Below are 57,671 nucleotides of genomic sequence, written 5' to 3' on the forward strand. Positions count from 1 at the left end.
AGCCTTACGGGATGGGCCCCGCTGTTTCACGCAAGATTTCTCGTGCCCCGCGCTACTCAGGATGCCACTAGGCTTCAATCGTCAGTCGTGTACGGGGTTTTCACCCTCTATGACCGCCTTTTCCAAGGCGTTCCACTTGACTCTATCTTGCCACGTCGTGGTCCTACAACCCCCGTGTCGCCTAGACGACATGGGTTTGGGCTCTTCCGTGTTCGCTCGCCACTACTTACGGAATCATTGTTTATTTTCTCCTCCTATGGGTACTTAGATGTTTCAGTTCCCCACGTTCGCCTCCCTTACGGGATGGCAGGCCTTCAGCCTGCCGGGTTGCCCCATTCGGATATCCCGGGATCAACGGCTATTTGCGCCTCCCCCGGGCTTTTCGCAGCTTATCACGTCCTTCGTCGCCTCCGAGAGCCAAGGCATCCACCGTCTGCCCTTGCTTACTTTCTCTCACCTCGTACTTGACGCACGGGTTGATATATCTTAAGCTCGCTCTACTTGTTTCTTCTTTTTGATGTCCAACATGTCAAAGATCCTCTTTCCCTCGCGGGATATGTGGAGAATAACGGATTCGAACCGTTGACCCTCTGCGTGCAAGGCAGATGCTCTAGCCAGCTGAGCTAATCCCCCTCATTCGGAGTAGTCCCAGGCAGAGTTGAACTGCCGACCTCTACATTATCAGTGTAGCGCTCTAACCAACTGAGCTATAGGACTGTCAACTTTGCCAAGACTTACGTCCCAGCGTCATTTTTTTCTCTCCGACCGGCCTCCCGGTCTGTAAGATCTATATATAAACATAATCTCAACAGCAGCACAAGGGATCAATACCTCGTATGACCTCGGTACGGAATCCTTCGCTCCAGAAAGGAGGTGTTCCAGCCGCACCTTCCGGTACGGCTACCTTGTTACGACTTAGCCCCAGTCACCAGTTTTACCCTAGGCCGATCCTTTCGGTTACGGACTTCAGGTACCCCCGGCTCCCATGGCTTGACGGGCGGTGTGTACAAGGCCCGGGAACGTATTCACCGCGCCATGGCTGATGCGCGATTACTAGCGAATCCAGCTTCACGGAGTCGGGTTGCAGACTCCGATCCGAACTGAGACGTGGTTTGGGGATTCGCTCCCTGTCGCCAGGTGGCCTCCCTTTGTCCACGCCATTGTAACACGTGTGTCGCCCCGGATGTAAGGGCCGTGCTGATTTGACGTCATCCCCGCCTTCCTCGCAGCTTACGCTGGCAGTCCCACCAGAGTCCTCAGCTTTACCTGTTAGTAACTAGTGGCAAGGGTTGCGCTCGTTATGGCACTTAAGCCGACACCTCACGGCACGAGCTGACGACAACCATGCAGCACCTCGCAAACGGCTATTGCTAGAAAAGGTGTTTCCACCTCGGTCCGAATGCGTTCAAACCCGGGTAAGGTTCCTCGCGTATCATCGAATTAAACCACATGTTCCTCCGCTTGTGCGGGCCCCCGTCAATTCCTTTGAGTTTCACCGTTGCCGGCGTACTCCCCAGGTGGATCACTTAACGCTTTCGCTGTGCCGCTTACAGTGTATCGCAAACAGCTAGTGATCATCGTTTACTGCGTGGACTACCAGGGTATCTAATCCTGTTTGATCCCCACGCTTTCGTGCATCAGCGTCAGTAATGGCTTGGCAGGCTGCCTTCGCAATCGGGGTTCTGCGTGATATCTATGCATTTCACCGCTACACCACGCATTCCGCCTGCCTCAAACATACTCAAGCCCCCCAGTTTCAACGGCAATTCTATGGTTGAGCCACAGACTTTCACCGCTGACTTAAAAGGCCGCCTACGCACCCTTTAAACCCAATAAATCCGGATAACGCTCGGATCCTCCGTATTACCGCGGCTGCTGGCACGGAGTTAGCCGATCCTTATTCATAAGGTACATACAAAACGGGACACGTCCCGCACTTTATTCCCTTATAAAAGAGGTTTACGATCCATAGAACCTTCATCCCTCACGCGACTTGGCTGGTTCAGCCTCTCGGCCATTGACCAATATTCCTCACTGCTGCCTCCCGTAGGAGTTTGGTCCGTGTCTCAGTACCAATGTGGGGGACCTTCCTCTCAGAACCCCTATCCATCGTCGGTTTGGTGGGCCGTTACCCCGCCAACTGCCTAATGGAACGCATGCCTATCTATCAGCGATGAATCTTTAGCAAATATCCCCATGCGGGGCCCCTGCTTCATGCGGTATTAGTCCGACTTTCGCCGGGTTATCCCCCTCTGATAGGTAAGTTGCATACGCGTTACTCACCCGTGCGCCGGTCGCCGGCGGGTATTGCTACCCCCGCTGCCCCTCGACTTGCATGTGTTAAGCCTGTCGCTAGCGTTCATCCTGAGCCAGGATCAAACTCTTCGTTGTTTAAATTGTTTCATTATCCTCGCTCCGGAATCCGTTATTGTAGTCCAAAGTCATACTTCTTTGACGGTATCAATCCGGAAAATTAATTTCCCTATACTTGTACTACTTGTTGAATTATGTAAATCTCTCAAAGAACTCTCTCGCTATCGTTTCTCGATTGCGGCTGCAAAGGTAAGGACTTTTTTTTAATCTCCAAATTTTTCGGTGAAAAATTCTCGATTTATTTTCTCTCGTCGATCTCCGGGCGGTTGGAAATTATCGCTTGGCCCAGCCAACCTCATCCCCTACCCAAGGATACCTCCACGTTTCCATCATTTCTGAAGCGCCGTTCTCTCTCGAATGCGGGTGCAAAAGTAATGCTATAAAACATACGGTCCAAATTTATCGGGCATTATTTTTTAGGCTTTTTTTCACGAGGGGGATTGCGTACATTAAATAATACGTGATGCTCTTTTTTAACTTACGAGTCACCGCGTGTACCGAAAACAGGGCTCTCACGAGTGCTTTTACACGTATAAAAACGATAAACAGGGTCCTAGCGACGAGAGGAAATCACACGGGAAAAACGGCTTTCTGCTCATGGAATCACGAGAAAATCGCTCTGTACACGTGCTTTTGGGCCACGTAAATGTGAGTTTAGGCCGATTATATCGCCCCAAAGACTAAAAAAGGGCTAAGAGAACAGTATTACATAAACAACTGTCTATCTATACTTTAAGACATCAAGAAAATCTTCAAAAAAAATCACAGGGCGCATTAGGGCGCATCTTTACGTGTTCGCAAAAACATTTTACAAAAAAAATATATTACTCCATCTATATAATAAGTAAGACGCTAATTTTTTTATAATATAAAAGTTTTACAAACCTCGCAAAGATGCGCCCTTTGCGCCCTGAACCATCCCCTACCAACTTATCCGGGATACAAAAAAAGCCTATGGGACACGGCCGTAAAGTCATTGAGATAACACCTCTATCCCATTGACTTTACCACCGTTTCCCATTGAGATACTATCGCAAACCCGACACTTCAAGAAGGGATAATCATTCCCCAGATAGGCGTCTTGACCATGAACACGAATAGTTCGCTCGCAACTGAACTGAACCGCACCATCGTCCCGTTAATCGCTACCCGTCCCATGATAGGGACAAATCCGTTCTTCTCCTTGCTGCCGTTCACATAGATTTGACTTCTCCCAATATCCACAATTTGCCCCTACCTTCTTCATATTCAATTTTAATTGCGCCAATCTGGGCTTTTTATAAGGTTATTACGGAGATTTTCCGTAAATTTGTAGAAATAAGACAGCCAATAATATTTATAAAAATATGCGAGAAAAACTCTCCTATCCTGTTAGGATCATCATATCCTTACTATCCATTTTTCTCTGGAGCTTTCCGGCAGAAGGGCAGGATAGTGAAAGCTTAAAAAAGCAATTGGATCAAAAGCTAAACTCTTTCGCAAGGCAATATGTGTCTTCACGCACCATTAAGATTGACTCCATCCTCATACAGAAGAAGAAAGTCACGCTTTTCGCCAATGAAGCTTTGGAGGACATCCCTTTTCGGGAATATAACGTTTCTGAGCTTTACGCAAGTATAGCTCCCCTATTCCCCAATGCCTCCAAGATCGTCATCTTGACCCGAGATACAGACATTGAGAGCTTGATTCCCGAATACGACAGAAAAGGACGTCCCAACAAAAAGAGGCTATACTCCATTAAAGAGAGTAAATACCCGCTAACCCGTAGCCTATCCACCCCTCATGAGATAAAAAACGGATTACAAAACCGTCATATCGCCCTTTGGCAAAGCCATGGTTTATATTACGCCCAGACCGCCCATCGCTGGGAATGGCAACGGGCTCGCATGTTCGGCACCGTGGAGGACTTATTTACGCAGAGTTTTGTTCTTCCTTATCTGACCCCGATGCTTGAAAACGCAGGAGCGACTATTCTTATCCCCCGGGAAAGGGACACTCAAATACACGAAATCATTATCGACAATGATCGCTCTACTCCGGGATCCGAGTATAAGGAATTGGATGGAGAGAAAGCTTGGTCGGATGGGGAGAAAGCCGGATTTGGGCATATTCAAGCTACTTATACGAATGGGGAGAACCCTTTTACGCAAGGTACCTATCGGCAGACGGTCACACAGAGGAAAGGAAAAGAAAGTCTCATCGAGTGGATTCCCGAAATTCCGGAATCGGGGAATTACGCGGTCTATGCCTCCTATCAATCTTTTCCGAACAGCACAGAGCAGGCACTGTATACCATCCATCATGCCGGAGGGGAAACCACAATCGCCGTCAATCAAACAATGGGGGGTGGGACTTGGATCTATCTGGGAAACTTCAAATTCACGGCACATGAACAAGCCCATGAGAGAATCGTATTAACGAATCAAAGCAATAAATCGGGAAAGATTATCACGGCAGACGCAATCAAGATCGGTGGCGGCATGGGGAACATCGCACGTAGCCCGCTAGAAAGTCCCTATCCGATAGAAGCAGAGACAAGTGGGTATCCACGGTTTACCGAGGCGGCCCGATATTGGCTACAATGGGCGGGAATACCGGATAGTATCTATTCGAAAAGCGCTTTCCGCAATGATTATCAAGACGACATTTACGCACGTCCCCAATGGGTTAATTATTTAAAAGAACAGACCCATATCCCTATCGACATGGCCTTCGCATTCCATTCCGACGCAGGAACCACCCCGGATGACTCAATTATAGGGACACTCGGCATCTATATGTCTAAAAGCAACGACGGAATCTACACCAACCGGAAAAGCCGGGAGATCGCCAGAGACCTAACCGACATGATCCAAACACAGATCCTGTCCGATGTCCGCAAGGTTTACAATCCTCAATGGAGCCGCCGGGGCATGTGGAATCAATCTTATATAGAGGCACGTATTCCCGATGTCCCAACGATGCTATTAGAATTACTATCCCATCAAAACTTCGCCGATATGCGTTACGGGTTAGACCCACGCTTCCATTTCCTTATCTGTAGGGCGATCTATAAAGGGATGCTCCGTTATATCTGTTTCCAGAATAAACAGGAGCCTATCGTACAACCGCTCCCACCCGATCGTCTGTATACGGAGCTCGTAGAAACGAATAAAGTGAGAATCGGCTGGAAAGCCGTACAGGATACTCTTGAGGAGAGTGCCTCACCAACCGCCTATATCCTTTATAGTCGAAAAGGCAGCGGTGGATTCGATAACGGGACGCTCGTAAAAGGAGAAGAAATCATTCTTCCAATTGAGGCGGGTATTATCCATAGTTATAAGGTAGCTGCCGTAAATAAGGGAGGCATCAGTTTCCCTTCCGAGATCGTAAGTGTTTACCGGTCTCCTAAAGGTGAAAAGGATAAGACGGTATTGATCGTCAATGGATTCGACAGGATCAGCGGTCCAGCCAGTTTCGAGAGTGCGGCGGATAGTTTAGCCGGCTTTCTTTATGCCGTCGACCGGGGAGTGCCTTATCTGAATGATATCGCATTTATCGGGGATCAATTCGAATTCCGCCGTTCCGCCACATGGAACAGCAATGATAATAACGGGCATGGGGATAGTTACAACAATTACGCAGGCCAAGTCATAGCGGGCAATACCTTCGATTATCCTTTCATACATGGGCAGGCCATGGCCGAAACCGGTTATTCCTTTGTTTCATGTAGCCATAAATCTTTGGCCGAGGGAGTCGTAAAGCCGGATACGTATCCGATTATTGACTTGATTTTAGGAAAACAGCGCCAACCGGTTATCACTCCCGTTTTACAGGATACGCTTCGCAGCTACCTTGCCCAAGGCGGCAACTTGCTTGTAAGCGGGACGAATCTTTTCTCCGACAGCTGGGGCAACGCACAAGACCGTACGTTCGTCGAGGAGGTACTAAAAGGGAAGTTGGCTAGCCGTAATGCCAGCAAGGAGGGAATCGTAAACAGTTGCGCATCCCCTTACGGATATATAAACGGCAGATACACGTTCCGGACACGTCCGAACCCTATTTGCTACTCGATCGAGTCGGTAGACGGTGTACTTCCGGCGGATAAGCTCGCCCATACCATCTTGAGATATCCGGAGAACAATATCGGGGCGGGAATCGTTTATGAAGGGAAATATCGGACTTGTTCGCTCGGTTTCCCGTTTGAGGCACTTCAAACACCGTCGGAACGAAATCGACTCATGGAGTCCATCTTACGCTTTTTCTCCATTCAACAACAAAATAAAATACAGTATATACAATGAAACGAATCAATTGCTTTATCCCTTATGGAAAAATAGAGGCTACACGACAAACGGTAGCGCAATTGGCCGAGTCGTCCTTAGTGAGTCAGATCTATCTAATCACGGACGATCCCCACGCCAAGGCTATTTATCCCTGCAATTTAATCCGCACGGAGAATATATGGAGCACGAAGACCCTCCGGGAAATAGCCGGCTATGCCAGTGCCCATTATACGTTAATTTATACGAAGACTGAAGAGCTTCAATTAGGCATGTATGCCCTAGAGCGTTTTGTCGCCATCGCCGACGATACGAGATCCGGTATGGTTTACTCCGATTATTACGAGAAGAAGGAGGGCAAACTCAACCCCCATCCGGTGATCGATTACCAGAAAGGAAGTCTTAGGGATGATTTCAATTTCGGCTCCCTCCTACTCTATCGTTCTTCCACGCTACAAAACGCCATAGCCTCCATGGATACGGAATATACATTCGCCGGACTCTACGACTTGCGCTTAAAAGTCTCCCAAAACGCTCCGCTGACGCATATCAACGAATATCTATATACAGAAGTAGAGAATGATTTACGGAAATCCGGAGAGAAGATGTTCGACTATGTAGATCCCAAGAACCGCTTTGTACAGATCGAGATGGAAGCCGCCTGTACAGATCACCTAAAGATGATAGGCGGCTACTTGCCCCCTCATTTCAAGCCAGTCCGTTTTGACGAGCAGACATTTCAAACGGAAGCCTCCGTTATTATCCCTGTACGTAACCGTGTACGGACGATCGAGGACGCTATCCGTTCCGTACTGCGGCAAGAGGCGTCCTTCCCTTTCAACCTAATCATTATCGATAATCATTCCACGGATGGCACCTCCGAGCGAATCCAAGCGATCGCCGCCACGGACCCTCGTATTATCCATATCCAGCCGGAGCGTGACGACCTTGGCATCGGAGGTTGCTGGAACATAGGCATACACCATCCGGCTTGCGGCAAGTTCGCCATCCAATTGGACAGTGATGACGTATACAGCGACGAGCATACCCTGCGTAAGATCGTGGAAGCCTTCTACGAGCAGCGATGCGCTATGGTGGTCGGAACCTACCGAATGACCGATTTCGATATGCGAACCATCCCGCCCGGAATTATCGACCATAAAGAATGGACTCCCGAGAACGGCCGCAATAACGCCCTCCGCATCAACGGGCTTGGAGCGCCCCGGGCCTTTTACACGCCCCTGCTGCGGAAACTGAACCTCCCGAACACCAGTTACGGAGAGGATTACGCCCTCGGCTTGCGCATCAGCCGCGAGTACCCGATCGGGCGGATCTACGACGTGCTGTACCTTTGCCGCCGTTGGGAAGATAACTCCGACGCCTCATTGGATGTCGTAAAAATGAACAACCATAATATATATAAGGATAAAATCAGGACTTGGGAACTCGAGGCCCGCTTAAACATGGAAAGACAATGAAACCAAACAACTGGGTCAGCTCATCGCAAGCGACCGAATTATTAGCCAAGCAACTCGTGACATGGCCATTGGCCGAGAAGAACTATAAGGCGCTGGAGGCCGTGCAAGTAAAATCCTTCGATATGGGAGGGTTCTCGATACGTGCGCAATTCAATCCCGCCCGTATTGTTTCCACCGGGGCCAAGGTAGATGCCCGATCCCTAAAAGAACGCAAGTGCTTCCTATGCCCCGAGAATCTGCCGGTGGAACAGGAGCGACTGCCTTTCGGCTTTCGCCATCTGGTATTGTGCAACCCCTACCCGATCTTCCCCCTGCATTTCACGATCCCTACCCGGAAACATACTCCGCAACTGATATTGCCGCAATGGAATGACTTCTTGGAACTGACAAGGAGACTCGCTCCCTTCACCGTCTTCTACAATGGACCCCGTAGCGGAGCCTCGGCACCGGATCATGCCCACTTCCAAGCGGTGACACGAGGCATCATGCCGCTGGATGAAGAGGTAACCCAATTTATACGGCACCCGTATGCGAGCGTATACGACACCCGTATATTCCCGCTCACCGGAAACCTCCGCCCCGGCCTCGTCATCCAAGCCGCCACCGCCGAGGCCGCCACCCGGCTCTTCAAGGAGATCTACGCCGCCCTGCCGCTTCCCCCCGGCGAGCCCGAGCCGATGATGAATATCTTCGGCTCCTATTACGATAATAATTGGGTAATCACGGTTATCCCTCGTAAACGCCACCGCCCGTGGCAATACGAGGCCGAGGGCGACGACCATCTCCTGTCCAGCCCGGGAGCTGCCGATATCGGAGGTCTTTTCATCACCCCTTTAGAAAAAGATTTCAAGAAGATCAACCCGGAGCTTCTGCGAGATGTTTACCAACAAGTATGCCTCAGCGACCGGGACGTAGAGGAAATTTTCGTACATTTGTCATCTAATTAGTTTTCAATAGATATGAAACAATTCTTTAAAATGATGTTTGCCTCAACGCTAGGCGTTATGTTGGCAATGGGAATAATCCTGACGGTATTGATATCCATGACTATAGGATATATCGCCACCGTAGGTAGCACACCTGATTACACCCCCAAGAGCAATACGGTATTCAAGATCAAGCTAGACGGGACGCTGGCGGATAACCCGACGGAGAATCCATTCTCCGCCTTGATGGGCGACAAGGAAAACATGCTGTCACTGAAGGACCTGCTCGAGACGATCCGGATAGCGAAACAGAATGACAAGATCGCGGGGATTTATATCGAATCGGGGCTTCTCTCCTCGGGTAGCGCCAGCTTGGAGGCAATCCGCCGATCGCTGATAGACTTCAAGGAAAGCGGCAAGTTCGTGGTAGCTTACGCCGATAATTTCACGCAAGGGAATTACTTCCTTTGTTCCGTAGCCGATAAGGTATTCTTGAATCCGCAAGGCATCCTTGAATTGACGGGACTCGCCTCGCAAACCCTATTCTACAAAGGACTGATGGATAAGGTAGGTATCGAGATGCAGATTTTTAAGGTAGGTACCTACAAAGGTGCCGTGGAGCCTTTTATGCTGGATAAGCTGAGCGAGGCGAACCGGGAGCAAATCCAATCGTATATCTCCACCATCTGGGATAATATAGCCGAAGGCATCGCCGAATCACGCGGCATCAGCGTGAACGATATCAACCATTACGCCAATGAGGGGCTTTTCTTCGCGGACCCTGTGAAAACGGTAGAATGTGGCTTTATAGACGAATTGAAGTATAAGCCGGAGGTAGAAGCATACGTCAAAGAGCTAGCCGGACAAAATGGAGAGAAACTGAGATCGGCCAACTTAGCTCAAATGAAAACCCTCAAGGCCTCACCCACCAAAAACGCCCCGGAGATAGCCGTACTTTACGCCGAAGGCGAGATTAAGGCGCAAACACCCGGCAACTTTTACGATATCGAACAAAGTATCACGGAGAAAATGGCCGATGAGCTTATCAAGCTAAAAAACAATGATGACGTGAAAGCCGTGGTATTCCGTGTGAATTCCCCGGGAGGTAGCGCTTATATATCCGAGCAGATATGGCGTCAAGTTGTCGAGTTGAAAAAGGTGAAACCTGTGGTCGTTTCCATGGGCAACGTAGCTGCCTCGGGAGGCTACTATATCTCATGCGCCGCTAATAAGATCATCGCCGAACCGAATACGTTGACCGGCTCCATCGGCATCTTCGGCATGTTCCCGAACGCCTCCGGATTATTCGGGAAACTAGCGTTGACCACGGACATCGTAAAGACGAACACATTCTCGGACTTAGGAGACCTCTCCCGTCCCATGACCGAGAGTGAGAAAGCACTGATACAGGGATACGTGGAAAGAGGCTACCAAACGTTCCTTTCCCGCTGCGCCGAAGGTAGAGGTATGACTACCGAAGCGGTCAACGCTATCGGACAAGGACGGGTCTGGACGGGTGAGCAAGCGAAAGAAAGAGGTTTGGTCGATGAGCTGGGCGGTATTGAATTAGCTATAAGCACAGCGGCGGGGTTGGCTGATCTGGATCAGTATAGCGTAACTACCGTCAGCGGTTCCAAGAATTTCTTGGACGAGTTCTTGGAAAGCCAGTTCGGAGAGGTGAAACTCTCTATCGTCAAAAATGTATTGGGTAATGAGTTCGAGTACTTCAAGACGTTGAATAATATCAAGACGAATTGCGGAATCCAAGCTCGTATGCCTTACGATATGAAACCGTTATAATAACTGGACCATGCTGACAGATCATACGATTAAGTTCAATAAACTCCTCACTCCATTCTCTTTCCTTTATGGAATCGGGGTGAGATTCAGGAATCAGCTGTTCGACTGGAAAGTCCTTCGGACAGAGCGGTATGATCTGCCTATTATTTGCGTGGGGAACCTGACTGTCGGGGGGACCGGAAAAACTCCTCATACGGAATACATCATCCGTTTGATAAAAGACCGATACCGGGTAGCTGTACTCAGCCGTGGCTATAAACGGAAAACCTCCGGTTTCTTGCTGGCCGATCAGCGAAGTACCAGCAAGGATATCGGTGACGAGCCGTACCAAATGAAACGTAAGTTTCCGGATATTCTCGTTGCCGTAGACGCTGATCGCCGCAGGGGTATCCGCAATCTATTGGCTCTGCCAGAGAATAAGCGCCCGGAAGTGATCGTGCTGGACGATGCCTTTCAACATCGATACGTCGCCCCCACGCTGAACATCCTTTTAACCGATTGCCACCGTCTTTATACACAAGATAAGCTCTTGCCCGCAGGCCGTTTAAGGGAACCTGTGGATGGCGCTCGACGTGCGGACGTGATCATTGTCACGAAATGTGAGTCATGTATACAACCTATAGACTTCCGGATCATAGAGGAGGATATACATCTCTCAGCTTATCAAGAGCTCTATTTCAGCCGTATTCTTTACGGGGAGCTGGAACCCGTCTTTTCCGGTAAAGCCCCCAGACGCACATTAAAAGGGCTGGCCTCTACTACAGAGGTTTTATTGGTATCCGGTATCGCATCCCCGGCACCTCTCGAAAAAGAGATCCATAAATATACGGAGCATGTCACCTCATTGATCTTTCCGGATCATCACGCCTTCGATCGGCATGACATCCAGAAAATACAAACGGCCTTCAAGCGGTTGACTTCTACAAGTAAATTGATAATCATCACGGAGAAAGATGCCGCCCGACTCCGTGACCTTCCTTCGCTTCCCATGGAATGGTTTTCTCATTTATATTGTTTGCCTATTACGGTGGGTTTCTGTATGGACCGGGAAAAACAATTTCAAGAATTAATAGTTAAACATATTGATACAAGAATAAAGAATCATCCTATATTACGTTAACAATCTTATGAGCAATAGAACAGAAATATCGACTTTGGGAGAGTTCGGGTTAATCCGTCATCTCACCGATAAAATAGAACTTAAAAATCCGAGTACGTTGAAAGGTGTTGGTGACGACGCAGCCGTACTAGATTACACAGACAAGCAAGTATTGGTTACGACAGACCTTTTGCTGGAAGGTATTCATTTCGATTTGATGTATGTGCCGTTGAAACATCTCGGCTATAAATCCGCAGTCGTAAACTTCTCAGATATTTACGCCATGAACGGCCGCCCGAAACAGATTACGGTATCATTGGGTATTTCCAAACGTTTCTGTGTAGAAGATCTCGAAGAATTCTACGAGGGCATTAAACTCGCTTGTGATATCTACGATGTAGATCTCGTTGGTGGCGACACTTCCGCCTCACGCACAGGGTTAGCGATCAGCATCACTTGCCTAGGCGAGGGAGAAAAAGGCAAAGTTGTCTATCGAAACGGAGCCAAGGAGACCGATCTTATTTGCGTGTCCGGCGATTTAGGGGCCGCCTACATGGGTCTCCAATTACTGGAACGGGAGAAAAGCATATTTAATGGGGAGAAAGATTTCACGCCCGATTTCTCTGGTAAAGAATATTTGTTGGAACGCCAATTAAAACCGGAAGCCCGCAAAGACATTGTCGAGGTTCTTGACCAAGCAGGAATCGTTCCGACCTCCATGATGGATATCTCCGACGGCCTCTCTTCGGAGTTGCTTCATATATCTAAAGAAAGTAATGTAGGTTGCCGAGTTTACGAAGATCGTATTCCTATCGATTACCAAACCGCAGCCATGGCAGAGCAGTTTAACATGAATCTGATAACCGCAGCATTGAATGGAGGTGAGGATTATGAACTCTTATTCACTGTTCCTTTAGCAGATCATGATAAGGTGTCGGAAATGAAAGGTATTAAGGTGATCGGTCATATAACAAAGCCGGAGTTAGGCAATTATCTTGTCGGTCGTGACGGAGGTGAAGTCGAGCTTAAGGCGCAAGGTTGGAACTCACTAAACTAAAAAGAAATATCCGCTCTGAATTCACGAATGCAAAGCGGTCCGTCTCATTTTTATTGGGGGACGGACCGTTTTCCTATTATTTCACTTCAATGGATCCTAAATAATTATAGAAGAGTTCAAAATCACTTATCTTCAAGAAAGGTAAGTGATAAACATCCATCTTTATAATTTGCGCCTCTATAGCCATTTTCCCATACAAATCAGCCAAAGACATACTCTTTATATCACCGTTATGATAGACCTTATTCTTTTTCTCGGGAAGCTGTACCTTTTTATCCAAGAAACGGATATAAGTATAAGAAGTAGCCAGCGGCTTATTATAAGTAGGCACTTTTCCGACTTTCCTCATATCATAAAACCCTTTCGCACGAGCCGTCTCACAAGGGACATTCATGAACTCTGGTATATTCACAAATCGAAAGGCACAATCATCCCATTTACAAAAGCCAATCTTAGCCAACGCATCCGGCTGGTCTGTCTTAATTTGTGGGCACCACAACCCTTTTAATGGAAAGATCTGCTTATCCATATCATATTGTAACATCTCCGACTGACTCTCAATACGAAACACCTTACTAAAATCAACGTCCCCTAACGCCTTTTCCAATTTAGCGGCATATTCTTTCTTAAGATCCGCCATAGTAAATGGATCCGCTTGATTTTTCTCTACCAGATTCTTGTCACAATGAGCCATATACCTTACTATCACATCGTCATCAACTGTCACATTATTTAATTTAAGCGCATAAACAAATAAGAGATCGGACGTTAAATCGACCACACCCTCAACTTCGCTTTTAAAATATTCCGAAACAATATTCCCTTGACTAAGCGCATCATTAATATTTATACAAAGACGCCGTCCATCCAGTTCTACCACGACAAGAGGATGCGTTTCTACCTCAGAATAAACGCCCATACCCTCAAAGAGTTTCTTATCGTAATCTGGAATATCAACGATCACCGCCTCTTGACTAGCCAGATTCTCTTTCGGCATCGTAGAAATCTTCCCATCCTTTGTAAACGTCCTAACAAACAAATATCCGGAAACCTTAGGGACACCAAACATAATCTTATCCCCTTTTTTATACACTTTCCCATCACAGGCAGACACCGCATCACGAGTTCCTATCCCAGCAGCAGCAAATGCCAAACATACCCAACTTAAAACAATACTCCAAATTACTTTCTTCATATCTATAGCTTATTAATCATTCTCTACCCGCTTCCAAAAATAAGTAAAAATCCATATTTATCTACACGCTCCCCCTATTTACCCTGCTTATAGCAGCTAATTCCACCTCTACCCTCAAATATTTTCAAAAAATCCACCGCCACCTATTGCATATATCAAAAAAGTCCGTATCTTTGCACCCGTAATCGAAACAACGATATACAAAACGACATGATGGTGCCATAGCTCAGTTGGTAGAGCAAAGGACTGAAAATCCTTGTGTCCCCGGTTCGATTCCTGGTGGCACCACTTTTTAAGAAGGCAAAACGATGTAAATCCCTGAATTTCAAAGAAGTTCGGGGATTTTTCTTTTCCAAGAGTAAGCAAAATTAGTGGGATTGAAGCAAACTATACGTCCTTATTCAAGGGACTGTTTTTAAAAGCCCGGAATGTTCCACTGCGAGGTATTTACTTCATTCTTTTACAGCACGTTGCACTATTTTACATAACAGGGTTCTCGGTTCGATTTCCTAACTTTGTATCATTAAAAATCGAACCGTATGGAAAGAAAAAGATTCAGCGTGTTGTTCTTCATCAAGCGTAGCAAACTGTTAAAAAACGGGGAAGCACCCGTGCGTGTGCGTGTCACTTATGACCGCCTATACGTGGAACTTCAACTAAAGCGGAGCGTAAAAGTCCCACTCTGGTCGCAGGAAAAAGAGAAATCGACAGGCAAAGACCGAAACTCCGTAGAACTTAACCATTACATTGACGCCCTGCGTGTGAAATTCTATCAGATTTACCAAGACTTGGAACTGGAGGGAAAGATTATCTCCGCACGTGCCATAGTGAACCGCTATCAGGGAAAGGACGAAACTTTCAAGACATTATATAATGTATTCAAGGAGCATAACGACAACTGCCGGAAGCTAATCGGGACGGACTATGCCGACATCACCGTAAGACGTTACGACAATTGCCTTAAATACCTCATGGAACTGGTTAAACGGGATTACAAGGTAGATGATATGCTGTTGCGTGAGGTAAACGGGGAACTGGTACGCAAATTCGATTTATACCTAAAGACGGAGAAGCATTGCGCACAGAATACCGTTATCCGGTACATGAAATGTTTTAAGAAAGTGATAAACCTTGCCATTGCCAACGAGTGGCTGACAAAGAACCCGTTTGCAGGAATCAAGTTTCACGAGGTGGAGGTAAACAAACAGTTCCTAAGCCAAGCCGAGATAAACCGGATATGGCAGAAAGAGTTCAGGATTGAACGGCTGGAACTGGTACGGGATGTCTTTATCTTCTGCGTATATACCGGGCTGGCATTCATAGACGTGTATAACTTGCGCCCCGAACACATTTCAGAGGACAGCAACGGCAACCTGTGGATAGTGAAACCCCGTGAAAAGACAAACAACCTCTGTAACATCCCACTTTTGAGCATTCCCAAACAGATACTTGAAAAGTATAAGGATAACCCTTACTGCATGGATAAAGGAACTTTGTTGCCCGTTCCCTGCAATCAGAAGATGAACAGCTACCTGAAAGAGATTGCCGACCTTTGCGGTATTAAAAAGAACCTGACTACGCACACAGCCCGGCACAGTTTCGCTTCGGTTATCGCACTGGCTAACAACGTGTCACTGCCGAACGTGGCTAAAATGCTGGGGCATTCATCCACCCGAATGACGCAGCACTACGCAAAGGTATTAGACCAAACGATATTAAGGGATATGCAAGCCGTTGAGAAGCAGCTATCCGTATAAGCACGAAGAAGCCAGCAACACAGTTTTCAAGAAACCGTGATTGCTGGCTTTCAATCAAACAATATAGAAAACAAGACAGCAATATTTCAATACTTCAATATTTCAATCTTTCAAGAAAGCAAGACATCAATAAAACAAGATTTCATGTTTTCAAGATTTCATTTTCTGTAATGCCTTTCCAGCAGGTCTAAAATCTCGCTTTCCCGGTAGATGATTTTTCCCGGAAGCTGCACGTAGCCCAGCAGCCCCGTGTCCCTGTAATCCTGCAACGTCCGTTTGCTGATGCAAAGCCGCTTGCACACTTCATCGCCCGTCAGGTAGTGTTCACCGTTCAATACCGGGCGATAGTTCATTACCACGTACTCCATGTTTTCCAGTACCCTGTCAAGGGAGGAAAATAGTACCAACGTGGTTTCGGAATCTTTCGTTATCAAATCCATACGCCTACTTTTTAGAATTGTCCCTTACTTGGTCGAGCAGAAAGGCTTCCACGTCCGAAGCCTTGTAGTAAATCTTGCCGTTTATCTGCGAGTAAGGCAGTTTTCCCGTGTCACGGTAGGTCTGTATCGTCCGGGCTGAAACGTTCAGCAGGCGGCAAGTCTCGCAGTTATCCAGCCACTTGTCACGCTTCCTGCGTAAAGGCACGCAGAGCGCATCCACACGACCCACAAAATTTTCAAACCTCTGTTTCCATAGTTCAAAGGTTTTCTTTTCAATCGTCACTATTTCCATAACCGATATATTTATTCTTGTCAATACTCCGTTTTTCTTCACTGGTGCAAATATATAAGGCTGAATGACTGGTTGTTTATCTCTGTCCGCAAATGACCTTGCGTGTCCGAAAATGGCTACCGCCAACCCAAGAACGGCATGAAAGAAACGAACCGATAACAAGAACTCCGGTTTTTCCCCACTCCCTAAATAAGGTAATGAACACAAAAACGTTTTCTATTTGCCGACATTAATTTGGTGCAGAGCGAAGCAAAGCGATTCCAAACGGCTGACGCTTTGTTTTTTACCGATTTTTCTTATTTTATTTGTGGTGCTAATTCAAAAAACAAGCACCTATGAACAATCCTTTCGAAGAAATTTTCAAGCGGCTGGAGAACATCGAAAAGATGATTGCCCCGGTCATGGGCACACAGCCCGAAGAACGGCAGGACGGAAAAGAGCCTGTGTTAGTCAAAATATCCGTTGCCAGCGGCATAACCGGGTATTCGGTCAATTACCTGTATCATTTAGCCAGCAAGGGAATGATACCGTGTGTCAAGCGTGGGCGTACCCTGCGTTTCGACATGGAGGAACTCAAAAAGTGGATGCAGCAGCAGTATGTCCCGGCTTCTAACAGACTTCCCGATGAAAAAGAAAAGAAGTGATGATGCACGGCATATCGAGGGCTGGCAGTCAAAGAACGAGCGCATCGAAAGCCTGTTGAACGTCCTGTATGATTTCCGGTTCAACACCGTAAAGAGCCGGACGGAATACCGGACTGCGGGTTCTTCGGACTTGTACCAGCCCGTTACAAAATTCGCCCTGAACACTTTCAGGCGCAGGCTGGACGCAACGGCTGACATTGCCACCTCGACCGACAACATACGTATGATACTGGAAAGCGACTTCGCAAGAAAGGCTCACCCCATACAGGAGTATTTCAACGCCCTACCCCTACTGAATCCAGCCGAACACGGACATATCGGCAGGCTTCTGAACACGGTACAGGTAGCCAATCCCGGCAAATGGGAGGAATATTTCACGAAATGGCTTATCGGTGTGGTAGCCAACGCGATGAACGACACGGGATGTCAGAACCATACCTGTCTGGTACTGACCGGGGACAGGCAGGGGCAGTTCAAATCGTGGTGGCTGGACAACCTTTGCCCGACACCGCTTAAGAACTACCTGTTCACCGGGAAGATAGACCCGCAGGGCAAAGACATCCTGACACTGATAGCCGAATACCTGTTCATCAACATTGACGACCAGCTAAAGGAACTCAACAAGCAGAATGAGAATGCATTGAAGAACCTTATCACCACTCCGGCGGTGAAGTACCGCAGACCGTATGATATTTACATCGAGGAATACCCGCACCTCGCCAGCTTCATGGCTTCGGTGAACGGCAACGAGTTCCTGACCGACCCGACAGGCAGCAGGCGTTTTTTGCCGTTCGAGGTGCTGCGCATAGACAAGCCCACGGCAGAAAGCATCCGCATGGATAACGTCTATTCCGAAATCATGTACCTGTACCGTCAGGGCGTGCGCTACTGGTTCAATGATGCGGAGATTGAAGAACTGCACCTAACAAATGCGGAATTTGAGGTACAGACAATCGAGTTTGAGATGCTGACACAATACTTTGAGAAGCCGACAGAGGAGGAAGAAGCCCTGTTCTTCATGACAACGGCACAGGTACTCGCATACCTGCGTAATATATCCCCCGTCCAGCTATCCGAAAAAAGGCTGGGCGAATCATTGCGGAAAATCGGTTTCAAGCGGGTACAGAAGCGCATCAACAACAACCATTATCCGGTATATGGGTACAGGATAAAGCCCGTTCCGGCTTCCCGTACAGGGGATGATTACGGGTAGAACCGGAATGTAGTAGCTTCTACATATTGTCTGATATACACATAATAATCTAATAAACAACAGTTTACCAATCATGTAGTATGAAGTAAGATAGAATCCCAAACTTTTGGAAAATCCGGGAAAAAGAAAAAACGGCAATATAATATATAGAATATATTTATTCCTTTTTTAAAGGATAAATAATTACTATGTTACTACATGTACTACAATCCGTTGAAAAAGAAAAAGATAGATGTAGTAGTGTCCCGTGCTTCTTCTTACTCGCTTCTTGCTTCATTATTACTATCGTTAAATAAAAAAATAAAGATTATGACCTACAAGGAAGCCAACAATATCAGTATCAAGGATTACCTGAACTCTTTGGGAATCCAGCCCGTCACGGAAAAAGGAAGTTACGGGATGTACCGCAGCCCCTTACGGGAAGACAACACACCGAGTTTCAAGGTGGATTATAACGCCAATCTATGGTGTGACTACGGAACTGGCGAGGGCGGGACGCTCATCGACCTTGTGATGAAGCAGAACGGGTGTAACGCCTACGGTGCTATCTGCCGACTGGAGCAGGGCGACACTACCTCTTTTTCCTTTCACGGGAAAGACCTGCCCGAAAGGGACACGAAAAGGCAGGCAGCCAGCCCGATAGAGATACGCAGAATACAGCCGTTACAGAATCCGGCACTCATGCGCTACTTGCAGGAAAGGGGAATTTCCCCCGGAACGGCAGCCCCATACGTGCAGGAAATGTATTACCGCATCGGTGGGAAGCCTTATTTTGCGCTGGCGTTCAAAAATGATTCAGGAGGTTACGAGCTTCGCAATCCCCGTTTCAAGGGCAGCACATCGAAAGACATCACCCACATAAGGCAAAAGGGAGAACCGAGAGATACCTGTTTCGTGTTCGAGGGCTTTATGGACTATCTTTCATTCCTCACTATCCGGCAGCGGGAAAGCCCGGGTATGCCCTGTACCGACTGGCAGGATTACGTTATCCTGAACTCCACCGCCAACGTAGATAAAGCCTTATATCCGCTGGCTGGTTACGGGCATATACACTGTATGCTTGACAATGACGAGGCAGGTAGGAAAGCGGTTGAAGCCATAAGGCAGGAATACAAATGGCGTGTACGTGACGCATCACACCTGTACAGCGGTCACAATGACCTGAACGACTATTTGCGTAGCCTTAAAGTGAAGCAATCCCAAGATTTGTCAGTTACCGACAAGCCCCAGCCGGAGCATGATAACAGACAAAATCCGGGTGAAAAAAGAAAGAGAGGGCTAAGGATGTGACCTGCAAGGCTGGCGGCATGAACCGACGGCAGGCTGTGTGATTAGGGAGAGCAAGGTTATGTTTCGGTAGACCGAAACACCTTGATTTGCTTAACGCAAAGAAAATTTCTCCCGTTGGTCGCAATTTTTAAGATACCACCTAAAAGCAAAAACGTATGACAGGGATAAGGAACAAACCGGGAGGTCGCCCGGCAAAGAACCGAGTAAACAAATATCAAAAGGTAGTCAGCACGAAACTGACCGAGTTACAGTTCTACGCAATCAGAAAGCGAGCCGGGAAAGCCGGGCTGCGTGTCAGCGAGTACGTCCGGCAGGCTGTCGTTTCGGCAGAGGTGACGCCCCGGCTGAACAGGCAGGATGCGGACACTATCCGCAAGTTGGCAGGGGAAGCCAACAACATCAACCAGCTGGCGCACCGGGCGAATGCCGGAGGGTTCGCACTGGTGGCGGTGGAACTGGTGAAACTCAAAAACAGGATTGTCGAAATCATAAACCAACTGTCGGATGATTGGAAAAATAAAAAAGGGAAGCGGATTTAAGGGCTGCGTGAACTATGTACTCGGCAAGGAACAGGCAGCCTTGCTTCATGCGGAGGGAGTGTTAGCCGAAAGCAACCGGGACATCATACGCAGTTTCATACTGCAAGCCGGGATGAATCCCGACCTGAAAAAGCCTGTCGGACATATTGCGCTAAGCTATTCCCCGGTGGACGCACCCAAGCTGACAGACGGGAAAATGATACAGCTTGCGCAGGAGTACATGCGTGAAATGAAAATCACCGATACGCAGTACATCATCGTGCGCCACCAAGACCGGGAACATCCACACGTGCATATCGTGTTCAACCGCATAGACAACAACGGCAAGACCATTTCGGACAGGAACGACATGTACCGCAACGAGCAGGCATGCAAGAAGCTGAAAGCCAAACACGGGCTTTATTTCGCTAAAGGCAAGGAGCATGTAAAACAGCACCGTTTGAGAGAGCCGGACAAATCCAAATACGAGATTTACAATGCCGTAAAGGATGAAATCGGGAAATCAAGGAACTGGCAGCAGTTACAAACCCGGCTGGCAGAAAAGGGTATCGGGATTCATTTCAAGTACAGGGGACAGACTGGCGAAGTGCAGGGCATATCCTTTTCCAAAGGTGAATACACGTTCAAGGGTTCGGAGATAGACCGCAGTTTCAGTTTCTCCAAGCTGGATAAATGTTTCGGGGATGTAGAGCTGAACACTACCGGAAGCAACCGACAGACGGTTTCCGCACCTGTTCAGGAGCTATCGCAGACACCGGGCAAAGCCGACAGTCCGTTACTGGCAGGCTTGGGCGGTCTGTTCTCCGCCCCGTCCTCTCCGGCTGATGAAACGCCCGACAATCCCGGTGAAAGAAAAAAGAAGAAAAAGAAACGACACTTAAAATTATAGGAACATGGAAGATAACTTAATTTTGGAGGGGCTTCTCTCTATGGTTACGGAACTGAAAGAACGGCAGGAGAAGCAGGTAACGCCAGCCAGCCGGGAGGAAACGATTAACAGGCTGGATGTTATCGAACAGCGCATTTCGGATATGCAAGGTAAATCCGGCATTCCAGAAAACACGGTGCAAGAAATTCTAAACCAAATCGGCAGTATCAGAAAAGGGCAGTCCGAGAATCAAAAACAAGACCTTGAAGATATAAAGGGGCTTATCGTGACCTCACACCGATATTTCAAGGAGCGGTTAAAAGTGTTGTTCCCGGCTGATGATACACCAGCCGGAGAAATAACGCCCGTTTCATGGTACGGCAAACTGACATACCGGGTAACTCCCTATCTGAAACCTAAGTTTTTTCTTCTTTCAGCAGGGATAATCATTTGTCTTGTGTCGCTTGTGTTGAATGTACGTTTTGTACAAAAAATGCAGCGGTTACAGGACAATGATATAAAATACCGCTATATCCTGATGAAAGGAAAAGCAGACGGCAGCAGCCTTGATTTGCTGGAAACGAAGTTCAGCCGGGAGCGGGATAACGCTTTCATCCGAAGCCTGACCGATTCGGTGAAAGGCTTTGAATACCGTAACAGGAAGCAGGCGGAAGCGTTGGAACGGGCAAGGCTGTTGAACGAGCAAGCCGAGCAGCTAAAGGAGGAAGCCGACAAGTTGGGCAAGCCATAAAACAAAGCAAAGCCGGAGCAGAACCGCCCCGGCTTTCTAATTCACTTCTTTTTCTTCGTGCAGTGTTCTTTCTCGAACTGGCGTAGCGTGGTAACGCTGAACCGCTCCTTGATGAACTCCCGGACATCGGAAGCCTTGTAGTACACTTTTCCGCTGATTGTGAAATACGGCAACGCACCGATAGCCCGGTAGCGTTGCAGGGTCTTGATACTTACTTTGAACAGCAGGCACAAGTCCTGATTATCCAGCAGGTTGTCATCTTCAGGCAGCACCCTGTCGGCATTGCGCAGTACCCGCACATCCTTGCAGAGTTCTTCCAGTTTGGCGTACAGCTTCTGCATCCATACGCTGAAATCGTCATTGTCTATATACATGATTGCTTCATTTTTCTGATTATACATTATGGTCTGTCAATCAATTGATGAAGCAAAGTTCAGAAATCGGGCGCAAAGAAATTACGGGGGAACTAATGGAATCCCCTATAAATAAATCGTAAGTTGCTGATTATCTATATCCTTTCTTGTCATGTTCCTTTTTGATAAGTTCTACCAATCCATTAAGAAACCCGGTCAGTTTGCCCGGCTTTCGTTTTATCACGTCCTCATGTTTTTGGTAACAGTCACCTATCCTGATGTTGAACAGCCATTCAAAGGCTTTCGCCAAGTCCACCAAGTAGGCGGGCTTGCCGTTCTGATACACGATGTCTTTGGAGAGGAACAGACCGCTTACCATTTCCATAATGTTGATAAGGGTTGTCTTGTCTGCGAGATAGAGAGGGGAAAGTGTTTGTTTGCCAATCCGTTGTTTGAATTGTTCCGGGTACTTGATGCGCCACTCGATAAGACGTATTTCAGTGTTCAAAAGTCCTATCGCTTCATCAATAAGATGCAGATAAGGTATTTTTTTCTTGCTCAAACCGCACTCGATACGATTTAAGACGATGCAATCCAATGGAGAAATAACGCAGTAATACGCTATAATCCTGCTCATTAATACTAAAATCGGCTACATAGGCTGCTAATTCATTAATAGCTTCTATCAACTCGGATGCAGAAACTTTACGTTGAGAATATTCCGATAATAATCGAAAAAACTTCTGTTGTAATAATTTATTCATATTAATTGCTATAACTAAGAATATAGTGAGTATTCCTTATTATCCTAAAATAAAGAAACTCACTATATTGCTTCAATTTTATAGATTTTCTAATTCTTGCAAAATAGCTTTTCCCACCTCTAAGGCAGATTGAGGGTTTTGCCCTGTTATAATTCTATGGTCTACTGTAACATGTGACTTCCACAAACCGGATTTTTCAAAAAGGCAACCTCGTTTTTTCAGTTCTGTTTCAAGCATAAATGGTACTATTGAATCTGTTTTAAGGAATCTTTCTTCTTCATTCGTGAAACTATTTATTTTTCTATCCTTGATTAACAGTTCTCCATTTGATAATTTTACATCTAATAATGCTGCTGGCGCATGACAGACAGCACTTACAACACCCCCATTTTCATAAATTGTTTGAGCTATTCTTCCTAAATCTTGGTTATTAGGATAATCCCACATAACTCCGTGTCCCCCAGCATAAAAAACTGCAATGTATTCTACAGGATTAACTTCTTTGGGATTTAATGTATGCTCTATTTTAAATCGATAAACCGAGTTTTCCCAAAACGCTTTATTTATTTCATCTGTCAAATCGACTGCTTCTGCTGGAGCTTTACCACCTTTGGGACTTACAAAATCTATCTCATACCCAGCACTTATCAAAACAGACCAAGGGTGGCTTACTTCTGATAAATAATAACCTGTTGGATTATTGGTATTTCCCAATCTATCATGGCTGGTAACAACAAATAATATCTTCTTTTTCATTTCCTAATTTATATATATGAAACAATTTCATTAATTTCCTTTCTCGTAGATAGTTGATGTTCTTTGCTGATTGGATAGCCAATGGGAATTATTGCTATAGGTTGAATATATGCTTCTAAATCAAGATTTTCCTTACACATCGCAACATCAAAATTGCATACCCAACAAGTTCCTAACCCTTGTTCTGCTGCTGCTAAACAAATATGCTCAGTAGTTATAGCCCCGTCAATATCAGCATGGTTTTTATTATCAAACTGTCGTTTCCATGCAATATCAGTATTTACGCAGACAACAATATATACAGGAGCTTCCGTAAACCATTTTGCCGGATAGCACTTAGCTAATTTCTGTTTTTGGGAATCGCTTTGTACTACAATAAATGTCCACGGTTGTTTATTGACTGCCGAAGGAGCCAAACGAGCACAATCCAAAATGTAGTCTAGTTTTTCTTTTTCTACCACTTGCTGTGCATAATGCCTAACAGAATGGCGTTCTTTTACTAATTCTAAGAAGTTCATAATTCATATATAATTTAAAAGATTATTTCAGAGAGCAAAATTATACCGATTTCATTCTTTGTTTTTAGTATATATTTTCCTAAATACAGTATATTTGCAACATGAAAAAGGAAAATCTACATCAGCCGTTTGAAATCAGCGTAAAAGAGCTCGAAGAATCTCCTCTTAAAGAGCATGAACATACATTTTTTGAATTGGTTTATATCCTTTCCGGAACAGGTTTACAATGCATCAATAATAATAAATTTGATTATCATGAGGGACATATGTTTCTAATAACCCCTCAAGATTGCCATTCTTTTGATATTCATACTACTACCAAATTCTTTTTCATTCGTTTTAATGATATATATATTCATTCTGGTTTCTTTGGACCTAAAAATATTAAGAACTTAGAATTTATTCTTCAACATGCCAATCATCAACCGGGTTGTATCTTAAAAAACATCACGGATAAACCGCTTATAAAGTCTATAATAGAAGCTCTTATAAGAGAATATGTCAATCAAGATTTGTATAACAAAGAACTGATACAACAATTAATAAATACATTGATAGTCATCGTTACTCGTAACATTGCCAAGTATCTGCCTGAAAAGATTGATGAACGTTCAGAGGAAAAGACATTGGATATTTTGCAATATATCCAAAACAATATATATAATCCCGATAAAATAAAGGCAGACACTATTAGCCAGCATTTTGGCATCTCGCAAAATTATTTGGGGCGCTATTTTAAAAAGCATACAAATGAAACAATGCAGCAATACATCATCAAATATAAGTTGAAGTTAGTAGAAAACAGATTATTGCATAGCGAAATGAGAATCAATGAGATTGCTGCTGAATTAGGCTTTACAGATGAAAGCCACTTAAACAAGCTATTCAAAAAATATAAAGGCGTCATACCCTCTGAATTTAGGAAAAGGAATTTATGACAACTATTTTGTTTTCACTGATTTATCCGTAAATTTGCATTGTTAAGATAAAATTCATGCTAAATACAGAAAACATACAATCACTTATTGATAGCGGAGAAGGCTACAATGTAGAATTTAAGGTTCGTGTTCCTTCAAAGGTGCGTGAACTGACAGAGGAAATATGTGCTTTCGCCAATGCAGACGGAGGATATTTGCTTATTGGAGTAGATGATAACGGACAAGTGGTAGATACTAACTTAGAAAACGATAAGCGTTCTGCTATTCAAGGTTCTATCAGCGAAATATCTCCTGCACTCCACTGTGAATTGTATTCCGTAAATATTGTGAATAAAACTGTTTGGGTGATTGATGTTCCGTCCGGCAAGGATAAACCTTATATATTTTCCGGTTCTATCTATGTGCGTGAGGGGGCAAACTCTCAGAAACTTCGCACAGCCGAAGAAATGCGCAGCTTCTTTCAGGAATGTAACAAAATCTTTTTTGACCATATACCCTGCCATTGGTTCAATATCTACACGGATGCAGACGAACAAATGATTAAAGACTTTCGAACAGAAGCAAAACTAAGTCCGTCCACACCCGACAAACAAATATTTGAGAACTTAGAACTGTTTACCGAGAATGGAACGACAAAGAACGGTGCAGCGATGTTCTTCGGCAAACAACCTGAACGAAAGTTCCCACACGCTGTTACAAGATGTGTTCTTTTCAAGGGAACGAATAAAGTCTATATTATAGATGATAAAACTTTCGGAGGTTCACTGTACCGTCAATATCTACAGGCTATGTCTTGGTTAGAAAGCAAACTGCAAGTAGCGTATAAAATAGAGGGAGCAGGACCAAGAGAGGAAATTTGGGAAATCCCTCTGACCGTATTTAAAGAAGCTATTATAAACGCCCTGTCGCACCGTGATTACTACGAACAAGGCGCAAGCATTATGATAGAAATGTTTGACGACAGGGTAGAGATTTCCAATCCCGGAGGACTTCTGCCTGTTGTGGCTAAAGATTTCGGGCATAAAAGCATGACACGTAACCCACTAATATTCGGGTTATTTACCCGTATGCACTTGGTTGAAAGAGTTGCGTCCGGTATTCCTCGTATGCAGGAAGCCATGAGGGAAGCAAATCTGCCCGAACCGGAATTCCATACAGAGGGGATGTTTACAGTAGTGTTCAAACGTCAAATCTCTAACTCTGCCAACTATGACACAGTAAATGGCATAGTAAATGGCATAGTAAATGAGAATGAACAAGCCATTATCAATTTATTGGCGGCAACTCCCGGCTCAAATGCGTCTGAAATCAGTAAACATTTAAATAAGAGTTTGAGAACAACAATGCGATATATCAAGACTTTACAAGATAAAGACTTAATAGAGTTTAGAGGTGCACCGAAAAACGGAGGATATTTTCTAAAAATAAAGCAGAAATAAAGCTTTATCTTTCATTCAAAACACAAATGGGTGCTGAAAGGGCAAAGTTATGAATATTGTATTCCAAGAAGCATAATCCTAAACCAAAGATACACAGATTGTGGTAATCATTTTTCAAGAACGTATGACTTCTCTTATAAAAAAACGGAATAGAAAAATGATGTTTTATTAATCAGTTATACAATCCACTTAAAAAGTTCAATCATAATCTATTTCTATAAAATGGTGTAGGTATGGATAAAATGTTATGAACTGTTTTTAAAAGAAAAGCTGTTGATACAGAAGACCATTTCGATAACTCCAATAAATACAAATATAAGAAATTTGTTACGAAACATTAAAGTATAAATTTTTAGCTGTTATATTAACAGTAAGTTAAAATAAAACAGTATATTTGTACCATCGTTCTTTGAAATATGTCTGAAACAACCTGAATAACCAATGCTTGAAGTGTATTAAGTTACACAACCGAAAGGTTTGATTGGGGACTACATACGTTCTGTGGCGTAAGGTCATAGCGCATACGCTCATGATGCATTACCATAGGATAAGTATTACTTTATCTATTATAAGGCTTTATACCTTTTATAGATAATCATACCAATTCCTTCTATAGGAATATAGTCTAACAATAATTGCTGTATTTTTCTACGGCAGGAATACGAGGGGATAACAAGTGAACAACGAATATGGTTATTACAGGATTATTTAATACGGCAGGAGATATTTCCTTAGTATTAACTAAAAAGAAGATTTTATGAAAAAGAAATTCTTTAAAAAAGACATTGATGGTCTTATTCAAGGAATAAGTACTATCCTTTCAAAAAACCGTTGTTCACTGACAGATGAAGAGATTGCTCTTTTACAAGATTGTATGAAGCAATTAAAATTGCAAAAGAAACAACCTCAAATAGATTGGGATGTTGTACTAAAAATTATTGCAATGCTATGCCGCTTATTTATTATCTTTAAAGATGTTCAATTCTAATCTGTCCCCCTCTCATTTTCATAAACAATGGATATAGGAAAAGTCATAAAAGAAGCAAGAAAGAGTAAAGGATTAAAACAACAATCCTTTGCTGAAATGTGTGGGATAACTCAAACGTATTTATCTCAAATAGAGAATAATGTGAAAGAGCCGACAATTTCCTTGTTAAAAAGAATCGCAGAGAAGCTACACTTACCATTACCTATTTTGTATTTTCTATCTTTAGAAAAGGATGATATAGAGGAAAGAAAACGAGATGCCTATGAACTTTTAATGCCTTCAATAAAATCTCTCGTAAATCAATTCTTTTCAGACAACTTAAAAGACAAATGATACATAGTCTTAACCATTTAGCACATACTCTTAAGATTGCAAAAGATGAACTTTTATCTCTTGTAAATAACGATAATATATCAAAGTATTATCAAGAGTATGAAATACTCAAATTTCATAGTGATGGGCAGCCTAAAATAGATAAAAATGGCAGACAAAAAAGGCGTATCATAAATCCAAGTACATTAAAGCTCAAAGAAATTCAAAAGAGGATAAACAAATCCATTTTGAATAAGATGTCTATTCCTAAATATATCTTTGGAGGAGCAAAAGGAAAAGACAATGTGCTTAATGCAAAACAACATCAGGGCAAGAAGTTCAAATTTATAACAGATTTAACTAATTTCTTTCCAAGCATTACTAATAAAATGGTATATGATATGTTTATAGCATATCATTTTTCTCCAGATGTAGCAAGTCTGCTAACTAAACTGACGACCTACAAGGGGCATGTTCCGCAAGGTGCTCCTACATCTACTTACATAGCAAACTTAGTTTTCACAAAAACGGGAAATGAATTAGCACAATTAGCAAAGGAATACAATATAACATTCACGTCATTTGTTGATGATTTAACATTTTCATCTTGCTGTGATTTTCATTTCTTAGTACCTACAATAATTGATATTATAACGAGAAATGGCTTTATTATTAGCCATCAAAAAACATTTTACCAAAGTCATTGCCCATCAATTACAGGTGTTATTTGTTATAATAATAGGTTAAGTGTACCTATCTATTTTATGAAAGAGTTGAAAGACGCACAATCTTTATCTCCGAAACAATATCAAGGGAAGATTAGATATAAAGAAAAAGTGGATAGAATATCTGCTGCAAAAGCAAAGAACTTGTTATAATAAAGTAACAACAAAAGAATAGACATTAATAGAAAAACATGGCATAAAGTTTTAATGAAATGGAAATGTAAAATCGTGCCACTTGTTTTAACAACCATACTGGCAAACATAAAAATATAAGGCTAATAAGAACGATGTAAATCTAAAAATAACTCTTATCTTTGCACTCAGAAATCGTACCCAAGATACAAACTGATGTCGAACGGTGCAAAGCTGTGAAAACCTTATTCAAGGGACTAACATCGTAATAAAGATATAACTTATTGAGAAATAGTGCTATACAAACCGATTTTCGGTTGCTGGTGGCACCACTGAAAATCAAAGGGTTACTCATATGAGTAACCCTTCTTTATTTTTACCTCTCTGCGATATAAACTCCACTAATAATGGCTAAAGCGCCAATACCAGAAGCTATCGTAATAGTTTCTGATAGAAAAATCGCAGAAGTTATCAAGGTGACCAGAGGGACAATGTAAATATAATTGGCTGTTTTTGATGCTCCGAGGGCTCTGACTGCCGTATTCCACATGATATAACAAAGCATTGAGGCGATGACACCCAGAAATAATATATTTAAATATACGACTGGCAGTTTCAATAACTCTAGTTTGATATTTAAAGGGTAGATCGCAAAATAGAAGAAAAGAGAAAGTATCCCATAAAAAAATACTTTTCGTGTAATAAACAAGGTGGGATAAGAACGACTCAAACGCTTTAGGATAAGGCAGTAAAAAGCCCACATCGTAGCGGCAACTAAAGTGAGAAAATCACCAAGTGGATTTACTTTTAAAAGAACACTGCCGTTGAAAACAACTAATCCGACTCCAAATAAGGCAACTAAAGATCCATATAACAGTCCTTTCCTAAGAGATTCTTTATAAAATAGGTGAGACAATATCGTTGTAATGATCGGTGCTGTACAGATCAATAATGAAACGTTGGAAGCCAATGTGATGCCCAGTGCCGTATTCTCCGCTATGAAGTATAGGGAACCACCACATAATCCAGACAAGAACAATAAGAATTCATCTTTTACGCAATTAGCCCACAACCGTCGATGCGCTATAGTCAAAATACAAAAATACGCAAGCACGAAACGGTATAACAATATCTCAACCGGTGATAATCCTGTATTAATCAGTATTTTTGTGGAGACAAACGTTGTTCCCCATATAATGACTGTCAATATGGCGATACTATGATACAGAAGATCTTTACTTTTAAACATAATTGTGTTAGAATTAGATTTTTATTTGCTGCAAAGTTATTTAAAGAAGATTGTTTTCCTATACGTCAAGCTTAAATACGATAATTTTCCTATTTTTGTCCTGTTTTGCATTCTATAATTCTAATTCGGGGATATTAAATCAAATAAAACAGGAAAAAAAACTATGGCACTACTTGATGAGACAGATATTGAAATTCTTCATTCTTTGCAAAAGGACGCGAAGATCAATGCAAAAGAGCTTTCTGAGAAACTTCATATCTCCAAGACTCCTATTTACGAACGAATCAAACGTTTAGAAAACGAAGGATATATAAAAGGATATGTGGCATTGGTCGACAATAAAAAAATAGGATTACCCTTGATCATTTTCTGTAATGTATCTTTAGCTGTACACGATGATGAGCATATCGAACGCTTCAAAGAAGAAATACGGAATATCGATGAAATAATGGAATGTTACTCGACGGGAGGTATTTATGATTTCTTTGTCAAAGTGGTTCTTAAGGATTTAGATGCCTATAATCAATTTGTGTTCGAGAAATTAACCAAGGTTCATGGCATCGTGAAGATGCAAAGCTCTTTTGTGCTTAATGAAATCAAGCATACTACAGTTTTGAATATACCCAAAAATAGTTGATTGAAGCTTAATGTCGCAGTATTATATGAAATGTCTCTTTTTTACTATAGAATTGATTAGGGGTTATTTACCTTTGCCCCGATAAATTAAATTCTATAAGATGCAGTCATTTAAAATAATAAAGCCTATTCATATATTAACTCCTTATGTGAGATATTATTGGATACTGGAAGATGGCGCGGATGTTTCTGTATCTGAACGGACTTTACCAACGGGCTGCATACAATTAGTATTTCATAGGGGTAAAAGGCTTTTATTAGTAGGAAAAAAAGAATCGCAGCCTCAAGCGTTCATCTGTGGGCAATGCCTCAACTTTTCAGATGTGATGTCAGCCGGAAAGATTGAAATGATCACGGTTGTTTTTCAGCCGTATGCGGCAAGAGCCATCCTTCAACTTCCCCTTAAGTTCTTTTATGGAGAACTTATAGCGGTGGATGCTATAGCAGATTTGGAATTATCAATATTATCCAGAAAAGTGATAGAGGCTGATGATCATGAAACTTGCATCCGCTTGATCGAGCAGTTTTTGATTCACCGTCTTTATAGGTTTGAAGGCTATGAATATAACTTAAAGCGAATATCCGCAGTCCTCCATCAAATAAATGAACAAGCGAAAACTAATATTTCTGAGTTATCTGAAACCGCATGCCTAAGTTCTAAACAGTTCAACCGCATTTTCTTAGATTATGTAGGAGCTACGCCCAAAGAGTTTCTTCGTATCGTTAGGATGCAACGGGCTTTATTTAAGGTACAACAGAATCCATCCATTTCATTCGCTCAATTAGCTTATGAATGTGGGTTTTCAGATCAGTCACATATGATAAAAGAGTTTAAGCTGTTTTCCGGCTATACACCCACGGAGTATCTTTCCTTATGCGCTCCTTATTCTGATTATTTCTCGGAGTGATCAAGATGTCCTTTTTCTTCTATCCTATAGATACGATACGCTCTACTTTTGTGATGTCTTCGCGAGGACATTAATAGTAACTATAAAAAGAAAACAAAATGAACAATTTAATTGCTTTTTTCGAGATTCCAACTGTAGACTTTTATCGAGCGATCAATTTCTATGAAACTATTTTGGGGTTAAAACTATCGGTTTTCGAGTGTGAGACAGAGAAGATGGCTTGTTTTATCGAGCAAGGAGAAGTGGTTGGGGCTTTGTTCTACGCTCCTAGTTATCAACCTTCGCCGGATGGTATCTTAATCCATTTTAATAGCCAAGATATCGAGGACACTTTATCTAAAGTATTGGATAAAGGGGGTAAAATTATTATACCTAAGACAAAGATTGAAGCGGAAAATAAAGGATACTTCGCCGTTTTAGAAGATAGCGAAGGAAATCATGTCGGTATCTACGAAAAATAAGTATCTTCGGCCAAGATATCCCTACAATATATAATATGAAAGAAAATAAGTATGATGATGAACGCTTTTTCGGTCAATACAGTCAGATGTCTCGCTCTGTACAAGGGCTGAGAGGAGCAGGAGAATGGCATGAGCTAAAGAAGATGTTGCCTGATTTTAACGGAAAGCGTGTATTGGATTTAGGGTGTGGTTTTGGCTGGCATTGTCGATATGCCATAGAGCGAGGGGCGACCTTCGCTTTAGGCATTGACCTTTCCGGGAAGATGTTAGACAAGGCACGGGAGATAAATCCCTCCCCGTCGATCGAATATAAAAGAATAGCAATCGAGGATTTTGATTTTGCTCCAAATTCTTTTGACATCGTGATCAGCTCCTTGACATTCCATTATCTCGAGTCGTTCGATACGGTTTGTACAGAGGTATATAAATGTTTAACGCAAGAGGGTGTCTTTGTCTTCTCTGTGGAACATCCCGTTTTTACTGCTTATGGCAATCAAGATTGGATTTACGATTCGGAAGGGAAACCTGCGCATTGGCCGGTGGATCATTATTTTCAAGAGGGAGTCCGGCATGCTCGTTTTTTGGGAGAAGATGTAACCAAATATCATAAGACTCTTACGACTTACGTGAACGGATTGATCAAGGCGGGTTTCTGTATCACCCATCTGGTGGAGCCTCAACCGGACGAATCGATGCTGGATACGGTTCCCGAGATGCGAGACGAACTTCGCCGTCCAATGATGTTGCTTATCGCCGCTCGAAAGAATTAAAAAAAAGCGTATCTTTGTGGCTGAAAAGATGTCTTTTCCGTGTGCTTGCTAAACCACGTATTAAAAACAAGAAAGATATGAAACAACAAGATGCCGCTTTGGTATGCTTCTCGGGTGGACAAGATTCCACGACTTGCCTTTTCTGGGCGAAGAAGCATTTTTCACGTGTAGAGGCCGTATGCTTCACATACGGACAGAAACATTCCTTGGAAATAGAGGTCGCTCGAAAGATCGCTGCGGATGCGGACGTACCTTTTCAGTTATTGGACGTATCGCTTATCAGCCAGTTAGATCCCAATTGCTCGCTTACGAATGCGAGCATAGAGATGGATCAAGAGAAGCCGGAGGATAGCTATCCGAATACGTTTGTGCCCGGCCGTAATATGGTATTCCTTACTTTCGCCGCTATCTTAGCCCGTGGTAAGGGGATTTATCATTTGGTAACGGGTGTCTCCGAGGCTGATTATAGTGGTTATCCGGATTGCCGGGATACGTTCGTGCGTTCTCTTAACGTAACATTAAATCTGGCGATGGATGAGCAATTCGTAATTCATACCCCGCTTATGGACCGGGATAAGAGCGAAGTCTGGGAATTGTCGGACGAGCTGGGCGTCTTTGATCTAGTACGTACACAGACGCTGACTTGCTATAACGGTGTTATGGCTGAGGGATGTGGGCATTGCCCCGCTTGCAAACTTCGCAAGGACGGATTGGAGAAATACCTGAAAAGGAAAGAAGAGAATCAAAAGTAAATGAAAGAAATGGACGAGAGAAAACAAGAAGGAGAGTTGCACTTATTAGGTGGCTCTACCGTATATAAACAGGATTACGCTCCGGAGGTATTGGAGGCATTTACGAACAAGCATCAAGGAAATGATTATTGGGTACGGTTTAATTGCCCGGAATTCACCAGTCTCTGCCCGATTACCGGACAACCGGATTTCGCTACGATTCATATCGATTATATCCCCGACGTGAAAATGGTAGAGAGCAAGAGCTTGAAGCTTTACTTATTCAGCTTCCGCAACCATGGGGCGTTTCATGAGGATTGCGTGAATATTATCATGAAGGACTTGATAAAATTAATGGATCCGAAATATATCGAAGTTACTGGTATATTCACACCGAGAGGCGGTATAAGTATTTATCCGTATTGCAATTACGGTCGTCCGAACACCAAGTTTGAGCAGTTGGCCGAGAAAAGATTATTTGATCATAATCAATAAGATTTCTGACAAATCGTTATCAGTCTCGGCAAAAAACGGTATATTTGCAGCAAGAAATGTTAACTAACTAATAAATCATTTTAGACCATGAACAAAAGATTGCTTACAGTTGCGGCTTTCGCTTTAGCGGGTTGCGTTACCGTTGTCGCTCAAGACAAGAAAAAAGAGTTCAAGATGCCTACAGGTTATGCCGGTATCACGCATGAGATGTCCGAGTTTTACGAACCGGTTCCTCCCGTTGTCACTCCGGGTACAGACTTAAAAGGTGGAGGTTTCACGGCTCCTTCCGACGCTATCGTTTTGTTTGACGGCAAGGATCTTTCCGCTTGGGAGAGCGTAAAAGGCGGTGCGGCCGAATGGGATGTACATGATGGCGTTTTTACCGTAAACAAGAAGAAAGGTGATATCCAGACCAAACAGAAATTCAACGATTTCCAGATGCACATTGAGTGGCAGGTCCCGACGAATATCACTGGAGAGAGCCAGTCGAGAGGTAACAGCGGTATTTTCCTGCAAGGGATGTATGAGGTTCAAGTGTTAGACTGCTACAATAACCCGACTTACGTGAACGGCCAGACGGGTAGTATCTACAAACAATCCATTCCTTTGGCCAACGCCATGCGTAAACCGGGCGAATGGAACGTGTACGATATCATTTATACCGCCCCCACTTTCAAGGAAGATGGTTCTTATCGCACGCATCCAACCGTAACGGTTATCCAGAACGGCGTGGTTTTGCAGAACCATACGACGATATTGGGTACGACAGAGTGGATCGGTTTCCCACAAGTGAAGAAACATGGCGCAGGCCCTATCATCCTACAGAGCCATGGCGATCCTAGCGAGCCGATCAGCTTCCGTAATATCTGGATTCGTGAGCTATAAGAGAAACGTGTTGATTGTAATAAGAAGGGATGGACTTGATATTAAGCTCATCCCTTTTTCGTTAAATAACAGGCTGGTTTTATATGAGAGAAACATTTTTTTCTATAGCACGAAATTTTAGTTTTCCTTAGATGAAACAAAAGTTTTCCAATGGAGAAACTCTAGTTTCCTGCTGAAAAAACTTTAGTTTTTCGATAATGAAATTAACAAAAACTGTAATTGGCTGATTAATAGCAATTATACTATTATCTCTTCTCCGGCATATATTTCCAAAAACGAGCCGGCATATGTTGGCGATGAAGCCGTGGGTTTAAACGCTCCTTGATAGCGATAGACTTAAAATACTCCTTCCACATACTTTGAAAAAGTTTCTCATCCTTATCCATGATATCCTCACTGAGCGATCCGGTCAATAAATGTGAATCTTTTTCTTCGAAACGGACTTCTATCGTATCGTTAAGATCATAATAATATCCATACTCTCTTTTTAAGTCGTAAATGAGCCATTGCTGATCAGCGAAACGGTCTTGCGCATAAGGTAATACCAAAGGTAATACGTTATATATAGGTGCGATGGCAGCAAAGTAAGTTCCATCCGCCGCTTTTTGGAAACGAAAGAATTGCATCACTCGCAAGCGTTCGTTGTTTACTTTCTTCCAGATCTTGGCCGTTTCCAATATGGCCGGGTCACCAAGATTGAACTCAATCGTGGCTGGAGCGTCGATCGCTTTGCGGATATATCTGAATAACAACAGGTCTACTTCCGGTAATTCCGACAACCAAGTTACCGTCAACCCGGAAAGAGAAGACTTGGAGATTTTCTTCTCAAGCCCTTTCCATACCCGTTCTGCTTTCCGGTCGTCCGTATAAATCCGGATCGCCTCGTCATAGAACAATGGAAATGGCTCGCCCTCGGTTACTAACAAATCCGGAAAAGTCCGGCGGGAATAGGCGTCGAATACGGCGGTAAGCAATCCCTCAAAAGTCTTGTCGTAAACAAATATAATCATTATCAATCCTTCTTATAAAACAGGCGTTAATCTATAAAAGGCAGTATAAGCTGCCGATCGTCTACTTTCTTTCCGCTCTTTCTCGTCAATAGTTGCCGGACGGTTTCAGGGCTGACCTCATTCACGGTCTGCGTCGGGAGTTCCCGGCAAGTAATAAAATAGCTAGCCTTTTTCATGACCACTCCTATTTTCTTCAACTGCTCTGAACCGAGATTAGCGTAACGCCGGGAAACGATTATGATCTTTGCCGATTTCACGCCAATTCCCGGAACCCGGAGAAGCATCTCGTAATCCGCTTTATTGATATCTACCGGGAAGACTTCCGGATGCCGCAGGGCCCAAGCCAACTTCGGGTCCACGTCTAGATCCAGATCCGGATATGCGTCATTGACAATCTCATCTACCTTGAATTGATAAAAACGCAATAACCAATCCGCTTGATATAAACGATTCTCACGGACCAGCGGAGGCGTGGTAAGTGCCGGAAGACGGTTATCATACGCATTTACCGGAATGAATCCCGAATAGTAAACACGCTTCATCGTAGGTCTCTGATATAAGGCGGATGATAGACGAAGTATATCCTTGTCGGTATCCGCCGTAGCACCAACGATCATCTGCGTGCTTTGCCCGGCGGGAGCGAATCGTGGGGCATACCGGAAACGCTTGCGTTCCTCGGCACTTTGTAATACACCTTGTTGGATATAACGCATAGGGGCAAATACGCTTTTAAAATCCTTTTCCGGAGCTAGAGTTCGCAAGCTCGCCTCATTCGGGATCTCTATATTCACGCTTAAACGATCGGCGTAAAGCCCAGCCTCATTTACCAATTCTTGGCTGGCTCCGGGGATACTCTTCATATGTATGTATCCATTGAAGTGATGCACGAGGCGCAAATCCTTGATGGCTCTCACCAACCGTTCCATCGTATAATCTGGGTTTCGAACCACGCCGGAGCTTAAAAACAATCCTTCAATGTAATTACGTCGGTAAAACTCGATCGTGAGATTCACCAACTCGGTAACGGAAAGCGTAGCTCTCGGTAAATCATTACTTCGCCGGTTGATGCAGTAGGCGCAATCATACATACAATAATTCGTCAGCATGATCTTTAAAAGCGAGATGCACCGTCCGTCCTCAGCGAAACTATGGCAAATGCCCCATCCCACGGCACTTCCTATAGCCCCGCTCTTATGCGAACGGGAGGTTCCGCTGGAAGCGCAGGATACGTCATATTTTGCCGACTCGGCCAAGATTTTCAATTTCTCGAGCACTTTCTCGTCCATAATTTCACCGATATGTTTCGTACAAAGATAATGATCTCATGGGAAAAAGCCTCCATTTATAACTTCCTCATTATTTTTTTCGAAAAAAATAGCCAATCCCTTTAAACGAATTTAGCATACCCTTACTCCTCATCATAAGAAAGACAAAATATGGAAACAAGAAAAGAGGTCATAAAGCAAATGGGTGATGAGATGAAAGAGGATATTTTCCTTGAGGTGAACCGTCGTATCCATCGTAATCTACGTAAAAGATTTTGGTTGAAAGCATCCGCTATCGCCGCCTCTATCGCTCTTTTGCTGGGAGTCTCTAATTATATCTCATATCATGAAGGCTATAAGAACCAAAACAGCCAAATGGTCGAGATGGCAAACCCGATGGGCATGAGGTCATCGATTGTTTTATCTGATGGAACACGAGTGATTCTGAACGCAGGTACTACCCTTAGCTATCCGGCAGCTTTTGTCTCAAGCCAAAGAGAAGTGAAAGTGAACGGGGAAGCTTTCTTCGAAGTATCACATGATAAGGACCACCCATTTATCGTAAGTGCGGAAAACGTGAAGGTGAAGGTACTTGGAACTAAGTTTAACGTGAAAGCCTATAAAGAAGATGACCATATAGAGGTCACTCTTACTGAAGGAAAAGTGGGTGTCGGACTAGGAGGACATCACGACATGATGTACATTTCTCCGGGCCAACAAGCTCTTTTCAATAAGATGAAACAATCTTTTTCGAAATATGAAGTAAATTTAGACTACTATACATCATGGAAAGAAGGTAAGTTCTACTTTAAAAGCGTAACCTTCCTAGAGATAGCCAAGCAACTAGAACGTCGGTTCAATGTACATATATCGGTTGAACCGGCAAAACTTCAAAGAACCGTTTTTTCAGGTGATTTCGTGCGGGGTGAAAACTTAGAGCAAATACTTCGGATTATTACCGCAGATAAACGAACGGACTACACCATGCGAGGTGACAGTATATGCATCTATGAGAAATAAAACAATTGAGTATTAATCTTATAAAATGATACAAGTATGAAAGACACGACATGAAAATAACAAAAAAACGGAAAATGCTACCAACATCTTCCGTTTCGAGAGAATGATCTTAGTTCGAATTATAGCGACACAATTACAAACCTAAAATCAATACGAAGATATGCATTTTAAATTAAATATTAGGCGTTATTCGCCGATTTCTCACTTCCATAAAATCGTTAATATTATGAGATTATCCCTAGTACTATGTATGTTGACTATTTTCTGCGCATCGGCTACCGTAAGTTATTCGCAGGTCAACGAGATTTCTCTTCATTTGGAAGATGCCACGTTAGAACAAGCTCTTGAGGCGATCAAGCAACAGAGTGAGTATTCGTTTTGGTATAGAAACGATGAGATTAATCTAGGCCGTAAGGTTTCTGTAAATATCAATAATCAGAATATCGCAAATGTATTAGATAGGCTACTAGCCACTCAAGGACTGGCTTATACCATTAACGAAAAGCATATTGTTATTTACAAAACAAACGAGAAAGCTTCTCATCCTATGATTACGAATAATAAAAAAATAACCGGAAAAGTGACAGATGAGAAGAATGAACCTATCATTGGAGCGAACGTAGTAGTAAAAGGCTCTACAACTGGTACAATTACTGACATGGATGGCAATTTCACATTAGAGGTACCCGATCAAGCTACTTTACTTGTATCCTATATCGGCTATACTCCTAAAGAAGTGGCGGTTAAAAATCAAAACAATCTTTCTATCATGATGATAGAAGACTCGAAGACAATTGATGAAGTTGTAGTTATCGGCTACGGTTCTGTGAAAAAAAGTAATCTGACAGGAGCTGTTTCCTCTGTAAAAACAACAGAGATACAACAAACTCCTATGACTTCTATCGACCAAGGATTAGTAGGCCGGGCTTCCGGTGTACAAGTTACGCAAACTTCGGGTATGCCCGGAGCGGTAGCGTCTATCCGTGTACGTGGTAGTAGCTCTCTACAAGGAGGAAATGAGCCGCTTTATGTAATCGATGGTTTTCCCGTATATAGTGGGACAGGTTTCGGCTCGACGGGTGGTAATACACAAATCAGTGGATTATCTACGGTAAACCCTTCTGATATTGAATCTATCGAGATTCTAAAAGATGCTTCCGCAACAGCCATTTATGGAGCACGTGCCGCTAATGGTGTTGTACTTATTACGACGAAGAGTGGTAAGAAGGGACGTGATATAATAACTTTTGAATCTAGTTTTGGTGTACAAAACGTAGCAAAAACCATCGATGTCATGAATGCGTAAGAATATGCGGCATTGGTTAATGAGGCCTATACGAACGATGGATTGGATGCGCCCTATAACACTACACAATTAGGCGAAATCGCTAAATTGGGTAATGGAACAAATTGGCAAGATGAAATTTTCCGTCCAGCTATGATTCAAAGTTATCAATTGACGTTTTCCGGAGGTGATAACAAAACAACATATGCGATCTCAGGGGGGTATTTTGATCAAAAGGGTGTAATTATTAACTCGGATTTCAAACGTTACTCATTACGATTGAATCTTGATAGACAAATATTCAATACACTGAAAGTCGGCACTCATATGTCTGGTACCCACACGATCAGTAGAACATCGGCAACAGATGTCGGTGGACGTGACGGAGTCGTGAACGGCGCTTTGAAAATGAATCCCATCCAGTCTGTCTATGCGAATGAAGAGACGGGTGAGTATACGCCAACTAACGACCCCGGGTTATTAATCCCGAATCCGGTAGCTACCGCAAAAGAAGAAATATACAATAATGCGACTACACGTGTGTTAGGTGATGTTTATGCGGAATGGGAATTCTTAAAAGACTTAAAGCTTAAAGTATCTTTGGGGATGGATATTATGTATTTGAAGCAAAATAAATATACTCCGTCAAATATCTACCAATCGTTAGGTATCGCATCTGCGAAAGTCGGTGTAAACCGTTCTATTAACTGGCTGAACGAGAATATACTTACTTGGAATAAGACATTCAAGGATATTCATTCTTTGAATATTTTAGGAGGCTTTACCATTCAAAGAAATAATGTGGAATCCGTAACGGGAGCATCTTCTAATTTCGTGAATGATGTCATGAAGTATAATAACCTAGGAGCCGGATCTATTTATGATAAACCGGAATCTTCTGCTACTCAATGGAGCCTTATGTCTTATTTGGCACGTATTAATTATTCGTTATATGACCGGTATTTATTCTCTGTTAACGGACGTGTGGATGGTTCTTCTCGTTTTGGTGGCAACAATAAGTATGGATTTTTCCCTTCGGGTTCTGTGGCATGGCGTATCTCTGAGGAAGGTTTTATGGAACCGGTTAAAGCTGTCATTAATAATTTAAAGTTACGTACCAGTTATGGCTTCACTGGAAATACAGAAATCGGAGTTTACGAATCCTTGGCTACATTGGGAAGTAATAGTTGGACAATCGGAAATCAATTGGTTTCTGGATTTTATCCGAACAGGATACCTAATCCTGACTTGAAATGGGAAAAAACAGGGCAATTTGATATTGGTTTTGATCTTGGGCTATTTAATAATCGCTTACGTTTAACGGCAGACTATTATTATAAAAAAACAACGGACTTATTATATAATGTAGCGATTCCTAGCGCCTCCGGTTATGATTCTATGTTGAAAAATATTGGTAGTGTCCAAAATAAAGGTTACGAGCTTTCTATTGAGAGTGACAACTTAAGCGGGGCATTCTCATGGACAACAGCCTTTAATATTTCATTCAACCGGAATAAAGTATTAGAGTTGGGTGGGGAAACGTATAAAGATGTAGGTACATACGACGATCATTTAAAGACGAGTGATATCCGTCGCTTGATCGTTGGTCAACCAATTGGAGTATTTTATGGCTATCGTTTTGACGGTATTTTCCAAAATGAAGCAGAATGTGCTCAACAAACTTCTTCACCCTCGCCTATCGGTGTCGGACTCCGTCGTTATAAGGACTTGAATGGAGACGGTAAGATTGATGCCACAAACGATCGGGAGATATTAGGAGACGCAAATCCGAAATTCTTTGGAGGTATGACCAACACGTTTGCTTATAAAGGATTTGAGTTAAACGTATTCTTACAATATTCATATGGGAATAAGATTTTCAATTATAACGCAATGGAGCTTGAGTCGCCGACTGGTGGACAAAATGTATATCAGGATCTCGTGAACCGTTGGACACCTACGAATCCAAGTAATGAATACCAAAAAGCGACAACGAATCGGAATAATATCGTAAGTGATCGGTTCATTGAAGACGGTTCTTTCTTGAAATTAAAAACAGTCTCATTGTCTTATAGTTTCCCGAAATTAAATTGGAAACATATCGGAGGTCTGCGATTGTACGTAACCGGACAAAACTTATTGACTTGGACTAAATACAGAGGCTATGATCCGGAAGTGAGCTATCGAGGCGCTTCAACTTTAGAGGCAGGAGAGGACTTTGGCGGTTATCCGCAAGCCCGTACCTTTATGTTTGGCATTAAATTGGATATTAAATAACTTTTAAATCGACTCAAAATGAAAAAATCGTTCATATATATATTTTCAGCTTTCTGTTTCTCTTGTGGAATCAACAGTTGTTCTTTCCTTGACGAGAATCCCGCGGACCGTTTGGTCGTGGATAATTTTTATACAAGCGAGAAAGACGCACAGGCAGCGGTAGATGCTACTTATCAGCAATTAAACAGCTTATATAACCGTTTGATGTATATGATGGCAGAGCTACCTACCGATATGATGAAAAATGGTTTAGGTATGCCGAACGCAAACTTACAAGACTTGGAGTTTCTGCGATTTAACTCTCAGAATACATTTGTAAAAGATATGTGGAAAAATTGTTATTCCGGTATTTCTAGGGCAAATACGGCGATTGTTAAGATTCCAGAGATCAAAATGAATGAAAGTAAAAAGAACCGATTGATCGCTGAGGCTCGTACACTTCGTGCTCTATACTATTTCAACCTCGTTCGTTTCTTCGGAGATGTTCCTCTAATCTTAGACTTGAAAACCGTAGAAGATTCAAAAGGACCACGTGATTCTAAAGAACTGATTTATGATCAGATTATAGAAGATCTTACATTTGCGGAAGAACATCTTCCTTTAAGATCTGAATATTCAGCTTCCGATGAGGGCCGTATCAACAAAGGAGCCGCTAAAATTTTATTCGGTAAAGTCTATTTAACTAAAGGGGATTTCCAAAAGGCGAAAGATAAATTGGCAGAGGTAGTCGAGCATGAATCTGAATATGGTTTCGGTTTACACAAAGATTACCATGCGAACTGGCTTCGAGATACAGAGGCTGGTATTGAGGCTGTACTTTATATTGAGTATAAAGAACCTCCATTTCAACATAATGGTGAAATGGCGCTTGCTGGTCCGAAATATTCCATTCCGGGGAGCTTAGGAATCTCTGCCCTTAATGAGGCTGATATCCCGACACAAGAATTGTATGACCAGTTTGATAATCGAGATTTGAGAAAAAAGACTAATTTTAAGACAGAGTTCGCTCATCTTAAAACCGGTGAAATATTGAAATCAAGTATACCTCTTAGCGGTAAGTTCTGGGTTGAAGGGCTTGAAACGGGTGACCGTTGCGATGTAAATATGCACATTATCAGGTATGCGGACGCTATATTAATGTATGCAGAGGCATTAAATGAAGTGGGCGAATCTACAAAGGCTCTCGCTATGTTAAACAGGATACGGGAACGTGCTTTTGGTGATGATTCTGGAAACTTTAAACCTATGTCGAAGGATGAGTTTCGTACAGCTATATTAAATGAACGACGGCTGGAATTCCCTCACGAAGGACATCGTTGGTTCGATTTAGTACGTACCGGTACATTTATTCAACGAATGAAAGAGCATAGTGCATATGAAGCAAAAGTAGCGGAAGCTAATAAAACTGAGATTGCGCAAAATATCAAGGAGCATATGATCCTTATGCCGATCCCTCAATCCGAGATAGACTTGAATCCTAATTTAGTACAAAATGCGGGATATTAGAAAATTGTTATTTATAACTGGGGTAGCAACTGTTACCCCGGTTATTATACAAGCCCGGGACAAACTTCCTAATATCGTGATCTTTTTTATGGATGATATGGGATATGGCGATTTAACAATCACCGGTGCTTCTGGATATAACACGCCTACTATTGACCGACTGGCCTCTGAAGGAATGTTTTTTACCCACTTTTATGCAGCCCAACCTATAAGTAGCGCATCGAGAGCCGGATTAATTACAGGGTGTTATCCAAATCGAGTGGGGATTTCGGAGGCATTGATGCCTCAAGGCCGTATAGGAGTGGCCCCTAATGAGGAAACTCTTCCGGAAATATTAAAAACTAGAGGTTATTCTTGTGGAATGGTCGGTAAATGGCATTTAGGTCACCTTTATCCATTTTTGCCTTTGCAACAAGGATTTGATGAGTATCTTGGGTTGCCTTATTCCAATGATATGTGGCCAGTAGATTATGACGGGAATAGAGTGACTCCAGCATCTAATTTACCAAACAAATTACGGCATCCGACATTACCATTAATCGACGGAAATGAAAAAATAAGAGAATTGTGGACATTGGATGATCAAGCCGAGCTTACTACATTATATACGGAACGGGCGATCCAGTTTATCAAAAAGAATCGTGAACAACCATTTTTTCTTTACTTTGCTCACTCGATGCCACATGTTCCGCTTGCTGTATCTAACAAATTTAGAGGCAAGAGTAAACAAGGTTTATATGGGGATGTCATGCTTGAGGTAGATTGGAGTGTCCAACAAGTTCTAGAAACAATAGAGGAATTAAACCTAGATGAAAATACTTTGATTATCTTTACGTCGGATAATGGGCCTTGGTTTAGTTTTGGTAATCATGCCGGGAGTACCGGAGGTTTGAGAGAAGCGAAAGCTACCACGTTTGAGGGAGGACAACGTGTTCCTTGTATCATGTGTTGGAAAGGAGTGATTCCTAGAGGTACTGTTTACAATCAATTAGCCAGTACGATTATATGATTTGCGTAGAGATCCGGGAGAAAGATATGATGTGAAAGATCAATATCCGGAGGTGATTCGTCTATTACAATCTATAGCAGAAGAGGCTCGGTTGGATCTGGGAGATGATCTCACGGGACAAATAGGTTTGAATCGTCGGGAAGTAGGTTACATAAAATAATTATATATGAAAAATACTATTAATTATGGAGCTATATTAGCCCCTGCCCTTTTATTCTCCGCATGCGGAACAGGGCAAAAAGAAGTGGCAGAGAAGCCGCTCAATATCATTCATATCATGACGGATGATCATTCGTATCAAACTATTAGCGCTTATGGACATGCGCTAGGTAAATTGGCTCCTACACCAAATTTAGATCGTTTGGCTGCGGAAGGTATGTTATTCAGGCAAGCCTTTGTAGAGAATTCTCTGTCTACTCCTAGCCGTGCTTGTTTGATGACCGGTCTTTACAGTCACCAAAACGGACAAAGACAGTTAGGAAAAGGTATTGATACGACAAAAGTATTCTTCTCTGAAATCTTACAACAGCACGGTTATCAGACAGGTGTTGTCGGTAAATGGCATATGCAATGTGAGCCGAAAGGTTTTGATTATTATCATGTGTTATGGGATCAGGGAGATTATTATAATCCGGAGTTTAAAAGCAAAGAATCGAATGGCAAGTATGTAAAAGAAGAGGGATATGCGACGACCCTTACGACCGATCACGCTATCGAGTTTTTGGAAGAGAGGGATAAGGATAAGCCTTTCTGCCTGCTGGTTCATCATAAGGCTCCACATCGTAACTGGATGCCGGATACAAAATATATGGATTTATATGAGGATGTAGAGTTCCCATATCCAGATACTTTCAATGATAATTATGCCACTCGTTGCGATGCCGCACGTACACAAGAGATGAGTATAGACAAAAATATGACTTTGGTTTATGATTTGAAGGTAGATGAGCTTAAAGATAAGGAGGCTTATAAAAAGGAATGGAATATTGATGGCTGGCAGGCCTCTTTGGATCGTATGACCCCGGAACAACGGGAGGCTTGGATCGCTTCTTATAAGCCCCGCAACGAAAAATTCATTAACGAGAACCTGAAAGGCGAGGATTTGGTTAAATGGAAATATCAACGTTATATCAAGGATTACGTACGTTGCATCAAATCTATTGACGATGAGGTGGGGCGTTTGATCGCCTATTTGGAAAAAGAAGGGCTTATGGATAATACCGTGATCGTTTATACCTCGGATCAAGGTTTTTACATGGGTGAACATGGCTGGTTCGACAAACGTTTCATGTATGAGGAATCTTTCCGTACGCCGTTGATTATCCGTTATCCTGCTAAAATCAAGGCGGGAAGTGAATGTACAGCCTTAGTACAGAACATTGACTATGCCCCGACTTATCTGGATATAGCCGGTATCGAGAAACCTGATTATATGGTAGGAACTTCTTTAGTCCCCTTGTTTGGAGGCGAGACTCCAAAAGATTGGCGCGAGTATCTGTATTATCATTATTATGATTATCCAGCTATCCATATGGTACGTCGTCACGATGGCGTGCGTGACAGTCGTTATAAATTGATCCATTTCTATGGAGAGAAGAATGAGCATAATGATGCGATTAGCTGCAACGAGCTTTACGATTTGCAAAGTGATCCGAATGAGCTGAATAATTTATACGATAATCCGGAATATGCCGATATCCAAACTCGCCTGCAAGCACGTTTGGATAAGTTCCGTGTAGACCAGAAAGTTGACGAATATTAAGGTGCTAACTCTGTAAAATCATTTATTTTGTGTAAGTTTGGCGGATAGAAAGAATCATTCACCTAAAATACGATCGTGAAATGAAACTCAATTTATCCGCCAGATTTTTAATGCTGGCCCTGCTTTGTGGTTCTTGCGTATTGAACACGCCAAAGGAGGAGCTTGAATACAACGGAATGAATACGCTACAGATATCAAATGTAGATGATTTGATATCTTTCTACCAATATGCGGATGACCGAATTCCTTTAATTAGCGGACACCGAGGTGGACGGGGAAAAGGCTATCCTGAGAACAGTATGGAAACCTTTGAAAATACCCTCTCTTATACTCCTGCCACGTTCGAGATAGATCCGAGGTTAACCAAAGATAGTGTTATCGTCCTTTTCCACGATGATACACTGGAGCGTACCAGTAATGGGACCGGGAAAGTTTCTGATTATACTTGGGAAGAATTGCAAAATTTCCGTTTGAAGGATCCCGAAGGAAATATCACAAACTATCGTATCCCGACTTTAGAGGAAGCGATTCGTTGGGCTCGTGGAAAAACAATCCTAATCCTTGATAAGAAGGATGTTCCTATGGAGCGCACTGCTCAGTTGATTACCGATATGCAAGCGGAACCTTATGTAATGATTACGGTTCATGATGGTGCCTCGGCTCGTTTCTTTTACGAGAAAAATCCGAATTTCATGTTTGAGGCTTTTGTGAAAACGAAAGAAGCGGTTCAAGACTATGAGGATAACGGTATACCTTGGAGCCATATCATGGCTTACGTAGGTCCGAAGATTACCCCCGAAGTCCGTGAGGTAATCGATATGTTGCATGAAAGAGGTGTCATGTGCATGATATCTACCGCTCCCTCCGACGATAAACTATCCACACCCGAAAGTCGTGCTGAAGCATACCGTATGATCATCCGTCAAGGCGTGGACATCATAGAGTCTGACCGACCTATAGAGGTTGCTGAAGCGATCTCTAGCTTGATTCCGGTTAGCAGTTCCAAAGGAAAGTTTTTCTCTACACTATAAACATAATCAATATAAGACATGAACAAAGAACTAGAAATGACTCCCAACGTATTAATGGAGTTTTTACAAAAGCCAGCGTCCGAGTTTACGAAAGAGGACATTATCCGTTATATCTATGAGAAAGATATCCAGATGGTTAATTTTATGTATCCTGCAGGCGACGGACGTTTGAAAACACTGAACTTTGTAATCAACAATGCAGCTTATCTGGATGCGATCTTGACTTGCGGTGAGCGTGTGGATGGCTCTAGTCTTTTCTCGTTTATCGAGGCGGGAAGTAGTGACCTGTATGTGGTGCCCCGTTTCCGTACGGCTTTCGAGGATCCGTTTGCGGAATTACCTACGCTTACCATGCTTTGCTCATTCTTCAATAAGGATGGAGAACCCTTAGAAAGTTCCCCGGAATATACCTTGCATAAAGCTTGTAAGGCTTTTCATGAGGTGACGGGAATGGATTTTGAGGCAATGGGTGAATTAGAATATTACGTAATTGCACCGGATGAAGGCGTTTTCCCTGCTACCGACCAAAAAGGTTATCATGAATCCGCTCCTTACGCTAAGTTCAATGAGTTCCGGACGGAGTGCATGCACTGCATAGCGCAAGCCGGGGGACAAATTAAATATGGTCATTCGGAAGTTGGTAACTTTACGTTAAATGGTTTGATCTATGAGCAAAATGAGATCGAGTTCTTACCATGTCCTGCGGAAAATGCAGCGGATCAATTGATGATCGCAAAATGGGCGATCCGCAATCTAGCGCATGAATATGGATATAACATCACTTTCGCTCCGAAAATTACGGTGGGAAAAGCAGGTTCCGGTCTGCATGTCCATATGCGTATCATGAAAAATGGCAAGAATCAGATGTTAGCGAATGGTATCTTATCCGAAACCGCCCGTAAGGCTATCGCTGGAATGATGTGCTTAGCTTCCTCTATTACGGCTTTTGGAAATACGAACCCAACCTCATATTTCCGCTTGGTTCCACACCAAGAAGCACCTACGAATATTTGTTGGGGAGATCGGAATCGTTCAGTTTTAGTTCGTGTTCCGCTAGGTTGGGCCGCAAAAACGGACATGTGTGCTTTGGCGAACCCATTGGAACCTGCCAGCCATTATGATACGAGCCAAAAGCAAACGGTCGAGATGCGTTCACCGGATGGCTCCGCTGATTTATACCAATTATTGGCAGGATTGGCAGTTGCGTGCCGCCATGGTTTTGAGATCGATGATGCTTTGGAAATCGCTGAGAAGACTTATGTAAACGTGAATATTCATAAGGAAGAGAATCAAGATCGCCTAAAGACATTGGATCAACTCCCAGACAGTTGCGCAGCCTCAGCCGCCCGTTTAAGACAACAGCGTGCTGTTTTTGAAAAATATAACGTGTTTAGTCCGAGTATGATAGACGGCATCATCCGTAAACTGGAATCTTATGATGACACTTCTTTACGCAAGGACCTAGAGAATAATCCAGAAGAGATGTTGAAGCTGGTCAATACTTATTTCCATTGTGGCTGAAAATCCTTTTTATGGTTTCACAAGAGGGTGTGTCATGACACACCCTTTTTATGCCCTGCTTTCATCTCTTGAACTTTCCATTGTGTTTTTTTGAATATCCGAGCACAAGAGAGACCATAAATTAAAACGAAAATATTCTAGAGAAGAAAAAAAGATATAATAGTAAAAAAAACATGATAAAAAATTGTTATTTACAAATAAAGGCTTACCTTTGCCAACATCAAAACAAAATGATGTTATAAATTCATTTTGAAGTTATATGTTTTTCGAGTTTAACCTTGACTGTGAGCACAAAAGATTATCGCGAAGATCTTTTGAACGGTTGGATAGAGACGTCTATTTAGCCGTTTTTTCTTTTAGCCCTATCCAATAAAGCTATTCAGCTATTTGACAAATACAGCTTTATTTGTCACGGAGATTTTATATCCTTTTATTTTATGGATTACGAAATAACATACTGCATAAAAGCGGTATGTTGTATCGTACTATTATACAGTTGAGCAATGAATTATACATATAAACAAATATGGCTCATCAACTTTCCTGTAATGATGAGCATCTTAATGGAACAATTAATCAATATTACGGATGCTGTTTTCTTAGGCCACGTTGGAGAGATAGAATTAGGAGCGTCCGCTATCGCCGGAATTTATTATTTGGCGATTTATATGCTTGGTTTTGGATTTAGCATTGGGTTGCAAGTAATGGTAGCTCGAAGGAATGGAGAGCAAGATTACAAGGAAACCGGCAAGACTTTTTTTCAAGGCTTATTTTTCCTTTTGGGATTGGCTATCTTTCTTTACCTTCTCATTCATACGGTTTCCCCATTTATATTAAAGAAGCTGATCGTTTCCTCGGATATTTATCGAGCGGTAATCCTATACTTGGATTGGCGTAGCTTTGGATTGTTGTTTTCATTCCCATTTTTAGCGATACGTTCTTTTTTAGTGGAGATAACGCATACAAAAGCTCTATCTTGGGCTGCTGCCATAGCGGTATTAATCAATATTCCTTTAAATTTTTATTTGATATTCACTAGGGAATTAGGAATCTCGGGGGCGGCAATTGCCTCTTCTTTGGCAGAGATGGGCTCCTTTATGATGCTTTCCTTCTATATGTGGATACGATTGGATAAAGAAAAATATGGGTTAAGGCCGGTCTATAATGGTAATTTACTTATAAAAGTCTTGAAGTTATCAACATGGAGTATGCTTCATGCGCTTATTAGTGTAGCCCCTTGGTTCTTGTTTTTCGTTTCAATTGAACATTTGGGAAAAATAGAGTTAGCGATTTCCAATATAACCCGGAGCGTATCGGCTATATTTTTTGTGATAGCGAATTCTTTTGCGCTTACAACAGGCTCATTAGTCAGTAATGCGATTGGTGCGGGAGAAGGGAAGACACTATTTTCAATCTGTAGTAAAATTCTGAAATTAGGTTATACCATAGGATTTCCCTTGGTTGCGATTGCTTTATTGTGTAATCGATGGATTATTGGTTTTTATACGAGTAATGAACTATTGATACAATTAGCTTTTGCCCCTTTTGTTGTAATGTTGTTGAATTACACTTTCGCTTTACCGGGTTATGTATATTTGAATGCTGTCGGAGGAACAGGAAAGACACAAATGACTTTCCTTTTTCAAGTTACGACAACAGCCATATATTTGGTTTATCTTTATTGGTTATGTCGCTACACGCAAGCTCCTCTCGCAATCTATTTAACAGCGGAATACGTCTTTGTAATTCTGTTGGCTACACAATCTATTTTTTATTTGAAAAAGAAACATTACTAAAAAACGAAGAAAGATGATGACTAAAATATATCCACGTACGGGAAATAAACAAACCGTATATCTAAATACCATTATACAAGATCCTCAAATAGTGGGATTGGCCTATAGACAAGATTCGCCAGTGTTTACCATACATTATGAATGGTGATTTAGATGAGTTATTATCTATTGAGGATGACATATTTTTCTTGTCGCTATTTTAGGAACTGGTAAGAAGTAAAAACCTTATTATGACGTTCTCCCAACTCATTTACCATTTGCTCGGCTTCTTCTTGGGAAATCAAACCCTGTTCCTTGAATTGTTCTATCCTCTTTTTTTCGTTGCTCAATAACATACGGACAGACTTGCGAGTCACAGCCTCTTTATATGATTTAGGATAATCAATGGATATTTTTGTGATAAAATTCGATGCTCTAGTTATATTTTTACGGATCTCGACTTGTAAAAGCGACAAGCAACTTTCATATTCGGTAGAGACTGTTTCCGAGGAGCCAAACTCGTTAACCAGTTTCAAGGACTCTTTCTGGGCTATGATCAATCCCCTTGCCAAATCGTACCCTAAAATAATTCTGTCTTGATAGTAAATATCTGCCCATTTTTGGAAAAAACGAGAGAAAAACTTCATACTGATTATCCATGAAGGTTCCTCACAGAATTCAAAAATATCGCCTCGGTCGCATAGAGGTTTCTTTCCGTCTCGATCGTATTGTTCATCAATTGCGGCATTTAAACGTCTTTGCGTCCCGGATGAAATGACACCGTTTGTGTATAGGCTCCAATAGAGCGAGCGCTCTCTATCCAAGATTCGTAGACGTATGTCTGCCATTACGTCTTTGGTACGGACAGGCATTTCCGGATATATTTCTTTTTGAGGTAGGAACTGTTCGACAATACTCCAGTCTGTTGCTTCCAACGCTTCCTTCTGTTTCAAATCTTTTAGGTATTTTTCAGAACCTTCGTACAACTGCTTTTTTACGCTATAATCCAAAAGAAGCTTGGAGGACGGTATCTCTGCCAATCCCAATTTCTTTAGAAGCCAACCGATTGTAGTCGCATTTATTGTCAATGTTAAAGTTACAATCCCAGCCGTAAGGAAAAGTACTTGCCGACGTATTGGTTCTGGTATCGAAAAGGTATACGATACCATCAGTGCCATCGTTAGTCCCAATGCACCACGTAATCCTCCCCAACTCAAGATCGTGGACTCTCGCACCGACAAGCCATATCCGGACCGTTTCATGATCGGATAAAATATGGTTATTATTAATATACGAATGATATTTATCCCGGCATATACACAGATAAGAATCAATAAATCCATCCATGAGAAGTCTACCTTCAATGCTATTACGACACCTACAATTATGAATATCAATGTATTTGCTATGTGTGCCGCCAATTCCCAAAATTGACGCATGAATTTATTGACCTGCGGTTTCAACCTCAGACGGCCCATGTAAGAGACTGTCAAACCGAAACCGACCAAAGCGATTACTCCCGATACTTCCAAATAATTTTGCGCTATGACAAAAGTCATATAAGCGGAAAGAATCATCACGCTGTTTTGAAGCATCTCGTCTCCATTTACATTTGTGATAAATTGAATACACAAATAAGCCAAAAGCGTACCAACCAGGGCTCCTCCGGCAACGACCATGATAAAGTCCGCTACGGGAGAATCCGAAACACCAGTAGCGGTATAGGCTCCGAAAAACAGCATGAAAAGGACAATACCGGTTCCATCGTTTAGCATCGACTCGGCATCCACTAGCGTCGAGAAACGTTTACTGGTGCCTAGCTCTTTCAACAATGCGACAATGGCCACTGGGTCTGTCGCACTTATCAAGGCTCCGAACATCAATGCAAATGTCCAGTTCCACCCTTCATAAGAAGGGGCGAACGTTCCGATCCCTATCATCAAGGCAGCCGTCAGCAACATCGCAATAATGACACCCGGTACGGACAATATAGTGGCATTTGTCAATGTTTTTCGAAAGATATGCACGTCCAGTTCATAAGCAGCGTCGAATATCAAGATCGGAAGAAAAATATAAAGTATCATATCGGGATTAGCATTTCCGGCAAAATCGATCGATGATTTTAATATAGGAATGCTTTCCAACCAGCCTATCCGGTCAAACGTACCGATCAATAATCCAAAGGCAAATAGCCCGACCGTGTAAGGAAGAGGCATCTTTTTTAATCCGAATTTTAAAATCGCACCTCCCATCAACCCTATCAATACAAAAAATAATGGGGCCAGTAAATTATTCGTTTCCATATTGATTCACTATTTAACTGCAAGGAGCTGGCAATTTTTGAGCCAATAGCGTTCGAAGATATATAATTATTTAATAATGAGATATCTATGAGCTTTGTCCTATAAAAAGAGAATAAAATCTCTTTCATAGTGAAAAAATATTTCCAAAATGAAAGAGATACAGAAGGTTTATTTAAAAAACAGTCGTATGTCCTCTTCCGAAAACAATATAGCGGTATTAACTAGTGCCAAATGGGAATATGCTTGAGGAAAATTCCCCAGTTGCTCCTTGGTTTCAAAATCAATGTCTTCACTGAAAAGTCCCAAGTGATTTGAATTATGAAGCATTTCCTCAAACAGACTACGTGCTTCTTCTTTTTCTCCTATGACATAAAGAGCACGAATGAGCCAGAACGTACAAATAGTAAAGGCGGAAGAGGGAAGTCCGAAATCATCATGAGATTTATAACGGTACATCAACCCTTTGTAAAGTAACGCATTCTTTATCGCTTGCACTGTTTTATGGTAGCGTATGTCTCTCGGATCGATAAATCCGTACGGTTCCATTAACAACAAGGACGCATCAAGGTCGGAATTACCGTAGGCTTGCGAGAAACTTTGCATCTCTTCTTTCCAACCGTTTTTCATGACATTTTCTTTGATTACGGCCGCTTCTTCCGACCAACGTCTCCGGTATGTCGGTTTGTTTAATAAATCTGCAATACGAGCTCCCCTGTCTAATGCGACCCAGCACATAACTTTGGAGGAAACAAAATGCTGTCCTTCTCCTCTAATCTCCCAAATGCCTTTGTCTGGTTTTTTCCAGTCAATCATCACATTCGTCAGGATACTTTTTACCATTTCCCACATATCTTCCACCTCGTCCAATGTACCGGGCATCAAACGATAGTATTGGTAGATCAGGTCCATTAAATAGCCGAACGAGTCATTTTGAAGCTGGTGGTAAGCATCATTACCGATCCGAACGGGTCGTGAGTTCTTATAACCGGAAAGATGTCCCAGAATAACTTCCGTCAATTTTCTTTCTCCGCGAATACCGTACATGATCTGGTAAGTATCGTGTTGAGAAACAAAAGTAGACTGGACAAATCTCATGAACCGCCTTGCGGCTTCGACATGGCCTATCTGGAACAAAGTTTCAATGGACATGGAGGCGTCGCGCAGCCAACAAAAACGATAATCCCAGTTACGGACTTCTCCGATCGTTTCCGGTAGGCTAGTTGTTATGGCCGCCAATACGGCTCCATTATAAAAAGACATCAATTTTAAAACTAGGAGACTTCGCTCAATGACATCGTTATAGACCGTAAACTTCTTGGTTCGGTCAGTCCAATTTAGCCAATAAACCAGCGTCCGGCAGTATTCCAGTTTCTCACGCTCAATGTTGACGGGGATTACTTTCTCGTTATATGAAAGTAGCAAGAACTCGTCCTTAGCCAGTATGATTTCTTTCTGTTCCAAGATCTTGTGCAAAGGTAGTGAGGAATAAAGATATTGCCTATCTTTGCTGTTAGAAGTAGAGTAGGTCTCTATATATTCCGAGGTCGTGTTGAAAATTGTCTTTCCACGGGCATAGTCCGGAGCCGGCTCATAGTTGATTTTAAAACGGGGAGTACCTTTGATTCTGCGGATATATCGGTAGATCTCTGCCGGACGATAACAATTGCTCGCATCGCTCAGATGGTAACAAGGCATGAAATCTACAACGGCAAATTCATTTTCTTCTGATACGAAGTTGGTCGAAAGAATATTTGTATGAGGAACATACGATTGCGATATTTGATAATCCGGAGAAACCTCGAAGCCGAAATATCCCCCTTTCTCCCGATCGAGCAATGACGCAAAGATGGAAGGTGAGTCGAAGTTAGGGAAACATAACCAATCTATACTGCCTTTATCCGAAATCAAAGCCGCTGTGCAGCAATTTCCTATTACTCCGTAATTTAACTTGTCCATAAAAATTATTTTTTATTTGTCCACAATCCTTTAAAAAAATCAACGGTGGCTTTCAGTTGACCTTTTATGCTTCTGGAAGTCGTTCCGTAACTAACACCTTCACCCGACAGTTCTTCCAAAAAAGGCAATACTTCTTCCTGCGAGGACAGATTGTATTTGGCTTTTTCAGATACAATTCCAACTTTAACTGTTATGGCGGATACTGGAAGAGCCCGGAACATATCCTCATCCGTCGTGTCATCTCCCATTGCTAGTATAAAATCATAGCGGGAAGCCAATAATAGGCGATCTACTTCCGAACCTTTTGTGTATTCTGGAGATTTTATTTCCACGACTTTGTTGCCCTGCATGATTTGTAATCCCTTTCTCAGGCAAACAGGCATTATAGCCTTTGTTAGCTGTTGCGCTCTCAGCTCTCCCAGCCAGGCGTCCGATTCTCTATAATGCCAGGCAAGAGCAGCTTCTTTTGTCTCAAGATGAGAGTACGGGGTTTTGCTTACAAACAAATTTAGAATAAACAATAGCTCCGAATCCCACTCTCGATTGCCTATGTTTTTATGCCATGCGCCTTTTTCCTTGTAAAATGCACCATGCTCGGCGGCAAAAGACAGAGGAAGATCTCCCAGCCATTTCTCCAATGTATAGTGGTCCCGCCCGCTATTAATGGTTACATGATTCCGAGAGTCGGAACAAAAACGCTGTAACAGGTCTCGTAATGCAGGTGTTGGAGCTGCATCTTCCGGATGATTTTTGAATGCAGTTAATGTTCCGTCGTAATCCAGCAAAATCAAGCGCTTTTTCGCTTGGTCATATAATGTTTTGATTTCGTTCTGGTCTTGTGCGGAGATCTTTTTCTTTTGTAATCGTTTGTTTTTCTCTGCGGCCTGCCGCCATTCTCTCATGAAATCCGCAGCCCATTTGTTTACGGTTTGAACCGAAAGGATGGCTTGCATTCGCTGAAGCCTTTCTCTTTGTTCCTCCAATGGCATTTTCAATGCACGGCAAATGGCTTGTTCGATCTGGTCCGTGTCGTTTGGATTAATCAATAAAGCATCAGACAATTCAACCGAAGCACCGGCCATTTCACTTAAAATGAGTACCCCCGGATTATCTTGTTTGGTAGCGACATACTCTTTTGCCACAAGATTCATACCATCGCGCAAAGGGGTTACCAAGGCTATATCGGCAACATAATACATCGCTACCAATTCCTCAAAAGAGAAACCGTGATAAAAATAACATACCGGAGTCCAATTCATGGTAGAGTAAGTTCCATTGATAGAACCGATCTCCTCGTCTATTTTGGTTTTCAATTCGGCATAACTGCCTACATGGTCGCGAGAGGGGACGATAACCATCGCCAATGTCACTTTCCCGTGATATTCCGGATGATTTTTCAAAAAAGAGGCGAATCCGTAAAGACGGTGCAATATTCCTTTGCTGTAATCCAGTCGGTCTACCGATATGATTAACTTATGATCTCCAAATAGAAGTCGTGTTTTCTCTACTGCGTGGTGGACTTTGTCATCAGCTATCACATTGTGATAAAGATCATAGTTTATCCCCATCGGTAATGCATCCACACGGGTTACACGATCATTCATTTGAACTTCATCCAGATTGAAATTCTTATGAAGGATGCGTTCCGTCGCACTGATGAAATGACGCATATAATCGTGAATGTGAAAAGCGACAAAGTCGGCTCCCAAAAGTCCGTTCAGGATCTCGACCCTTTCGGGCAGAATCCGGAAAAGTTCATGTGAAGGGAACGGAATATGGTGGAAATACCCGATATGAAGGTTGGGAAACTTCTCACGGAGCATGCCCGGCAACAGCATTAACTGATAGTCCTGTACCCAAACCCAATCATTAGGTTCAACTATCCGAGATATCTCTTCACAAAAAACAGCATTGACTTCCCTATATGATTCCCAAAAGTTCTTTTTATATAACGTATAAGCAAAAAAGTAATGACAGAGGGGCCATAGGGTACTGTTGCTATATCCTTCGTAGTAATTTTCATACTGCCTGTCGGATAAGAATACCGGATGATAATTATTTTTTTCCAATTGACTGCAAATGTCATCTTTTTCCGTCTTTTGTTCTACGCAGACGCCAGGCCAACCAATCCAATGTTTTTCACAATCAACGTCCAATGACTTCAAACCTGTAGCCAGCCCTCCTTCGCTCCGTGAAAAAACAAATTTTCCATCGGAGGAACGTGTAACTTTTACAGGCAACCTATTCGAAATGATAAATAATCTCATATTTGAAATATTATATACAACACAAAGCAAAATCCATACCAATTTGTATTTGTCATTGATAAACAGATGTTTGCAAATAGGGAAGCCTAAGTAATATTACCAAAATGAAAAACACTTTTTCATTTTAGTTGTTTTTTTTACTTTCAATTTAGAATTAATATTTTTAATCAATTGATATATAGTGATTTATGTTTGTTGTTTTCTAATTGGTCTGATTTTGGCATTATCTTTATCAGTTTAGATTTCCGAAGAAAGTATCATTAATATTCATCTTCGGTTGTCTGCTATAAGAAACAATGTAGAACAACAAAGAAACAAAATGGTATTTTTTATTTATCAGTTAGGCTCGCTTGCCTCTGTATGGGCAATCAGCAATTTAATAAAAAAAGATGTTCCTCAAAGGATCAAAAACAAGATTATCGTTCTGTTACTAGTAACAAGCTGGATTGGTGTTTTGGGGTATTTTTTCATTTTGAAAAACAGGATTGAAAAATGGTGGCCTTGCAAGAAGTACTTGGTTGCTCATAGAAGGATATGAGTTTCATATTATATATTATTGCAATTAAAGTTGTTTTATGTGTACCAAAATCTTTTTCTCCATTCATTCTGTAAAGATTTGAATTGTTTTTTTCTTTTTGAG

The 57,671-nt window shown here is 42.5% G+C and carries 46 protein-coding genes, 3 tRNA genes, 2 rRNA genes and 2 pseudogenes (1 of these 53 running past the window's edge); 34 read left to right on the forward strand and 19 right to left on the reverse strand.

From position 1 onward, the window contains the following. From CI959_RS03095 to CI959_RS22060, 5 genes and pseudogenes are all read right to left on the reverse strand, one after another. A 23S ribosomal RNA gene (locus tag CI959_RS03095) occupies nt 1-453 on the reverse strand; it reaches 2,426 nt to the left of the window's first position. Nucleotides 454-559: 106 nt separating this feature from the next. After that, nucleotides 560-633: transfer RNA gene (locus tag CI959_RS03100), tRNA-Ala, on the reverse strand. Nucleotides 634-643: 10 nt separating this feature from the next. Beyond that, a tRNA-Ile gene (locus CI959_RS03105) sits at nt 644-717 on the reverse strand. 149 nt (nt 718-866) lie between these two features. Next, nucleotides 867-2,391, reverse strand: a 16S ribosomal RNA gene (locus CI959_RS03110). The 16S and 23S rRNA genes sit together here with 2 tRNA genes alongside, the layout of an rRNA operon. A gap of 1,098 nt (nt 2,392-3,489) precedes the next feature. Then, nucleotides 3,490-3,600: pseudogene (locus CI959_RS22060) on the reverse strand (integrase); the annotation flags it as partial. 119 nt (nt 3,601-3,719) lie between these two features. On the opposite strand from CI959_RS22060, the gene CI959_RS03120 reads away from it, so the two are divergent. The 6 genes from CI959_RS03120 to thiL are packed head-to-tail and all read left to right on the forward strand — an operon-like array spanning nt 3,720 to nt 12,995. Next, nucleotides 3,720-6,656 (forward strand): hypothetical protein, encoded by a 2,937-nt coding sequence (locus CI959_RS03120; protein WP_057316806.1) that lies wholly within the window; start codon nt 3,720-3,722, stop codon nt 6,654-6,656. Continuing rightward, nucleotides 6,653-8,113: a glycosyltransferase family A protein gene (locus CI959_RS03125; RefSeq protein WP_057316804.1), complete on the forward strand. Its 1,461-nt coding sequence runs from the start codon at nt 6,653-6,655 to the stop codon at nt 8,111-8,113. Before CI959_RS03120 ends, CI959_RS03125 begins: the two co-directional genes overlap by 4 nt. Further along, nucleotides 8,110-9,060, forward strand: coding sequence for a DUF4922 domain-containing protein (locus CI959_RS03130; protein WP_057316802.1), 951 nt, complete (start codon nt 8,110-8,112; stop codon nt 9,058-9,060). Before CI959_RS03125 ends, CI959_RS03130 begins: the two co-directional genes overlap by 4 nt. A 30-nt stretch (nt 9,061-9,090) precedes the next feature. Then, nucleotides 9,091-10,839, forward strand: a complete 1,749-nt coding sequence (gene sppA / locus CI959_RS03135; protein WP_081033139.1) for a signal peptide peptidase SppA — start codon at nt 9,091-9,093, stop codon at nt 10,837-10,839. A 10-nt stretch (nt 10,840-10,849) separates the two neighbouring features. Next, nucleotides 10,850-11,959, forward strand: coding sequence for a tetraacyldisaccharide 4'-kinase (lpxK, locus tag CI959_RS03140; protein WP_057316799.1), 1,110 nt, complete (start codon nt 10,850-10,852; stop codon nt 11,957-11,959). A gap of 7 nt (nt 11,960-11,966) precedes the next feature. Then, nucleotides 11,967-12,995: a thiamine-phosphate kinase gene (thiL, locus tag CI959_RS03145; protein WP_005858417.1), complete on the forward strand. Its 1,029-nt coding sequence runs from the start codon at nt 11,967-11,969 to the stop codon at nt 12,993-12,995. Nucleotides 12,996-13,071: 76 nt separating this feature from the next. On the opposite strand, the gene CI959_RS03150 is transcribed toward thiL, so the two are convergent. Beyond that, the gene (locus tag CI959_RS03150) at nt 13,072-14,190 is read right to left on the reverse strand and encodes a DUF4852 domain-containing protein (RefSeq protein WP_057316798.1); all 1,119 of its coding nucleotides are present in this window, start codon (nt 14,188-14,190) and stop codon (nt 13,072-13,074) included. A 215-nt stretch (nt 14,191-14,405) separates the two neighbouring features. Here CI959_RS03150 and CI959_RS03155 point away from each other — a divergent pair. Continuing rightward, nucleotides 14,406-14,478: transfer RNA gene (locus CI959_RS03155), tRNA-Phe, on the forward strand. A gap of 251 nt (nt 14,479-14,729) precedes the next feature. Continuing rightward, nucleotides 14,730-15,947 carry a site-specific integrase gene (locus CI959_RS03160; RefSeq protein ID WP_057316764.1) on the forward strand — a complete coding sequence of 406 codons (1,218 nt, stop codon included), beginning with the start codon at nt 14,730-14,732 and terminating at the stop codon, nt 15,945-15,947. A gap of 158 nt (nt 15,948-16,105) precedes the next feature. On the opposite strand, the gene CI959_RS03165 is transcribed toward CI959_RS03160, so the two are convergent. After that, on the reverse strand, nt 16,106-16,387 hold the full coding sequence (locus CI959_RS03165; protein WP_057316765.1) for a helix-turn-helix domain-containing protein: 282 nt from the start codon (nt 16,385-16,387) through the stop codon (nt 16,106-16,108). 4 nt (nt 16,388-16,391) lie between these two features. Further along, nucleotides 16,392-16,679 (reverse strand): helix-turn-helix domain-containing protein, encoded by a 288-nt coding sequence (locus CI959_RS03170; RefSeq protein WP_057316811.1) that lies wholly within the window; start codon nt 16,677-16,679, stop codon nt 16,392-16,394. A gap of 335 nt (nt 16,680-17,014) precedes the next feature. Between CI959_RS03170 and CI959_RS03175 the strand changes: the two genes are divergently transcribed. The 6 genes from CI959_RS03175 to CI959_RS03200 all read left to right on the forward strand — a co-directional run bounded on the left by CI959_RS03175 (nt 17,015) and on the right by CI959_RS03200 (nt 21,984). Continuing rightward, complete coding sequence (locus CI959_RS03175; protein ID WP_057316767.1) at nt 17,015-17,323, forward strand: helix-turn-helix domain-containing protein; 309 nt, start codon at nt 17,015-17,017, stop codon at nt 17,321-17,323. Further along, nucleotides 17,304-18,536 (forward strand): VapE domain-containing protein, encoded by a 1,233-nt coding sequence (locus CI959_RS03180; RefSeq protein ID WP_057316768.1) that lies wholly within the window; start codon nt 17,304-17,306, stop codon nt 18,534-18,536. The genes CI959_RS03175 and CI959_RS03180 overlap by 20 nt, the downstream gene beginning before the upstream one ends. A gap of 309 nt (nt 18,537-18,845) precedes the next feature. Continuing rightward, nucleotides 18,846-19,826: a toprim domain-containing protein gene (locus tag CI959_RS03185; protein ID WP_172680039.1), complete on the forward strand. Its 981-nt coding sequence runs from the start codon at nt 18,846-18,848 to the stop codon at nt 19,824-19,826. Between the two features lie 155 nt (nt 19,827-19,981). Further along, nucleotides 19,982-20,365 carry a MobC family plasmid mobilization relaxosome protein gene (locus tag CI959_RS03190; protein WP_057316770.1) on the forward strand — a complete coding sequence of 128 codons (384 nt, stop codon included), beginning with the start codon at nt 19,982-19,984 and terminating at the stop codon, nt 20,363-20,365. Next, entirely contained in the window at nt 20,331-21,254 is a 924-nt protein-coding gene (locus tag CI959_RS03195) for a relaxase/mobilization nuclease domain-containing protein (protein WP_057316771.1), read from the forward strand. Before CI959_RS03190 ends, CI959_RS03195 begins: the two co-directional genes overlap by 35 nt. A 4-nt stretch (nt 21,255-21,258) precedes the next feature. Continuing rightward, entirely contained in the window at nt 21,259-21,984 is a 726-nt protein-coding gene (locus CI959_RS03200) for a hypothetical protein (RefSeq protein WP_057316773.1), read from the forward strand. A 41-nt stretch (nt 21,985-22,025) separates the two neighbouring features. On the opposite strand, the gene CI959_RS03205 is transcribed toward CI959_RS03200, so the two are convergent. The 5 genes from CI959_RS03205 to CI959_RS03225 all read right to left on the reverse strand — a co-directional run bounded on the left by CI959_RS03205 (nt 22,026) and on the right by CI959_RS03225 (nt 24,375). Further along, complete coding sequence (locus CI959_RS03205; protein WP_005645903.1) at nt 22,026-22,358, reverse strand: helix-turn-helix domain-containing protein; 333 nt, start codon at nt 22,356-22,358, stop codon at nt 22,026-22,028. A 130-nt stretch (nt 22,359-22,488) separates the two neighbouring features. Then, nucleotides 22,489-22,884 (reverse strand): RteC domain-containing protein, encoded by a 396-nt coding sequence (locus tag CI959_RS03210; protein ID WP_057316812.1) that lies wholly within the window; start codon nt 22,882-22,884, stop codon nt 22,489-22,491. Beyond that, nucleotides 22,862-23,101: a hypothetical protein gene (locus CI959_RS03215; protein WP_081033138.1), complete on the reverse strand. Its 240-nt coding sequence runs from the start codon at nt 23,099-23,101 to the stop codon at nt 22,862-22,864. Before CI959_RS03215 ends, CI959_RS03210 begins: the two co-directional genes overlap by 23 nt. Nucleotides 23,102-23,179: 78 nt before the next feature. Further along, nucleotides 23,180-23,857: a type 1 glutamine amidotransferase domain-containing protein gene (locus CI959_RS03220; RefSeq protein ID WP_057316774.1), complete on the reverse strand. Its 678-nt coding sequence runs from the start codon at nt 23,855-23,857 to the stop codon at nt 23,180-23,182. 8 nt (nt 23,858-23,865) lie between these two features. After that, on the reverse strand, nt 23,866-24,375 hold the full coding sequence (locus CI959_RS03225) for a nitroreductase family protein (RefSeq protein ID WP_042985800.1): 510 nt from the start codon (nt 24,373-24,375) through the stop codon (nt 23,866-23,868). 101 nt (nt 24,376-24,476) lie between these two features. Here CI959_RS03225 and CI959_RS03230 point away from each other — a divergent pair, with 101 nt between their 5' ends. The 5 genes from CI959_RS03230 (at nt 24,477) to CI959_RS03250 (ending at nt 28,930) form a co-directional block, all read left to right on the forward strand. Next, nucleotides 24,477-25,313: an AraC family transcriptional regulator gene (locus CI959_RS03230; protein ID WP_057316776.1), complete on the forward strand. Its 837-nt coding sequence runs from the start codon at nt 24,477-24,479 to the stop codon at nt 25,311-25,313. A gap of 56 nt (nt 25,314-25,369) precedes the next feature. Beyond that, entirely contained in the window at nt 25,370-26,752 is a 1,383-nt protein-coding gene (locus CI959_RS03235) for an ATP-binding protein (protein ID WP_057316779.1), read from the forward strand. A gap of 757 nt (nt 26,753-27,509) precedes the next feature. Further along, nucleotides 27,510-27,740: a hypothetical protein gene (locus CI959_RS03240; RefSeq protein WP_057316781.1), complete on the forward strand. Its 231-nt coding sequence runs from the start codon at nt 27,510-27,512 to the stop codon at nt 27,738-27,740. A gap of 27 nt (nt 27,741-27,767) precedes the next feature. Then, nucleotides 27,768-28,073, forward strand: a complete 306-nt coding sequence (locus CI959_RS03245) for a helix-turn-helix domain-containing protein (protein ID WP_021645349.1) — start codon at nt 27,768-27,770, stop codon at nt 28,071-28,073. Next, a complete protein-coding gene (locus tag CI959_RS03250) occupies nt 28,070-28,930 on the forward strand; it encodes a reverse transcriptase family protein (RefSeq protein ID WP_057316783.1) in 861 nt (286 codons plus the stop codon). Before CI959_RS03245 ends, CI959_RS03250 begins: the two co-directional genes overlap by 4 nt. A gap of 355 nt (nt 28,931-29,285) precedes the next feature. On the opposite strand, the gene CI959_RS03255 is transcribed toward CI959_RS03250, so the two are convergent. Next, nucleotides 29,286-30,158 (reverse strand): DMT family transporter, encoded by an 873-nt coding sequence (locus CI959_RS03255; RefSeq protein WP_008772541.1) that lies wholly within the window; start codon nt 30,156-30,158, stop codon nt 29,286-29,288. 163 nt (nt 30,159-30,321) lie between these two features. Between CI959_RS03255 and CI959_RS03260 the strand changes: the two genes are divergently transcribed. From CI959_RS03260 to CI959_RS03290, 7 genes are all read left to right on the forward strand, one after another. Next, complete coding sequence (locus tag CI959_RS03260; RefSeq protein ID WP_005858424.1) at nt 30,322-30,795, forward strand: Lrp/AsnC family transcriptional regulator; 474 nt, start codon at nt 30,322-30,324, stop codon at nt 30,793-30,795. 100 nt (nt 30,796-30,895) lie between these two features. Continuing rightward, a complete protein-coding gene (locus CI959_RS03265) occupies nt 30,896-31,702 on the forward strand; it encodes a helix-turn-helix domain-containing protein (protein ID WP_005858426.1) in 807 nt (268 codons plus the stop codon). 98 nt (nt 31,703-31,800) lie between these two features. After that, a complete protein-coding gene (locus tag CI959_RS03270) occupies nt 31,801-32,163 on the forward strand; it encodes a VOC family protein (protein WP_005858428.1) in 363 nt (120 codons plus the stop codon). Nucleotides 32,164-32,198: 35 nt separating this feature from the next. After that, complete coding sequence (locus tag CI959_RS03275; protein ID WP_057316785.1) at nt 32,199-32,933, forward strand: bifunctional 2-polyprenyl-6-hydroxyphenol methylase/3-demethylubiquinol 3-O-methyltransferase UbiG; 735 nt, start codon at nt 32,199-32,201, stop codon at nt 32,931-32,933. Between the two features lie 77 nt (nt 32,934-33,010). Next, nucleotides 33,011-33,685, forward strand: coding sequence for a 7-cyano-7-deazaguanine synthase QueC (gene queC / locus CI959_RS03280; RefSeq protein WP_005858432.1), 675 nt, complete (start codon nt 33,011-33,013; stop codon nt 33,683-33,685). 9 nt (nt 33,686-33,694) lie between these two features. Continuing rightward, nucleotides 33,695-34,159 (forward strand): preQ(1) synthase, encoded by a 465-nt coding sequence (gene queF, locus CI959_RS03285; protein ID WP_005868655.1) that lies wholly within the window; start codon nt 33,695-33,697, stop codon nt 34,157-34,159. 87 nt (nt 34,160-34,246) lie between these two features. Further along, entirely contained in the window at nt 34,247-35,044 is a 798-nt protein-coding gene (locus CI959_RS03290; protein WP_008772537.1) for a DUF1080 domain-containing protein, read from the forward strand. 245 nt (nt 35,045-35,289) lie between these two features. Here the strand turns inward: CI959_RS03290 and CI959_RS03295 are convergent, their stop codons facing one another. After that, the gene (locus CI959_RS03295) at nt 35,290-36,054 is read right to left on the reverse strand and encodes a TIGR03915 family putative DNA repair protein (protein WP_057316786.1); all 765 of its coding nucleotides are present in this window, start codon (nt 36,052-36,054) and stop codon (nt 35,290-35,292) included. Between the two features lie 26 nt (nt 36,055-36,080). Beyond that, on the reverse strand, nt 36,081-37,340 hold the full coding sequence (locus tag CI959_RS03300; RefSeq protein ID WP_008779439.1) for a putative DNA modification/repair radical SAM protein: 1,260 nt from the start codon (nt 37,338-37,340) through the stop codon (nt 36,081-36,083). A 150-nt stretch (nt 37,341-37,490) separates the two neighbouring features. Here CI959_RS03300 and CI959_RS03305 point away from each other — a divergent pair, with 150 nt between their 5' ends. The 8 genes and pseudogenes from CI959_RS03305 to CI959_RS03340 all read left to right on the forward strand — a co-directional run bounded on the left by CI959_RS03305 (nt 37,491) and on the right by CI959_RS03340 (nt 50,526). Continuing rightward, the gene (locus tag CI959_RS03305) at nt 37,491-38,339 is read left to right on the forward strand and encodes a FecR family protein (protein WP_008779440.1); all 849 of its coding nucleotides are present in this window, start codon (nt 37,491-37,493) and stop codon (nt 38,337-38,339) included. A 250-nt stretch (nt 38,340-38,589) separates the two neighbouring features. Continuing rightward, nucleotides 38,590-41,901 (forward strand): annotated as a pseudogene (locus tag CI959_RS03310) (TonB-dependent receptor). 18 nt (nt 41,902-41,919) lie between these two features. After that, the gene (locus tag CI959_RS03315) at nt 41,920-43,407 is read left to right on the forward strand and encodes a RagB/SusD family nutrient uptake outer membrane protein (protein WP_005858446.1); all 1,488 of its coding nucleotides are present in this window, start codon (nt 41,920-41,922) and stop codon (nt 43,405-43,407) included. Continuing rightward, the gene (locus CI959_RS03320; protein WP_005858448.1) at nt 43,394-44,416 is read left to right on the forward strand and encodes a sulfatase; all 1,023 of its coding nucleotides are present in this window, start codon (nt 43,394-43,396) and stop codon (nt 44,414-44,416) included. Before CI959_RS03315 ends, CI959_RS03320 begins: the two co-directional genes overlap by 14 nt. A 166-nt stretch (nt 44,417-44,582) precedes the next feature. Then, complete coding sequence (locus tag CI959_RS03325; RefSeq protein ID WP_005858450.1) at nt 44,583-46,178, forward strand: sulfatase; 1,596 nt, start codon at nt 44,583-44,585, stop codon at nt 46,176-46,178. 80 nt (nt 46,179-46,258) lie between these two features. Then, entirely contained in the window at nt 46,259-47,209 is a 951-nt protein-coding gene (locus tag CI959_RS03330; RefSeq protein WP_008779445.1) for a glycerophosphodiester phosphodiesterase family protein, read from the forward strand. Nucleotides 47,210-47,227: 18 nt separating this feature from the next. Further along, on the forward strand, nt 47,228-48,730 hold the full coding sequence (locus CI959_RS03335) for a glutamine synthetase family protein (RefSeq protein WP_057316788.1): 1,503 nt from the start codon (nt 47,228-47,230) through the stop codon (nt 48,728-48,730). A 503-nt stretch (nt 48,731-49,233) separates the two neighbouring features. Further along, nucleotides 49,234-50,526, forward strand: coding sequence for an MATE family efflux transporter (locus CI959_RS03340; RefSeq protein WP_057316790.1), 1,293 nt, complete (start codon nt 49,234-49,236; stop codon nt 50,524-50,526). Nucleotides 50,527-50,720: 194 nt separating this feature from the next. On the opposite strand, the gene CI959_RS03345 is transcribed toward CI959_RS03340, so the two are convergent. The 3 genes from CI959_RS03345 to CI959_RS03355 all read right to left on the reverse strand — a co-directional run bounded on the left by CI959_RS03345 (nt 50,721) and on the right by CI959_RS03355 (nt 57,031). Further along, nucleotides 50,721-52,808 carry a sodium:proton antiporter gene (locus CI959_RS03345; protein ID WP_057316792.1) on the reverse strand — a complete coding sequence of 696 codons (2,088 nt, stop codon included), beginning with the start codon at nt 52,806-52,808 and terminating at the stop codon, nt 50,721-50,723. A 168-nt stretch (nt 52,809-52,976) separates the two neighbouring features. After that, on the reverse strand, nt 52,977-54,764 hold the full coding sequence (locus CI959_RS03350; protein ID WP_005858461.1) for a glycoside hydrolase family 15 protein: 1,788 nt from the start codon (nt 54,762-54,764) through the stop codon (nt 52,977-52,979). A 5-nt stretch (nt 54,765-54,769) separates the two neighbouring features. Continuing rightward, entirely contained in the window at nt 54,770-57,031 is a 2,262-nt protein-coding gene (locus CI959_RS03355) for a bifunctional alpha,alpha-trehalose-phosphate synthase (UDP-forming)/trehalose-phosphatase (RefSeq protein WP_005858463.1), read from the reverse strand. Nucleotides 57,032-57,671: the final 640 nt, after the last annotated feature.

The organism is Parabacteroides sp. AT13, from assembly GCF_002272965.1.
In the GTDB taxonomy this organism is placed as follows: Bacteria; Bacteroidota; Bacteroidia; order Bacteroidales; family Tannerellaceae; genus Parabacteroides; species Parabacteroides distasonis.

What these genes read in the sequence shown, in the direction of transcription:
- CI959_RS03120 (WP_057316806.1), top strand. Translation starts at nt 3,720, where the DNA reads ATGCGAGAAAAACTCTCCTATCCTGTTAGGATCATCATATCCTTACTA.
- CI959_RS03125 (WP_057316804.1), top strand. Translation starts at nt 6,653, where the DNA reads ATGAAACGAATCAATTGCTTTATCCCTTATGGAAAAATAGAGGCTACA.
- CI959_RS03130 (WP_057316802.1), top strand. Translation starts at nt 8,110, where the DNA reads ATGAAACCAAACAACTGGGTCAGCTCATCGCAAGCGACCGAATTATTA.
- sppA (WP_081033139.1), top strand. Translation starts at nt 9,091, where the DNA reads ATGATGTTTGCCTCAACGCTAGGCGTTATGTTGGCAATGGGAATAATC.
- lpxK (WP_057316799.1), top strand. Translation starts at nt 10,850, where the DNA reads ATGCTGACAGATCATACGATTAAGTTCAATAAACTCCTCACTCCATTC.
- thiL (WP_005858417.1), top strand. Translation starts at nt 11,967, where the DNA reads ATGAGCAATAGAACAGAAATATCGACTTTGGGAGAGTTCGGGTTAATC.
- CI959_RS03150 (WP_057316798.1), bottom strand. Translation starts at nt 14,190, where the DNA reads ATGAAGAAAGTAATTTGGAGTATTGTTTTAAGTTGGGTATGTTTGGCA.
- CI959_RS03160 (WP_057316764.1), top strand. Translation starts at nt 14,730, where the DNA reads ATGGAAAGAAAAAGATTCAGCGTGTTGTTCTTCATCAAGCGTAGCAAA.
- CI959_RS03165 (WP_057316765.1), bottom strand. Translation starts at nt 16,387, where the DNA reads ATGGATTTGATAACGAAAGATTCCGAAACCACGTTGGTACTATTTTCC.
- CI959_RS03170 (WP_057316811.1), bottom strand. Translation starts at nt 16,679, where the DNA reads ATGGAAATAGTGACGATTGAAAAGAAAACCTTTGAACTATGGAAACAG.
- CI959_RS03175 (WP_057316767.1), top strand. Translation starts at nt 17,015, where the DNA reads ATGAACAATCCTTTCGAAGAAATTTTCAAGCGGCTGGAGAACATCGAA.
- CI959_RS03180 (WP_057316768.1), top strand. Translation starts at nt 17,304, where the DNA reads ATGAAAAAGAAAAGAAGTGATGATGCACGGCATATCGAGGGCTGGCAG.
- CI959_RS03185 (WP_172680039.1), top strand. Translation starts at nt 18,846, where the DNA reads ATGACCTACAAGGAAGCCAACAATATCAGTATCAAGGATTACCTGAAC.
- CI959_RS03190 (WP_057316770.1), top strand. Translation starts at nt 19,982, where the DNA reads ATGACAGGGATAAGGAACAAACCGGGAGGTCGCCCGGCAAAGAACCGA.
- CI959_RS03195 (WP_057316771.1), top strand. Translation starts at nt 20,331, where the DNA reads ATGATTGGAAAAATAAAAAAGGGAAGCGGATTTAAGGGCTGCGTGAAC.
- CI959_RS03200 (WP_057316773.1), top strand. Translation starts at nt 21,259, where the DNA reads ATGGAAGATAACTTAATTTTGGAGGGGCTTCTCTCTATGGTTACGGAA.
- CI959_RS03205 (WP_005645903.1), bottom strand. Translation starts at nt 22,358, where the DNA reads ATGTATATAGACAATGACGATTTCAGCGTATGGATGCAGAAGCTGTAC.
- CI959_RS03215 (WP_081033138.1), bottom strand. Translation starts at nt 23,101, where the DNA reads ATGAATAAATTATTACAACAGAAGTTTTTTCGATTATTATCGGAATAT.
- CI959_RS03220 (WP_057316774.1), bottom strand. Translation starts at nt 23,857, where the DNA reads ATGAAAAAGAAGATATTATTTGTTGTTACCAGCCATGATAGATTGGGA.
- CI959_RS03225 (WP_042985800.1), bottom strand. Translation starts at nt 24,375, where the DNA reads ATGAACTTCTTAGAATTAGTAAAAGAACGCCATTCTGTTAGGCATTAT.
- CI959_RS03230 (WP_057316776.1), top strand. Translation starts at nt 24,477, where the DNA reads ATGAAAAAGGAAAATCTACATCAGCCGTTTGAAATCAGCGTAAAAGAG.
- CI959_RS03235 (WP_057316779.1), top strand. Translation starts at nt 25,370, where the DNA reads ATGCTAAATACAGAAAACATACAATCACTTATTGATAGCGGAGAAGGC.
- CI959_RS03240 (WP_057316781.1), top strand. Translation starts at nt 27,510, where the DNA reads ATGAAAAAGAAATTCTTTAAAAAAGACATTGATGGTCTTATTCAAGGA.
- CI959_RS03245 (WP_021645349.1), top strand. Translation starts at nt 27,768, where the DNA reads ATGGATATAGGAAAAGTCATAAAAGAAGCAAGAAAGAGTAAAGGATTA.
- CI959_RS03250 (WP_057316783.1), top strand. Translation starts at nt 28,070, where the DNA reads ATGATACATAGTCTTAACCATTTAGCACATACTCTTAAGATTGCAAAA.
- CI959_RS03255 (WP_008772541.1), bottom strand. Translation starts at nt 30,158, where the DNA reads ATGTTTAAAAGTAAAGATCTTCTGTATCATAGTATCGCCATATTGACA.
- CI959_RS03260 (WP_005858424.1), top strand. Translation starts at nt 30,322, where the DNA reads ATGGCACTACTTGATGAGACAGATATTGAAATTCTTCATTCTTTGCAA.
- CI959_RS03265 (WP_005858426.1), top strand. Translation starts at nt 30,896, where the DNA reads ATGCAGTCATTTAAAATAATAAAGCCTATTCATATATTAACTCCTTAT.
- CI959_RS03270 (WP_005858428.1), top strand. Translation starts at nt 31,801, where the DNA reads ATGAACAATTTAATTGCTTTTTTCGAGATTCCAACTGTAGACTTTTAT.
- CI959_RS03275 (WP_057316785.1), top strand. Translation starts at nt 32,199, where the DNA reads ATGAAAGAAAATAAGTATGATGATGAACGCTTTTTCGGTCAATACAGT.
- queC (WP_005858432.1), top strand. Translation starts at nt 33,011, where the DNA reads ATGAAACAACAAGATGCCGCTTTGGTATGCTTCTCGGGTGGACAAGAT.
- queF (WP_005868655.1), top strand. Translation starts at nt 33,695, where the DNA reads ATGGACGAGAGAAAACAAGAAGGAGAGTTGCACTTATTAGGTGGCTCT.
- CI959_RS03290 (WP_008772537.1), top strand. Translation starts at nt 34,247, where the DNA reads ATGAACAAAAGATTGCTTACAGTTGCGGCTTTCGCTTTAGCGGGTTGC.
- CI959_RS03295 (WP_057316786.1), bottom strand. Translation starts at nt 36,054, where the DNA reads ATGATTATATTTGTTTACGACAAGACTTTTGAGGGATTGCTTACCGCC.
- CI959_RS03300 (WP_008779439.1), bottom strand. Translation starts at nt 37,340, where the DNA reads ATGGACGAGAAAGTGCTCGAGAAATTGAAAATCTTGGCCGAGTCGGCA.
- CI959_RS03305 (WP_008779440.1), top strand. Translation starts at nt 37,491, where the DNA reads ATGGAAACAAGAAAAGAGGTCATAAAGCAAATGGGTGATGAGATGAAA.
- CI959_RS03315 (WP_005858446.1), top strand. Translation starts at nt 41,920, where the DNA reads ATGAAAAAATCGTTCATATATATATTTTCAGCTTTCTGTTTCTCTTGT.
- CI959_RS03320 (WP_005858448.1), top strand. Translation starts at nt 43,394, where the DNA reads ATGCGGGATATTAGAAAATTGTTATTTATAACTGGGGTAGCAACTGTT.
- CI959_RS03325 (WP_005858450.1), top strand. Translation starts at nt 44,583, where the DNA reads ATGAAAAATACTATTAATTATGGAGCTATATTAGCCCCTGCCCTTTTA.
- CI959_RS03330 (WP_008779445.1), top strand. Translation starts at nt 46,259, where the DNA reads ATGAAACTCAATTTATCCGCCAGATTTTTAATGCTGGCCCTGCTTTGT.
- CI959_RS03335 (WP_057316788.1), top strand. Translation starts at nt 47,228, where the DNA reads ATGAACAAAGAACTAGAAATGACTCCCAACGTATTAATGGAGTTTTTA.
- CI959_RS03340 (WP_057316790.1), top strand. Translation starts at nt 49,234, where the DNA reads ATGAATTATACATATAAACAAATATGGCTCATCAACTTTCCTGTAATG.
- CI959_RS03345 (WP_057316792.1), bottom strand. Translation starts at nt 52,808, where the DNA reads ATGGAAACGAATAATTTACTGGCCCCATTATTTTTTGTATTGATAGGG.
- CI959_RS03350 (WP_005858461.1), bottom strand. Translation starts at nt 54,764, where the DNA reads ATGGACAAGTTAAATTACGGAGTAATAGGAAATTGCTGCACAGCGGCT.
- CI959_RS03355 (WP_005858463.1), bottom strand. Translation starts at nt 57,031, where the DNA reads ATGAGATTATTTATCATTTCGAATAGGTTGCCTGTAAAAGTTACACGT.